Below are 57,671 nucleotides of genomic sequence, written 5' to 3' on the forward strand. Positions count from 1 at the left end.
GCGATGCGCATCGCGGATTCGCGGTGGGAGACAAGAACCACGGCTTTGGCACGGGGGGTCTTGACCGACGACTCCGCGGCGAGGGTTGCCCCGGAGTCCGAGACAGCAGTAGCGCCCAAGACAGGGGTAGCGCCCGAGACCGGAATCGAACCTGGAGCCGTGGGAGCGTCCGAAACCTTAGTAGCGATCGAAACCGTCGTGGTGTTCGAGGCCGGTTGGGCAGCATCCGTGCCCTTGCCGCGGGCGAGATCGCGGATCGAACGCAGGATGACGGCCTCGTTGAGGGCGTCGAGGCGACTCGTCGGCTCGTCGAAGAGAACGAGGTCGGCGTCGCGCAGGAACACGCGGGCCAGACCGATGCGCTGGCGCTCGCCTTCGGACAGGCGGTCGCCAAGCTCGCCGACGGGGGTATCGAGGCCCTTGGGCAGCGAGTCGATCAGGTCGAGGACGGAGGCCTTGCGGCACGCGTCGCGCAGCAGCTCGTCACTGGAGTGCACGGAAACGCCACCAGCGTTATTGGTGCCGGTGACCGTCGTCGCGACTGACAGCTCATCACTCGAGCGTACGGGGACGTCACCGGAGCTGGAACCGACGGATCCATTAGCGGAGCGGGACGAGCTGCCACTCAGCTCCCGAGGGAGAGCCTCCTGCGGGAGGGCGAGGAGGAGATTGTCGCGGATCGTACCGTCGAACAGATGCGTCTCCTGACCCATCAGGGCCTGCACGCGACGGCGGTGATGCGCGTTGACCTGCGGCAACGGCGTGCCGGACATCGTGACCTTGCCGGACTGCGGGTCCCAGTAGCGCATGAGCAGCTTCAGCGTCGTCGACTTGCCGCGGCCGGAGGGGCCCTGAATGCCGAGGATGCCGGTGATCGGAATGTCGAGGGTGAAGTCGTCGAGGACCGGAGCGCCGGCAACGGACGCGGTCTGGTCATTGGTGACGGCGACGCCCGCGGAACCGTCCCTACCGTCCCTGGCGTTCGACGGGTAGGCGAAGGTGACGTGGTCGAGTCGCATGCCCTCGTAGTCGGGCGTGTGCTTGCCGGACTCGCGCACCGCGGGCGATTCGTCCATCAGAGCGAACAGGCGGCGGGCGGAGGCGAACGTCTGCGTCAGGTTCGCGGGCAGTGCGCTCAGCGCCATCGTCGGGCCGAAGGAGCTGGCGAACAGGACGAACGCGACGATGATCGACGGCACCTGCGCAAGGTCGACGGAGGCAGCGCCGAACGCGGCGCGCAGTACGGCCGCGGTCGTCAGGATCAGCACGAGCAGGCCGCCGATCGCGGCGAATCGCCCGTTGACGCGGCTCAGATCGGCGTGCTTGCGCCACAGTCGCTTCGTGCGCGTGACGATCGCGGCGACGCGATCCTCGCCACGGCCGAATCGGATGATCTCGTCCAGACCGCGCATGTCGTCGAGCATCACGTCGTCGAGCGCGGAGGCCTGACGGCGGATCGCCGGGCCGAGGTTGCGCACGCCGGTGGCGAAGAACTTCGGTACGAGCACGCCGATGATCAGGTGAGCGACAATGAGCAGCAGCGCCATCATGGGGTCGAGCGTGAGCAGCGCGATCGTGTACGCGACCGATGTGACCACGGCGATCGCCACCGGGCTGATCGTGTGCGCGAAGAAGATCTCCAGCAGCTCCACGTCGGTGGTGATCAGGGCGATGAGATCGCCCTTGCCGTGTCCGGCGAGCTTGGCCGGCGCGAGGCGACGCAGCGCGGCGAACGCCTTCGAGCGGAACAGGGCGAGCAGGTGGAAGGCGACGTTGTGGTTGAGATACTGCTCGACATAGCGCATGATGCCGCGCAGGAGCGCGCAGACGATCATCGCGATGACCGCCGGCCGCACGTCCATCCCCCACACCGGGTGTCCGGCGAGCGCGAACGCGGCGATCATGCCGAACACCGGCAGGAAGGTGGCGGACAGGTGGCCGATCGCGCCGGTGACGGAGGCGGCAGTCATGAGGCCCGCGAGGGGCTTCGCCTCGTTCAGGAGCCGGGCGATGACCTGTTGCGTGGTCATCGATTCGGCCGGGGCGGTCGGGCGCGGCTTGAGGATTCGGAAGTCGGATGGACGGTCGGTGGCGGTGCCGGCTCTGGCGGTGGCATCGGCATCGGCGACGGCATCGGCGGCGGCATCGGCGGAATGGGCCGTCCTGAAGGCGGCCTTGTTCTCCTCGGTCCGGTGGGCGCGTTCCTTGCGGCGCTTGGCGACGCCTTCGCCGTCGTAGGAGGGCGGGACGTTCGCGGCGGACTTGGTCCCGACGGATTCGGCAAGTTCGGATTCGCCGGTGGCCTCTCCCCCAGTCAGCTCCGCTGACTGCTCTTTCGTCAGAGGGGGCCGGAGAGCACTGTCAGCGTCGGCGCCCTCGTCGGTATCCGTGCCGAGGGATTCGATATCGGCCTGCGTGTGGAAGAGTTCGGCGTAGCGGCCGCCGGCGACGAGCAGGTCGATGTGGTCGCCGGTCTCGACGGTCTCGCCGTGGTCGAAGACGACGATGCTGTCTGCTCGCACGGCGTTGGCCATGCGATGCGTGATCATGATGACCGTCTTGCCGTGGGTGGCGGCGAGTTCGCGGATCGTGGTGAGGATGAGTTCCTCGCTTTCGACGTCGACGCTGCTGGTCGCCTCGTCGAAGACGACGATCGGCGCGTCGTGCAGCAGCGCGCGGGCGATGGCGATGCGCTGGCGCTGTCCGCCGGAGAGGTTCGCGGCGTCCTGTTCGATGGTCATGTCGAGGCCGTCGGCCTGTTCGCGCACGAAGTCGGCGATGCGCGCTTGTTCGAGCGCCTGCCAGAGGCGGGATTCGACGGCGTTCGCTTCGGTGCCGGTCGATTCGCCCGCGGGCAGGGCCATCGTGAGGTTGTCGCGCAGGGTGCCGGCGAAGAGGTGACTGTGCGCGCCGATCAGCGTGACCGCGCGGGAGAGCGAGTCCGCGTCGAGGCGTGAGATCTCGACGGCGGTTCCGGCGGCCGCGCCGATCGTCAAGGAACCGGAGTAGCCGGCGATCGTGCCGGCGAGGAGCGCGGCGGCGGTCGACTTGCCGGAGCCGGACAGGCCGACGATCGCGGTGACCTGGCCGGGACGCGCGGTGAAGGTCACGTCGCGCAGGGCGGGCGACGGGGACGGGGACGGGGAATCACCCGCATCATAGGAGAAGCCGACGTGGTCGAATCGGACGGTCAAGTCCGTGGCGTCGGCGGGCAGGGATTCGTCGCCGCGCGGCGGTTCGGGCGCGTCGAGGAGCGCGAAGATGCGCTTGGTGGAGGTCATGCCGTTCATCGCGACGTGGAAGTACGAGCCGAGCTGTCGCAGCGGGATGAAGAAGTCGGCGGACAGCAGGGCGATGAACAGCAGTCCGGACAGCGTGATCGGCCCGCCGATCGTGAACGGGAACACGTAGGACAGCGCGTAGCCGACGTACGCGAGCGGGCCGGGCAGTCCACCCGCCCAGCTGACGAGCGAGACGCCGGCGGCGGCACCGGCGGCACCGGCGGCACCGGCGGAGCCGAGCCCGGAGGCGTACTGCCACAGGGCCATGCCGATGCCGGCCGCGGTGCCGCCGTACGCGACGATGTCCATCGCGGACAGGGATCGCAGCTGGATCTGCAGCACGCGCATCGTCATGATGCGGAAGTTCTCGGCCTTCTCGTCCATCTCGCGGGCGGCGCGCTCGTCGGCGTCAAACGCCTTGAGGGTCTCGAGGCCCTGCAGATCGTCGAGGAAGGCGGCGCCCATGTCGGTGTATCGGCCCCAGTACTTCTTGAACACGCGGGCGGCGCTCATCGCGACCATGCCGACGATCACGACGATGAGCGGCGCGCATATGAGCAGCGTGAGCGAGGTAGGCAGGTTGATCGGGGCGATGACGAGGAACAGGGTGATCGGCGCGATCACCGCGTAGAACAGCTGCGGCAGGAACAGTTCGAAGAACGTCTGGATCTGTTCGATGCCCTCGCCGGCCGACTGGACGATGTCGGCGGTCTTCACGCGCGTGCGGTAGGAGGGGCCAAGCGCGAGCATCTTGCGGTAGAGCTTCTCGCGCAGGGCGAGTTTGACGCGTTCGGAGGCTTCGGTGCCGAGTCGCGCGGCGAGCGTGGTCATCCAGAATCGGATGATCGCGCACACGGCGATCATCGCGAGGTAGAAGATGAGGTCGCCGGCCATCGGAGCGGATCCGGCCAGTCCCGGCGCGATGGCGTTGCCGAGCAGGGCGACGAGGGCGATCATGAAGCCGATGTTGGCCAGAAGCGCCACCCACAGGCACGCGATCTTGCCCGCCACGAGCCGGCCGATGCCGGGAGCCAGCTGGAACAGTCGCTTATCGAACATTTTTCTTCCCTTCGCGTGTCAAATCCTTCCCACCGTACCGAAAAGCGGGCTTACACGCCAGAGCCGCTTGCAGCGAATCGTTCTCAATAAGGAAAGTGTGAGCCCATCGCACATTCCCACACAATCGCACATCACCCGAAATCATTGCGATTCCGGGGTTTCGGCATCCCAGATGTGCGATTGACGACGTGTCAAGGCTCACACTTTCCTTATTGAGAACGATTCGCTGCAAGCCCTATAGCGCAACCTCCCGGGCGGCGGCGAGGAGGTCGCCGGAATAGCCGGCCAGGGGCGCGTGGAAGAAGAGGTCGGCGGGGCCGTCGGCGACGATCCGGCCGTGTCGCATGACCGCGACCTCGTCGCACACCGCGTTGACGACGCCGAGATCGTGCGTGATGAGCAGCAGCGCAAGGCCCTGCTCGCGGCGAAGTCGGACGAGCAGGTCGAGGATGCCGCGCTGGACGGTCACATCGAGCGCGCTGGTCGGCTCGTCGGCGACGAGCACGTCCGGCTCGACCGCGAGCGCCCGGGCGATCGCGATGCGCTGGCGCTGTCCGCCGGAGAACGCGCGGGGGCGGCGGGCGAGGATGTCGTCCTCCTCCCCCAGCCCGACCATGGCGAGAAGCCGGCGACATCGCGCGTCGACGACGTCGCGCGGGGGATGCGGGCCCAGCATCCCGTGCAGGATCATGCCTTCGGCGAGGATGCGTCGGATGGTGTGACTCGGGTTGAGCGAGGAGTCGGGGTTCTGGAAGACCATCTGGATGCGCCGACACTGCTCGCGCGTGCGACGGATCGGCGCGAGTTCGCGTCCGTCGAGCAGGGTCCGGCCGGCGGCGGGCGCGATGATTCCGGCGGCGACGCGCGCGAGAGTCGACTTGCCGGCGCCCGATTCGCCGACGACGCCGAGCGCGCCGCCTCGCTTCAGGGCGAGCGAGACGTCGTCGACGGCGGTGAAAGCGCCGTATGCGACGGTGATGTGACGCAGTTCCAAAAGCGCTCCGGAGGTCTGACCGCCGGACGCGGCGGGGACGGCGGGGATTGTGTGGTGACTCATCGCGGCTCCTTGCCTTTCCCGGCGGTCGATCCCGTCTCCTCCTCGGCCGCCCCGGTCGGCTTCTCCGACGGATCGGCGGGGATCGGCAGGATCGCGTCGATCAGGCGTTTCGTGTAATCGTCCTGCGGGTCGGCGAGGATGCGCCCGGTCGGTCCGGTTTCGACGATGCGACCGTGGTGCATGACGATGAGTCGGTCGCACAGGTGCGCGGCGACGCCGAGATTGTGGGTGACGAACAGCATGGTCAATCCCAGTTCGCCGCGAAGGCGTGCAAGCAGGTCGAGTATCTGGCGTTGGACGGTCACGTCGAGCGCGGTGGTCGGCTCGTCGCACAGGAGGACGTCCGGCTGCACGGCGAGCGCGATCGCGATGCCGACCCGCTGGCATTGCCCGCCGGAGAGCTGACCAGGGTAGCGGTCGTGTTCGCGCAGTGATTCGGGCAGTCCCAGTGAGATCAGCAGGTCGGCGGCGCGACGGTGTGATTCCCGGCGAGCGTTCGGGGAGAATCGGCGGGAGAGTCGGCCGGCGTGGCCGGAATCCCCCTTCTCACGGCAGCGCATGACTTCGGCGACCTGCTTGACGACGCCGCACAGCGGGTCGAGGGAGGCGACCGGATCCTGGAAGATCATCGCGAGCCTCGGGCGGGCGGAGGGCGTGGCTACGGCCGCAGGGTCGGCGATGCGGACGCCTTCGGGCATGAGGCCCATGATCGCGCGCAGGGTCAGGCTCTTGCCGGAGCCGGATTCGCCGACGATGCCGACGGTCTCGCCGCGTGCGACGTCGAACGAGACGCCGTCGACGAGCGGCCTGCCGTCGGCCGTCGCCTCGACGCGCAGGTCATGTACGGCGATCAGGTTATCGTCACCGCTCATGCGCTTCTCCTCCAATCGTTGAGCCCGTCGCCGATCAGGGCGAGGGCGATGCCGACGAGCACGACCGCGCACCCGGGCAGGGTCGACACCCACCAGCGGGTCGACAGGAACGACTGGCCGTCGGCGATCATCGTGCCCCAGTCGGGCGTGGGCGAGGCGATGCCGAGCCCGAGATAGCCGAGCGTGACGATCGCGACGAGCAGGGCGACCATGTCGCTCACCAGCACGGTCACGGCCTGAGACAGCACGTTCGGCAGCATCTGCCGCACGAGGATCGACAGGTCGGAAAAGCCCATCACGCGCGCGGACTCGACCCATTCGGCGCTCGCGAGCGAGGCGGTCGCGCCGGTGACGGTGCGCGCGAAGATGATCCATCCCATGATGAGGAACGTCAAAAAGATGCCTTTGACTCCGGTGCCGGTCACGAACGCGACGACCGCGACGAGCAGATAGAACGGGAACGCGATCAGCGCGTCGGACAGGAGGGTGATCACGCGGCGCGGCCATCCGCCGTAGAATCCGGCGACGAGCCCGGCGGCGGTGCCGATGGCGAACGGCGCGGCCTCGACGCCGACCATGAGCGCTAGGTCGACGCGTCCGGCGGCGGCCACGCGCGTGAGGATGTCGCGTCCCAGCTGGTCGGTGCCGAACGGGTGGGCGAGGCTCGGCGGCTGAAGCATCGCGGCAATGTCCTCGGCGATCGGGTCGTAGGGCGAGAGGAACGGGATGACGATGACGGCGAGCGCGATCAGGTCGAGGAGGGCGAGGCCCGCGACGAGGGTGGGGGCAAAGGTGCGTTTCATCGTTATCTGCCCTCCCGTACGCGATAGTCGACGAGGCCGGTGGCGATGCGGACCAAGGTGGAGACGATGACGACGCCGAGCGCGCAGTACATGGCGATCGCCTGGATGAGGGGGAAGTCGCGTGCGGTGATCGCGGAGAACAGGAGCGTGCCGACGCCGCGCAGGCCGAAGACCTGTTCGACGACGAGCGTGCCGCCGATGAGGAACGAGATCTTCATGCCGTACAGTTCGAGCGCCGGCATGAGGGAGTTGCGCAGCACGTGACGGCGGATCGCACGTTCGGGCAGTCCGGCGGCGCGCAGGGTGGTGACGAAGTCGGCGCCGAGCACGTCGAGGATGCGCGTGCGCAGGGACCTGACGATGAACGGGGTCTGGGCGAGCGCGATCGTAAGCGAGGGCAGCGCCATCGAATAGAGCATGCCGTCGATGCCCGGCTGCGTGCCGCCGACGGGGAAGATCTTGAGCGTGACGGCGAAGAGCAGCACGAACACGAGTCCGATCCAGAATTCGGGCATGCCGAGGGTGATGGTGGGGACCACGCGCACAAGCTGGTCGATCCACGTGTCCTTGTGCAGTGCGGCGGTCATCGCCAGCGGCAGGGAGATCGCGACGACGAGCACGGCCGAGCAGCCGACGAGCCACAGGGAGACGGGCATCCGGTCGAGGACGAGCGCGCGCGAGGAGGCGTGGTAGGCGATCGACTCGCCGGTGTCGCCCGTGGTGACGAGCGTCGCGATGAACGACGTGAACTGACGCCACAGCGGCTGGTCGAGGCCGAGTCGGCGATGCATGTCGGCGATCTGCTCGGGGCGGGCCTTGAGTCCCAGCACCATCTGCGCCGGGTCGCCGGGCACGATGCGCACGATGAGGAACACGCCGACGGCAACGAGCGCGATCACGAGCAGCGCGTGCAGGACGACGCCGCCCAGCCAGCGGCCCCAACGTGCCCATCGCGCCCATTGGGTCCATTGCACCCATTGGGCGATGGGTGGTGTTTCACGGCGGGATTGGGTCATGTGGGCCATTGTAGGACCCCCGGCGCGGGGATAATCGCGCATCATCCACGCATCGGCGTGCGCGGGTAGGCCGGCATGCGCGGGTAGGCCGGCGTGCGCGGGTAGGCCGGCACGCACAAGAGGGACGGGCACACGTAAGGAAACCGTAAGGAACTCGCGGACATAATGCCCATATACCGTATGCGTTCCGTTAGGACCGAATGCCCCCCGTACACGCAGTCAATAGCATTTGAAGCGGTGGTCTGTCTCACAATTGCGAAAGATTGTGAACAGTTCCCGGCCCCTTCCGACGAGGGGGCTGTCAGCGAAGCTGACTGGGGGAGAGATACAGGACATACCCGCCCAATTCAATTCGATGAGCCACTAGGGTCCATGCCCGTATGGGGCCCACTCGGGGATGGCGACGGCACGGTCACGTGCGGGACGGCCCCGAGAAGGAGCACATGGCACGATGGCGAACGCGATACTCGTCACGGAGATCCTCTTCGCAATACTGATCTCCTCGTTCCTCAGCCGGTTCCTGCCCAAGATATCGACCCCTCTCATCCAGATCGCCTTCGGCATCGTCTGGTACTTCACGCCGTCGCTGCAGAACATCCAGTTCGAGCCGGACATGTTCATGCTGCTGTTCATCGTGCCGCTGTTCTACCTTGAGGCGCGCAACATCGACCGCAACGCGCTGGGCAAGGACCTCAACCTGTCGATGTCGCTCGCCGTGGGACTCGTGCTGGTGACGATGGCGTTGAGCGGCGTCGCCCTGCACGCCATCTGGCCGGCGATCCCGATGATGGCGGCCGTCGCGATGGGCGCGGTCATCAGCCCGACCGACGCGGTGTCGGTCGCGCAACTCGGCGGCGTCGTCAAGCTCACCCCACGCCAGCAGTCGGTGCTCCAGAGCGAAAGTCTGCTCAACGATCCGGTCAGCCTCGTCGGCTTCCAGACGATGCTCGTCGCGCTCGCCACCGGCAAGTTCTCGCCGGTCGGCTTCGGCTGGCAGGTGCTCATGAGCTTCGTGCTTGGCACGCTGATCGGCGCCGTGGTCGGCTGGCTGTTCGACCGCATGGTCCTGACCCTGCGCCGGCACAATCTCGAGGACGTCACCACGCGCATGCTCATGGAGTGCTTCCTGCCGTTCGGCGTGTACCTGATCTCCGAGCACGTCGGCATCTCCGGACTGCTGGCCGTGGTGGCGTGCGGCGTGGTGATCACGTTCCCGCGCACCGGCGTCGGCGGCGACGTGGCGCGCGTCAACCTCGTGTCGAACTCGGTGTGGCATTTCGTCGACTTCACGCTCAACGGCGTCGTGTTCGTGCTGCTCGGCATCGAGCTGCCGATCGCGATGCGCACGATCTGGGATGATCCGCGCGTGAACCTGTGGGTGGTGATCGGACTGGTCCTGCTGCTGACCGTCCTCACCCTGCTGCTGCGTTTCGCATGGTGCGTGGCGACCCTGCGCTGGGCGAAGGACCTCGTCACCGGCCTGCGCCGCAAGATGACGCCGGAACGCTGGCATTCGGCCGTGGTGATGACCTTCGGCGGCCCGAAGGGCGCGATCTCGCTGGCCATGGCGTTCTCGCTGCCGTATTCGATCGACGACGGCGCGTCGGTGCCGGTGCGCAACATCATCCTGTTCATCGTCTCCGGCTACATCGTCCTGTCGATCCTCATCTCGAACATCATGCTGCCGCTGCTCTCCCCCAAGCCCGAGGACACGTCGAAGGAGGAATGGGCCAAGCGCGACATCGAGATGCTGCGACGCACGATCGCGAAGATCGTCGACGCGGAGACGCCCGAAACGCACTCGGCGGTCACGCGCGTGCTCAAGAGCTACAACGACCGCATCGAACGCGTCGAGATGAACATCCCGTCGTCCTCTCCGCGGGAGGCGAACGAACTGCGCGTACGGACGCTGGAATGGGAGCGCGACTGGCTGCGCAACGCGATCAAGGAGAGGCAGGGCGTGGTCGACCCGGACCAGGAGACGAAAACGCAGCTGGAGGGCGCGAAATACCTGCTCGAACACATCGAGGGGGTGCTGGAGCGGCTCGAGCCCGGCGACGCGGGGCACGGGCACGGCCTGTCGTTCCGCCTCGCGAAGCTGCGCCGCCGGTTCATGCCGGTCATCCGCCGCTACTGGGAGGGCGTGGCGCAGCGCACGCCGGGACTTGAGGCCGAACGCACGCGCGCGATCCGCGCCGTGCAGGTGCCGCTGTACAACGACATCATGGAGAAGCTGCAGGACCTGCTCCTCGACCACGTCTACGACGCCGAACTGGTCGCCGAACTGCTCATCGAATACCGCAAGGGTCTCAACCAGATCCTGGACACGTCCATGACGGCGATCCCGATCACGGACGAATCGAAGGTCGAGGCGGTGCGCGCCGACGCGATGCGCATGGAGCTCGACACGATCCGCGAGATGCTCGAGAACCAGGAGATCACCCGCGAGGACGCGCGCCTCATGCGCGCCAACGTCCACCTGATGCAGGCCGAGACCGTGATGGCGCAGTAGCGTCTGCGGCCGCACGACATCGACGAAGGCCCGCCTCCCGGGAATGAGCCGGAAGGCGGGCCTTCGAAGCGGGTCTGAGGATCCGATCAGCCGATCAGCCGATCTTCACGTCCTGGAATCGCACGGAATCGTTCGGCAGAACCTCGAGACCGCTCACGTTCTTGCGCACGGCCTTGACGATGTCCGGCGAGTACAGCGGGATGTACGGCACCTCGTCGGCCAGCGTCTGCTGGATCTTCTTGTACAGGCCGGCGCGCTCGCTGCCATCGGGCGTGACCTGCGCCTGCTTGAGCTCCTTGGTGACCTCGTCGTTGCTGTAGCTGGTCCAGTAGGACTTGCTGAAGCCGTCCGGGTCGGCCTGGAAGTCGATGATCGAATCGGCGTCCGGGTAGTCGGCCTGCGCGGAGTTGATCATGATCTGGTAGTCGTACGCCTTGAAGCGGGAGCGGAAGGTCGCGATGTCGACCGAGTCGATGTCGAGCTTGACGCCGATCTTCGCGGCCGCCGACTGCAGCAGCTGCACGGCCTGCGAGTATGCGTTGTTGCCGGAGGCGAGCAGGATCTTCGCGCTGAAGCCCTGCGGGAACTTCGATTCGGCGAGTTCGGCCTTGGCCTTGTCGAGGTCGTTGTCGACCGGCTTGATCGAGTCCTGCGTGCTGTATTCGATGGCCTTCGGCAGGACGGTCTTCGCGGCCGTGGCGTGGCCGAAGCTCACGGCCTTGGTGACGTCCTCGCGGCTCAGGGCGTAGGCGAGCGCGCGGCGCACGTGCACGTCGGCGAAATGCTCGTCCTTGGTGTTGAAGAAGAACGTGTGGGTGACCCAGCTGCCCGCGGTCTCCACCTTGGTGTCGGCGCCGTTCTCGAGCTCGTCGAGGTTCTCGAGCGCAGGGCTTTCGATGCCGTCGACCTCGCCGGTCTTGAGCTGGTTGACGGCCTGCGTGCCGTCCTCGACGACCTTGTAGACGAGCTTGTCGATGCCCGGCTTGCCTTCCTGCCAGTAGTGCTTGTTCTTCGTGAACGTGAGGTCGCCGGACTTGTCCCAATCGGAGACGACGAACGGACCGGTGCCGACCGGGTTCTTGAAGAAGTCGTCCTCGGACTTGCCGCCGAAGTCCTTCGGCACGATGCCGTTGGAGAAGTTGGCGAGTTCGGCGAGCAACGGGGTGTACGGGCTGTTGAGCTTGATCTCGACGGTGTGATCGTCCGGCGCGTCGACGGAGGCGATGTCGGCGGTCAGCGGCAGGGCGGCGTCCTTCTCGGCCTGATGCTGCTTGATCGAGAAGACGGCGTCGGCGGCGGTCACGTCGGAGCCGTCGGAGAACTTGAGGCCGTCGCGCAGCGTGAACGTGTAGGTCAGGCCGTCGTCGGAGATCTTGTGCGACTCGGCGAGCCAGTCGATGATCTTGCCGTCCTTGTCGAAGCTGACGAGCGGCTCGAACACCTTGTCGATGGCGAACGCGTTGTTCGCGGTGATCTCGGTCCACAGGTTGAGCGAGGTCACGGAGGCGGCGCGCGCGTAGGTGAACGTGGTCTGGGCGCTTGCGTTGGAGCCGGACGCGTTCGCGTCCGCGTCGCTGGATGCGGTGGTGCCGCCGGTCTGCGAGCAGGCTGCGAGCGAGAGCGCGAGCACCGCGGCGAGTCCGGCCGCGAGCGCGCTTCTCAGTCCCTTGTTCTTCTTCGTTCTCATGATTCTTGGATTCTTCCTCTGCTTGATGCTGTTTGGTTGCGCGCAGGTCGGGCATGCGGCGCATGGCACATGACCCATGGCACATGACCCGGAGCGCGCAGCAGTCATGCGCAATAGTAAACGCCTATCATGCCGCGGTGCAATCGCGACGCGATAGGCGTTCCTTCTAGCGGGCTATAGCCCGGTTTCGCATCCGTTCCCACCTATGTATCGAACATCCGGTTTCCGGACGCGAAGGCTAGCGGGCCTTCTGGGCGGCGACGAGCGCCTCGGCGGCGGCCTTGGTCGCGATCGCGCGCTCCTTGGCGCGGCGGGCGCGGGCGAGTTCGGCTTCTGCGGCTTTGATATCGGCCTCGGCCTGCTTCAGATCGGCGGTGGCGCGCACGACCTCCACCTGCGCGTTGGACTGCTCGCCCTTCGGCTTCCACAGCTCGGCGATCTCCTCGAGCGTCTTGTCCTTCGTCTCGGGCACGAACGTGACGACGCCAAGGAAGCACAGAAGGTTGGTGCAGGCGAACACGAGGAACGTGCCCATGCCGCCGATCGAGTTGATGAGCATCGGGGTGAACTGACCGATCGCCCAGTTGGTGGCCCACAGGAACACGGTGCAGATGCCGGTGGCGCGGCCGCGCAGGTAGGTCGGGAACAGCTCCGGGATCATGATCCACGGGATCGGGCCCATCGAGAACGCGAACGCGGAGGTGAAGCACATCACGAAGATGAGCATGAGCAGCTGGTAGTTGTTCGCGTACGAGAACGAGATGCCGAGCGCGAACAGAACCATGAGGCCCGAGCCGACGGCCATGAGCTTCTTACGGCCGGCGGTGTCGATCAGGTACATGCCGACGACGGTGAACACGAGCTCGATGCCGCCGACGAGCGAGGAGGCGAGGAACTCGGTGTTGCCGCCGAAGCCCATGTGGCTGAACATGACCGGGCCGTAGTAGGAGATCGCGTTCATGCCGATCGCCTGGTTGAAGATGGCCAGGAAGATGCCGATGAGCAGGGCCTTGCGCAGACCGGGCTTGAACAGGTCGGAGAAGCTCGCGTTGGCCTTCTTCTCCTCGGCGATCTGCAGCTGGATCTCCTCGACGTCGCGACGTGCCTTGTCGGAGCCGCTGATGCGCTCGAGGACCTTGTAGCCCTCCTCGACACGTCCGGCCTGCACGAGGAATCGCGGCGACTCCGGGGACAGCCACAGGGCGGCGACGAAGATCGCGGCCGGGATCGCGCCGATGCCGAGCATCCAGCGCCAGCCGGAGGCGACTCCCCACTCGTGGGAGCCGGAGGAGGCGATGAAGTAGTTGATGACGTTGGTCAGGAAGATGCCAGAGATGGTCAGCAGCTGGTAGGCGGAGGTCAGCGCGCCGCGGATGTTGGTCGGCGCGGATTCGGTGATGTACGTGACGGCGAGCGCCGCGGCCAGACCGATGCCGACACCGCCGATGATGCGGGCGAGGATCAGCGTGAACGGACTGAACGTGAACGCGCTCCACAGGGCGGCGACGAAGAAGAACGCACCGCCGAACATGAGGATCTTGCGACGGCCGTACTTGTCGGACAGGAATCCGGAGAAGCCTGCCCCGATCACGCCGCCGATCATGATGGAGCTGATGACGAGGCCCTGCAGCGCGGGGCTGAGCGCGTACTTCTCCTGCAGGAAGTCGATCGCGCCCGAAATGGATACGGTGTCGTATCCGTAGAGCAGACCGGCGAGGCCTGCGCTCAGTGCGAGGCCAACGATGTATCGGCCGGAACCGCGGCGCTGATGGTCGTCGGCTTCCTCCACCGGGGTGACCGATGCGACTTCGGTCACCGCATCTTCCTGTGCAGCTTTCGATACTGCCTTGTTCATGGCAACGTCCTTACGTACTACTTGGTTCTTCCTCTGCTTGCTGTGCGACTGTAAGCGCTTTCCCTGCGTGGCCGTTTCTTCAAGTCTTCAAGCAAACTCGAGGTCGTTAACGCTAACATACAATCGCCGAAATGACATGATAGTATGCGGTCCGCCATTCACAGGCCCAAAAGAGACCTCTTGAACAAACTGTTGCCAAACTGTTATACGAGGGGAACATGCGGACTGACGCCCGGGACCCACGGACCCCGCAGGCCACGAGCCCATGCTCGCACGAGCATCGCATTCCCGATCCGATCCGCCGGCCCCGGCTTGAATCGGCCCGCCGATCGGACGGCGGCACAATCGCACGCCGCCGGCCCCGGCTGGACCCGCACAGTTGTGGCTTCGCACAAAAGCGGCATCGCATGTTGTGGCATTGCGCACAATACGGCGCAACCTACGGGCGCGTAACCTCGTTGACAACATGGCGGGGAGCGTCAACGCGCATGATGACGCACGGCGACGCGCAGCAGGCCCTCCCCGCCGCCGAAACGTACGTACGTAAGGAACGTGGAATGCTCACCGAATACACCACCCCCGGCTCGTCGATCGAACTCAAGGACGACCAGACCATCTACTCCCTGCTCACCGCGCGACTCGAGCGCACCGGCGAGGACACGGTCATCGCCGAGAAGAAGCTCGGCCCCGGCCGCTGGCAGAACGTCACCACCGGCGAGTTCCACCGCATGGTCGTCTCCGCGGCGCGCGGCCTGATCGCCCTGGGCATCGGCAAGGGCGATGCCGTGACGATCTTCTCCTCGACCCGCCTCGAATGGGGCGTGCTCGACTTCGCGATCGCCGCGATCGGCGCGGTCAGCGTGCCGATCTACGACACCGACTCCGCCGCGCAGGCCGAACGCATCATGAACGACTCCGATGTGAAGCTCGCCTTCGCCGACGACCGCGAGCGCTTCGACCGTCTCGACTCGGTCAAGGACCACTGCCCCGCCCTGAAGCAGATCCTCATGATCGAGGGCAACGCGCTGGGCGCGCTGGAGGGTCTCGGCGTCACCGTGTCGGACGAGGAGCTGGACGAGCGCATCAAGTCGGTCGGGATCGACGACCTCGCGACGATCGTCTACACGTCCGGTTCGACGGGCGCGCCGAAGGGCGTGGAGCTCACGCACCGCAACTTCGTGTCGATCACGCTCGCCGCAAGCGAGGCGCTGCACGAGATGATCCTCGACGATCATCCGCGACTGCTGCTGTTCCTGCCGCTGGCCCACTGCTTCGCCCGATTCATCCAGTACGCGTCGATCGCCTCCGACGACGGCGTGGTCGGCTACCTGCCGGACACGAAGTCGCTGCTGCCGGACCTGCGCTCGTTCGAGCCGACGTATCTGCTGGGCGTGCCGCGCGTGTTCGAGAAGGTGTACAACGCGGCCTCGCACAAGGCGGGCGCCGGCTGGAAGGGTCGGCTCTTCCTCAAGGCGGCGGACGCGGCGATCGCGTGGAGCCGCGAGGAGCAGGCCGGCGAGAAGCACACGTTGCGTGAGATCGCCGACCACGCGCGCTACGAGGCGCTCGTCTACCGCACAGTGCGCGGCGCGCTGGGCCCGAAGATCAAGTACGTGGCGTGCGGCGGCGCGCCGCTTTCGCTCGACCTCGCGCACTTCTACAACGGCATCGGCCTGCCGATGATCCAGGGCTACGGCATGACGGAGACGGCCGCGCCGTTCGCCGCCACGCGTGTAAGCGACAACGTGATCGGCACGGTCGGCCAGCCCGCGCCCGGCTCCTCGGTGCGCATCGCCGAGGACGGCGAGCTGCAGGTCAAGGGACCGAACGTGTTCCGTGGCTACCACAACCTGCCCGACAAGACCGCCGAGGCCTTCACGGCCGACGGCTGGCTCAAGACCGGCGACCTCGCGTCGATCGACGACGAGGGACGCATCGCGATCACCGGCCGCAAGAAGGACATCATCATCACGGCCGGCGGCAAGAACGTCTCCCCGATCCCGCTGGAGGAGGAGATCGCCAAGTGCCCGATCGTCGAGCATGCGGTGGTGGTCGGCGACCAGCGCCCGTTCATCGGCGCGCTGGTGACGCTCGACCCGGAGGCGCTGGCCCTGTGGCTGCCCGCCCACGGCCTGTCGATCGACACGCCGATCGACCGCCTCGCGACCAACGCCGCCGTCCACGACGAGATCCAGCGCTATGTCGACAAGGCCAACGCGACGGTCTCGCGCGCCGAGTCCGTGCGCAAGTTCGTGGTCCTCGACACGCAACTGACGCAGGAGAACAAGTGCCTGACCCCCTCGCTCAAGGTGGTGCGCCCGGCCGTCAACCGCGTGTTCGCCGACGTCATCGAACACGACCTCTACGCCGGCAAGCGCTGAGCGCGCCGGAGCACAGCAATAGCCGCACGGATAGGGGTGAGACAACGCAACGATGCCCCGCCCCTATCACATAACCTCGGATCAGCCTGCGGAGTAGAACACCTCGTCGTACGGCATGATCACCTTCGATCGCCCGCCGGAGGCATTGCCGACCTCCTTGCCGCCGCGGGCGGCACCGGCCGCGTCCTCCTCAGGCACGGGCGGGCGATGCTTCAACACATATGTCCCGTCGAACGAATCCTCGCGGGCGATGCTGCGCGCGAACCGCTTGTCGGCGGTGACGACGTCACCGGAACGCCACCACCATTCGCGGATCTGCCCCTTGCCGTCATGGTGGATGACGACATGCCGGGAGCTATTGGGACTCTCGGCCCACGTCGCGTCGATGTTGGGATCGAACCACAGGACCCGCACCGATACGCCCGTGGAATCGACGTTCCCCGCATCAGCGCCATCCTGCGCTGAACGATACGGTCCGACGCCCTCGACATACAGGCGCAGAATGGATTCGCGGCCGGCTCGCACATCCGCGACAAACTTGGAGATCCGCTCATCCTCGGGCCCGCCGAGAACATACCATGGATACGACGAGTCCTCCCCCGGATCGGCGGAGTATGCACGCCAGCCGTATTCGGCCCGACCGCCATACACGTACCCTCTGTCCTTCAGCTGGCTGACGGTGACGGATTGGTCGAGCGCGGACAGTTCATCGTAGATCCGCTGCGAGGTCATACGCGTTGCGCGCTGCCAGACGAACGCGCCGGTGACAATCACCGCGAACGTGAGGAACGCGGCGAGCAGCCACCACCATGTGGGCCGCGCAGACAGCCGATCCGTCATCCTTCCCGTCATAACGTCCTTGTTCATCACGACCTCCTTTCGTGTGATCTTTCGTAAGGACCAGATCCCTACACCGATGATTCAAGCCTATGCGTTCCCGGCCGCCGCCGGACAGCAGACGACATGCACCGAATGACATGGGCTATCGGGCGGCGTGTCACCGGCCGTAGACTTGGGTCATGGATCGAAGCAGCGCATCTCACGGCAAGGGACGACAACGAATCGTCATCGCCATCGTCGACAACGATCGTATGGCGCTGATGGCACTGTCCGCGTTGCTCACACGCGAAGGATTCACGATCCGTTGGACCGCGCAGCTGGGCGCGGCCGCGATCCAACGCTGCATCCGCGCCGATGATCGTCCCGACGTGCTGCTCGTCGACATGGCGCTCGCCGACATGACCGGCGTGGACGTGTGCCGCACCGTACGCCGCTGGACGCCGTCCATGACGATGATCGGCGTGACCGCCTACGATCCGGATGTGTATTGTGACGCCGCGATGGCCGCCGGTGCACGGCAGGTCATCAGCAAGGACGACATAGCCGGCATCGCGCGAGCCATTCGCGATGCGGCACCCGCAGGAGACCCTCGCCCATTCACCGATGCGGATGCCGTCGTCGGCATCACTATTCCATCAGAACCGTCTGATCCCGAGCCGGAACCTGAACGGTCGTTCGCGTTGTCGCGCCAGCAGACCGACATCATGCGACTGTATGCGGACGGGCATTCCACCGAGCAGGTCGCGGACGCGCTCGGCATCTCCAAGGGCACGGTCTTCGCGCAGGTCGCACGCGTCCGCGAGAAGCTGCATGCGCGCGATCGCAACGAGGCGGTGGCACTGTGCCGTCGATACTTGAGAATGTGAGGGCGGTGATCATGCGGAGGCAATCATCACGGATATCCTCATCGGAATCGTCGTCCCGACCTGATCGCGATCATCACGCACGACAATCCGTCAACGAGCAATCCGTATCGGTCGATTCCTCTCTGGCCGTCATGCCGCTCGGGGCATTGCTCGCGGACTGGCGTACGCGGGTGCTGCTCGCCTGTTCGTCGCTGCCGGTAGCGGTCGAAACGACGTATCTGATGATGCGGGGCGAAGCCGGGAACGGGGACGCGGCCGTCGCGTTCGCTCTGCTAACGGTCACGGCATGTCTGCTGATGGCGTTGACGCCGCGACTCGGCGGGTGGGCGATCGTCGTGTTGTGGACCGCCCGATGCGTCATGCCTCAGGCTGTGGCGTTCTCGATCCTGTTCCCGTTGCTCATGGCGGTGACGGTGATGGCGTACCTGCGCACCGGCCCGTCGCTGCTCGCGTCGGTGATCGCCGAAATCGCGGCGGCGGCGCGCATATGGCTGTATCCGTGGGATACGACGGTGCTCGCCACGGTGTGCGCGACGGCGGCATTGCTGATGGTAGCGCTGTGGATCGGGTCGTCGATGCACGGTCAGGAGCAGCGCGAACAGGAACGTCGCGAGCGGGCGATGCTGCTACGGCGACTGGGCGATCAGCGTCTGGCCGAGCAGCTGCATCATTCGGTGGCGAACGATCTGACGACGATTCTGCTGCTCGCGCGGCAAGCACGATCGGCGTCGGAAGAGGTCACCGCCACGAAGATGGAAGGTTCGGCAGATCCCGAGTACGAGCCGCGAGCCCTATCGCTTGACGACGATCAGCTTGTCACGCTTATCGAACGGACCACTGAAGAGTCGCTGGTCAAGGTACGCAGGCTGATCGCGGGACTGGATCGGTTGACGGAGCCCGCCGTCGATACGGCATCCGGCAGGGGCTCGACGTCCATCTCGTCATTCCATGGAGGAGATGACGAGAGGAGGCATGCGCCGGCCGGATTCAGCATCCGAAGCATCAGCCGTTTCCGCGATTCCCTCACAACGCAAGTCGGGAGTCCGTCCTCTCCGACTTCCCCGATCTCCCTGGCCTCCCTGACCCATGAGGAACTGGAGTCTCTGACGGAGGGATATCGCGCCCAGCTACGCGGCATCGGGTTGGAAGGCGAGTTTCTGATTGCCGGCGCTTCATCGGTCGAGTGCTCGGAGGATTGCCGGGAGGCATTGCTGTCCGTATTGCGGGAGATCGTCGGCAACATGATGAAGTATGCGAATCCATCCGGCGCGTACTGCATCGCACTGACGATCGACAATGGACGAGCGACGCTGTCCGCTTCCAACGCCGTCGATGATACCGACCTGTCCGATGGCACCGGGCTATCCGCCGGAACCGGACTACTTCGCTGCCGGCAGAGCGCGCTGCGACTCGGCGGCGAGTTCGAGGCCTCCCTCGCCGACGGCCTCTGGACCGGTCTACTCGTCCTGCCGTTAGTCTGACGCGGGATGATCCCGCGAGAGAGAGATCGTTGGTATCTTATGACTGGAATCTCTCGCACGTTTGGTGCTTTGCGGGAGGTAGATGCCGTCACGGGAATAAAACCTCTCACTCATAGCTTCTTAACGAGAGGTTTCCTATCCACAATGTCGGAAACGGCTCGCGGAAAGGGGTATCAGCGAGAGACGATTGTCATCAGGTGACGAATATCTCTCGCTGAGCATCCATGAGCGAGATATTTTCGTCATTTCTATTCCGTCATGGCTCGCCGAACCATGTGCCACCGAGAGACGACGGACAGGAAGGACAGGAACCGCTCGCAAAACCGTGAAGGGCCCGACTCCCCTAATGGGGAATCGGGCCCTTCACGTGGTTACTAACAGGTCAGCCGATCAGTGACGGTTGTCGAGACGGTGGACCATCTCGGACAGCTCCAGCTCCTTCTCGAACTGGCGGGCGGTGGTGTTCTCGTCGATGACGGCGAGCTCGACGCCGGCGATGCGGGCGAAGTCCTCCCAGGCCTCACGACCGACGGAGGTGGTCATGCAGGTGTGGTGGGAGCCGCCGGCGGTGATCCAGCACTGGACGGCGGTCTTCAGGGACGGCTTCGGCTCCCAGACGGCGCGGGCGCACGGAAGCTCCTTGAGGGAGCCCTGCGGCTCGACGACGTCGACGACGTCCATGAGCAGGCGGAAGCGCTCGCGCACGTCGGACATGGAGACGACGACCGCGTCCTTCTTCGGCTTGCCAGAGAAGACGAGGCGGACCGGGTCGGCCTTGCCGCCGATGCCGAGCGGGTGGATCTCGAGCTTCGGCTTGGCGATGGTGCCGATGGACGGGGAGACCTCGAGCATGTGGGAGCCCATGTCGAGCTCATCGCCCTCGGTGAAGTTGTAGGAGTAGTCCTCCATGAGGGAGGCGCCACCCTCAAGGCCGTAGCCCATGACGGCGCCGATGCGCACGAGGACGGCGGTCTTCCAGTCGCCTTCGGCGGAGAAGCCCCAGCCGTACTCGGACGGGAAGCGCTGCGGGCCGACGCCCGGCAGCTGCGGGAGGGCGCCGAGGTCCTCGAAGTTGTCGACGCCGGCGGTGCAGCCGTTGGCGCGCATCATGTTGACCATCGCGGCCTCTTCCTTGGCGGCGATGTACAGGGAGTCGTACTTGGCGTCGAGCAGGGCCGGGTCGACGTCGTACTTGGCCTTGTAGTCCTCGATGATCTCCTTGACCTGATCGTCCTTGACGGCCTCGTACGCGGCGACGAGCTCGTTGACGGCCCAGGTGTTGATGGAGGCGCCGAAGACGCGCTCGGCCTCGGTCTTGTCGCCCTCGGTGACGGCGACGTTGCGCATGTTGTCGCCCCAGCGCATGACCTTCATGTTGTTGGAGGCGTCCCAGCCAGCGCAGGCGCGGGCCCAGGTGCCGACCTTCTCGGCGACCTCCGGGTCGGTGTAGTGGCCGACGACGATCTTGCGCTTGATGCCGAGGCGGGAGACGATGTAGCCGAACTCACGGTCGCCGTGGGCGGCCTGGTTCAGGTTCATGAAGTCCATGTCGATGGTCTCCCACGGGATCTCCTTGTGGTGCTGGGTGGCCAGCTGCAGCAGCGGCTTGGTCAGCACTTCGAGGCCGCGGATCCACATCTTGGCCGGGGAGAAGGTGTGGCACCAGGTGATCACGCCGATGACGTTCGGGTTGGCGGACGCCTCGACCATGAACTCCTTGACGCCGTCGGAGGACTTCAGGGTGGGCTTCAAGACGATCTTCGCCGGGATCTTGCCGGTGTTGTTCAGGTAGTCGACCATTTCGGCGGAGTGGATGGCGACCTGACGCAGGGCCTCCTCGCCGTACAGGTCCTGCGAGCCGACGCCGAACCAGATTTCCTTGCCCTCGAACGGGTTCTCCATAACCATGAGTTACTTCCTTTACTTCGTTGTGATGGATTGGATCACGTTCTGGCCCGGCGTGGCGGCCGAGCCAAAAGTCTTTTGTTGTTTGTTGAGTTTGTTGGTCGGTGAGCCTCTCCCCCACCCGCTTCCGCGAGAGCCCCTCTCAGAGAGGGTCGGAGGAAAGGTCAGTGCTGACGTAGTCAGCGGTGGCCTGGCGCGTGTGTCCGCAAGACGCACCGAGGGAAGGCGTGCGAAGGCACGTCGACCGAGGAGCAACGCCGCGGACACTCCGCCAGGTCAGTGCTGACCGTAGACGTTCTGGTAACGATCGTTGAGCTTATCGATGTCCGCCTGATCGATCTCGATGATCTCACCGAGCTGACGCGCCGCCCACATCGTGTGCGCCACCTCCTCGGTCATCGCCGCCGCCTTCACCGCAGCCTCAGCATCCTTGCCGATCGTGAACGGACCATGGTTCTGCATCAACACAGCCGGAGACTTCGGATACTTCGCCAGCGTCTCCACCACGCCCTTGCCGATCGCCTCCGAACCGATCAGACGGAACGGACCCACCGGCACCGGGCCGCCGAACTCGTCACCCATCATCGTCAGACCACACGGAATGTTCTGACCCGTCGCAGCCCACGCCGTCGCATAGGTGGAGTGCGTGTGCACCACACCATACACGCCCGGCATGTTGCGATAGATGTACGCATGCGACGCCGTATCCGAGGAGGGCGCCTCGGAGCCGTCGACCACGTTGCCCTCGAGATCGGTGACGACCATCGAGTTCGGCGTCAGGTTCTCATAACGCACGCCGGACGGCTTGATCACCATCAGATCCGCCGTATGCAGACGCTGCGACACATTGCCCGCCGTCCACACGACCAGATTCCACTTGATCAGCTGCTGGTGCAGATTCGAGACCACCTCACGCACCTGCTTGACCTCGGCACGCACCTCCGGACCATAATCAGCCAAAGTAGCCATTGTTGGTTTTCCTTTCCACTGTGATGGATTGACGATTGATCTAAATCTAAATACGTTGCTTACTTGTCTTCGAGATCGATGGACTCGATCGCGGTGTGCTCGATGGGCAGGCCCTTCGAGAAGCGGGCGAAGAAGTCCTCGAAGCCGACGACGTCACGGGCGTCGGGCTCCTCGGTGGTGGACCGCGCGTCCTTGAACACGCGGCCGTCGAGGTAGTCGGCGAGGTTGGTGTGGTCCTCGTTGGTGTTCCACAGGTAGTCGGCGAGCACTGCCATGCCCCATGCGCCGCCTTCGGCCGCGGTGGACATGACCTTGATCGGGGTGTTGAACGCGGCGGCGAGGATCTTCTGCGCGACCTTCGGAGTGGTGAAGATGCCGCCGTGGCCGACGAGGGAGTCGATCTGGACGTGCTCCTGCTTGGTCATGACGTCCATGCCGATCTTCACCGGGGAGAACGCGGAGAACAGCTGGGCGCGCATGAAGTTGCCGAGGGTCATATTGGCCTCGGGGCTGCGGGCGAACAGCGGACGGCCTTCGGGCAGGCCGGCCAGGAACTCGCCGGAGCGGAACGGGTAGTTGATCAGGCCGCCGCAGTTGGCGTCGACGTCGTCGGCGATGGCGGCGCGGAACAGCGTGCCGTAGAGCGTGCCGGCGTCGACCGGCTGGCCGAGGGCCGCGGCGAACTGGCCGAACAGGCCGACCCAGGCGTTGAGGTCGGAGGTGAAGTTGTTGGCGTGGCTCATGCCCGCGAGATCGCCGGCCGGGGTGGTGACGAGGTCGACTTCGGGGTGCAGGGCCTTGAGCTTGTGCTCGAGGACGACCATCGCGAAGATCGAGGTGCCGGCGGAGACGTTGCCGGTGCGCACGCGCACGGAGTTGGTGGCGACCATGCCGGTGCCGGCGTCGCCCTCCGGCGGGGCGAGCACGATGCCGGGCTGCAGTACGCCGGACGGGTCGAGGAGCTTGGCGCCTTCGGCGGTCAGCTCGCCGGCCGGGGTGCCGGCGACGAGCGGCTCAGGCAGCAGGTCCTCGAGCTTCCACGGCTGGGCCGCGACCTCGGGCAGGGCGTCGAACTGCTTGACGAACTCGGTTTCGTAGGTGTGGGTGGTCGGGTCGATCGGGAACATGCCGGAGGCGTCGCCGACGCCGAGCACCTTGCGGCCGGTGAGCTTCCAGTGGACGTAGCCGGCAAGCGTGGTGAAGTACGCGACCTTGGAGACGTGCTCCTCCTTGTTGAGGACCGCCTGGTAGAGGTGGGCGATGGACCAGCGTTCCGGGATGTTGTACTGGAAGAGCTGGGAGAGCTTCTGATGCGCTTCGGAGGTGTTGGTGTTCTGCCAGGTGCGGAACGGCACGAGCAGTTCGCCGTTCTCGTCGAAGGCGAGGTAGCCGTGCATCATCGCGGAGAAGCCGATGTGGCCGACATGGGTGAGCTTCTCGCCGTACGCGGTCTCGACGTCGTTGGCCATGGACGCGTATGCGGACTGCAGGCCCTTCCAGATCTCCTCCTTGGAGTAGCTCCACAGGCCGTCCTCCAGATGGGAGGCCCAGCCGTAGTCGCCGGAGGCGATGGTCTTGTAGGTGTCGTCGATGAGGACGGCCTTGATGCGGGTGGAACCGAATTCGATGCCCAGCGAGGTCTTGCCGGCGCGGATCTTCTCGGCGATCGCGGCGACCTGCTCCGAATCGTTCGTTGCTGCCATTGTGTTGTGACTCCTCACTGACCGGCCGGCCATCACCGCCCGATCGTCGTCCTGCGGGCGTTGTTCCAGCCCCTCATCGGGCAGGCTGTTAACGCTCACAATTTCCGTGCTCCATTGTACAGACTGGACCGATGGAACTCAACCTCGTCGTGTCTTGTCCGATAACGGTTTGATAACAGACCCCAATTCGGCCTTATAGCGCCGTTTACGAACGCCGCTCACATCACGCGGGGCGGGACGGGGCCGAGCGAGATGCGGTCGCACACCTTGGCCGGCACCAGCCCGACTCCATGCTGCGAGTTGGGCAGCTGGGGCGACGGCTCCTCCCCCAGCAGACGCAGGACCTCCTTCATCGCGGCCGTGCCGAGCCCCTCGAAATCGGGGCGCACGGTGGTCAGCGGCGGATACATGTTGTCCATCGCGGTCATGTCGTCGAATCCGACGAGGCTCACATCCTGCGGGATGCGCAGACTGTGCTCGTGCAGCGCGCGCGCCACGCCCACCGCCTGACTGTCGTTCGCCGCGACGACCGCCGTCGGCAGCTTCGCGCCGGTCACGCCGGCCGTATCGATCAGACGATTCATCTTCGCGTACGCCTCGCTCGACTCCCACGTGCTGCAGCGCATCACCTGCGTCTGGATCGACTCCTCGGCCGACAGCGTCTCCCACGCGGTCAGTCGCGTCGCGGCGTCACGCCATTCGGACGGGCCCGCCAGATACAGGACGCGGCGATGCCCGGCCGACTTGACCAGACGCATCACGTCCTTCATCGCACCCCACTGGTCGATGCCGACGAACGACGTGCGCTTCAGCCCGTCATCGGGGATCAGTGAACGCGCCTCGCGCATGCTCATCCCGCCGTGTGTCGACGTGACGATGACGCGCGGCTGGCTGACGCGCGCGCGGCAGGCGACGTCGAGCATCACGTCGGTCGGCGTCAGGAAGATAAACGCGTCGACGTTCTGCTCGTTGAACGTGTCGACGAGATTGTCGAACTCCTGCTGCGTACACAGCGCCTCGTGCACCATCATCACGCTCATGAACAGGCCGTGGCTGCGGGCGATCGACTCGATCGACGAGATCGCGGAGATCGGGCCGTAGAACTTGAGGCCGCCGGCGATCAGGCCGATCGTGCGCGACCGTCTGGAGGCGAGGGCGCGCGCGGAGTTCGACGGACGATAGCCGAGCTCGCGGATCGCGGCCTTGACTCGGGCGCGGGTCGTATCGGAGACGTCCGGGGAGTTGTTGATGACGCGTGACACCGTCTGGTGACTGACGCCTGCGAGCTTGGCGACCTCGAACATCGAGGGACGTTTGTTCGAACTGCGGCTGGAACCCATACCTCTTCTCCTTCCGCGCGGCATTGCACTGACGGCACATTACGGCACCGACGGCACCGACGGCCTTAGGGCTCCAGCTTATCGCGAACGCGTAGACGACACAGTGAGCGCTCACAGGATACTCGGAATATGTTCGGTTTCGTTCGTTTCGCCAAGTTCCGTCGTGGGCCGCGGTGAGGCGGAATCCGCTGGTCGTGACACGCTCAAGGCCGCTCGGCCGTACCCCTGCTGTGCCGCTCAACGCAATTTTCAGTGTTTTTGGCGTTGAGCGGCACGACGATGCGTCATTGCCGCCTCGCCACCTTTTTGACATGACGTCAAAACGGCTATTTTCCAACGATTCCGCAATAACCGGTATCGCAGGAGTCGCTTCTGCCGTCGTCTTGTCTGCCGCTCAACGCGAAAAACCACCAAAATCGCGTTGAGCGGCACGGTTTTCTGCCACTCAACGAACATCAACCGATTGACATGCGCTGAGTGGCAGATACATCACGACCCATCACGCGTCCATCCCCCGATCCGCCCCCGGTCGCCGCATCAGGCCTACGGGATCGGACGTTTTCCCGACCTTGCAGGCCCCATAGCGGCGGACCCTATGGGATAGGACGTAACGGAACGAGAAATGTGGGTTATTGCGGCAGATCCTGCGGGATCGGACGCAATGGGGCGGGAAATGAGGGTTGTTGCGCCGGATACTACAGGGTCGGGTGCAATGGGCTCGGATCGGACTGGACGCTAGGGCCGAATTTGTCTGGTGAGCGGATAGTTGACGCAGGTCTGTGCGACACCTGCGTGGACACCTGCGTGACGCAGACCTGGCATCGCACTTCAGAAATTCGTTGGCCTCGTTTCCGACTCCCTTTGTCAGGACGTTGCCGTTGGCCAGAACGTTGCCGCGAGGCAAACGGCGAAGCTATTTGCAGGCAATGTGCAGGCAGCGTACGAGCCGACAGGCAAACCAGCATGACGCGCGCAGCGCGTGCCGTAATCGCAGGACGCGCCGGCCTGCGAAGCAGGTCTGAAACGAGTCTGAGAGACAGTCAATCCAACAACGAATCTACAACACAGGACACTAACTCACGTATTGCACTGGAGGGGAATCGGCGTTCGCCGTTCGAGACCGTAGGCTTGGCCGAGCGGCCTTGAGCGTGTCCCGAACGGTGAACGCCGATCCCCCGACCAACCACCCTACGTGAGCTTCCAGGAGAGACGATGCTGGTCGCTGGGGCCGTGTTGGGCGATGGCGTCGCGGTGGGCCTGGGTGCCGTATCCCTTGTTGTGCTGCCACTCGTAAAGTTCGTACTTGGGGTCGGATTCGGCGAGTTCGACCATGAGATGGTCTCGGGTGACCTTGGCGATCACGGCGGCCGTGGCCACGACGGCGCAGTGGCGATCGCCCTTGACCTTGGTCGTCACCTGCGCGGGGATGGGGACGTCCGGCGCGTCGAAGGTGTTGAGCGCCTTGGTGATGTAGTCGCTCGGCCCATCGAGGATCGCGCCGACGCGGATGGGGCTGGCGAGTCCCAGCTTGCGTTCGACGTCGGCCAGCGCGCGCAGGGCGGCGACGCCCAGCGCGTATGAGATGCCCCAGTCGTCGATTTCGGTGTTGGAGGCCGAGCCGACGGCGTATGCGGCGGCCCAGTCGGTAAGCTCGTCGTAGATGGCCTCGCGACGATGCTCGGTCAGGAGCTTTGAATCGGCGACGCCCGCGGGAACGTCGATGACCCCGCTGTCGAGATCGCGCGACCGGATCGCGGCGCAGCCTACCATGACCGGTCCGGCGAGCGCGCCGCGGCCGACCTCGTCGAAGCCGCAGATCAGGTCGTAGCCCTGTGCGGCGAGGTCGCGTTCGAGATCGAGCGTGGGGGTGATCATGCGGCGTCACCGGCCGAACCGGCGTCGGGCACGTTGGAGAAGACCTCGTGGTGGGCGTCGAGTCCGCTGATGCGGCTGAGCGGCCAGTATCGGGCGATGCCGACGCCGACGACGTCGCTCATCGGCACGAGACCCTTGTCGCCGTCGTCCTGATGGTAGCGGGAGTCGGCGGAGTTGGCGCGATTGTCGCCCATGACGAAGATGTGGTTCGCGCTGACCGTCACGCTGAACGGGAAGGCGCTGGGGTCGACTCCGGCCTTGAGGTAGGCGGTTTCGTTGACGGCGACGCCGTTGACCTTGATCGGCTGGCCGGCACCTTCGCATTCGACGGTGTCGCCGGGCAGTCCGATGACGCGTTTGATGAGGTAGTCGCCCGCCAGCGGATTACCGGACTGTTCGCCCGCGAGCCAGTTGGCGGGGTCATGGAAGACGACGACGTCGCCGCGTTTGAGCCCGAAGGGCCTGGGCGAGAGTTTGGATGTGACGACGCGATCGCCGGGTTCGATGGTGCTTTCCATCGAACGCGAGGGAATCTCGTAGAAGCCGACGAGCAGGACGCGGATGAGGATGACGACGAGGATCGGGATGCCGCACCAGATGAGCGTGTCGCGCCAGGAGAAGTTGTCGTCGCGCTCCTCCCTGCGTCTGCCACCGCCTCGGCCGCCGTTTCCGCCGGCGCCTACGGCCGGGTCGACCGGCTGTTCGCTGACGCCGACGACTTCGGCGGTGACGGGCATGTCGGACGGATCGACGCCATGATTGGCCACGTCGAACGTGTACTGGTCGCGTTCGTCGGATTCGTTGGATGCCATGGTTCCCTTCCTGCTCGTCCATGTACTGCCCGCATGCCCATGTGCATGTCGCCCATGCGCTCGGGCCAATCATAGTGCGTGGGTATGGAAACGGCCCGGAAACCGGAAGGTTTCCAGGCCGATTTTCACGTGAGTGATATCACTTGGCGCGACGCTCGACGATACGAGCGGCCTTGCCGCGCAGGGCGCGCAGGTAGTAGAGCTTGGCGCGGCGGACGCGACCCAGACGCACGACCTTGATGGAGTCGATGGACGGGGAGTGCAGCGGGAAGCGGCGCTCAACACCGGTGCCGAAGCTGATCTTGCGGACGACGAAGGTCTCGCGCACGCCGGAACCCTTACGGGCGATGACCACGCCGGTGAAGGTCTGGATACGGGAGTTGTTGCCTTCCTTGATCTTGACGTTCACGTCGACGGTGTCGCCCGGACGGAAGGTCGGGATCTCCTCGGCCGGCTTCATGTGCTTGGCGTCAAAAGCGTCAATGGCGTTAACCATGGTGTTTCCTTAGGTGCCGCCGCATATCGGCCACCGGTTGGGGCATGCGCTTCATGGCCGTTCCCCGGGCACCCCGCCCGATGCGACTCCACGCACGCCGATTCGTTCCCCCGCCGGTTCGCCGACGAAGGGGTGTCAATCCGCCGGGAGACGCGCCTTGCGGCGGCCCGGCTGGACTTCCTGGGCGAAACGGGTTTATGCGGTGACCCGTCTCACGACACAGCAATCGTCAAGATTATCCCTCGGGCAGGACAGGCGACGAACCCCGGAGGCGGCCCCGCGATCCGACGAATCGCCCCAAGCCATTCCACGAGCCGGACGGCGATCGCCCGGGAGCCGGACGCGCGCATCCACGCCTGGCACCGATCCCCTACCATCGGCCATCGGTCATCGGCCCGGAAAAGGAAGGGGGCCGGAAAGGAAGGCGATCGACGATGGTCGACAACGTGATCTTCGACTTGTGCGGGGTGCTGGTCGACTGGCGGCCGAGGCTCGCGCTGGAGGGGCTTTTCCCGGCGGACGAGATCGACGACATGTTCGCCGATGACGATCATTGCGGGTTCATGTACTTCGACGACCTGCATGACAGGGGCACGGACTACGTCGACCTGCTGCCCGACTACGAGAACGAGTACGGCCCCCATCTCGCCGCGATGATGCGCGCCTACGCAGACCACGTCGAGCGCACGCTGACCGGCCCCATGCCCGGCATGCCGCAGCTGGTCGCCGATCTGAGGCGACAGGGCGTGCGCGTATGGGGGCTGACCAACTGGGGGCGCGACACCTGGCCGATCATGGCCAGCCGCCTCCCGCGGCTCATCGGCATGCTGGACGACGTCGTCGTCTCCGGGCGCGACGGCGACGGCGCCGCCAAGCCGGACAGGGAGTTCTTCGATCTCGCACTCGCACGGTTCGGCGTTCAGCGCACGTCCACGCTGTTCGTGGACGATTCGCCGTACAACGTGGACGGCGCCACGGCCGCGGGATTGCAGGCGCTCCGTTTCACCTGCGCGGATGAGACACGATGCTGGCTGGCCGACCACGCCCTTCTCTGATTCCACGAGCCGGACATCACCCTGTCACGAGTCGGACCATCCCCTTCCACGAGCCGGACGGCGGCAACCAGCCGCACACGCCTCCTCTAGTATCGGATGACGATTTCAATAGTCCATATATTGGACTTATCGAATTCACATACCAAACAAACACAAACACACAATCACTATGTCTTCACCGTCGCAGGACGGCGTGGCGCGGCGCATAACTGAGTGCCCGCGACCCCACGAAACAGCAATCAGGGTGGTGGAGGGTAATCATGGGCACGTTTTCCTTGACGGCCAACAACGAGATCGGACGGAAGGCGGTATGGAGGGCCGTCGCGCTGGGACAGCTGGAATTCCCGCAGGTCAGCGAACCGTACGCCGGTGCGTTCGATGACGATTTCTGGCCGAGCAGGCACGAGGAATACAACCGTCTCGAATGGAACGAGATGGACTGGCGGTCCATCCGCGAACAGATGGATCGGGCGAGCGACCAGCTGGAGCAGCATCCCGAGGCGTCGCCCGAACTCGAATTCGACGTGCCGTCGATACGCGAACGCACGTTCCTGGAGATGTGGTTCGGCTACGGCGATCCGAGCGTGGAGGCCTCGGCCGACGACACCCATTACCGGGTCGGCTACGGGCAGCATCGCATCTGCGCGTACGCCGACTATCCGATGAACGCCCGCGACCGAGACCTGATGCGGATCCCCGCATCCGGATTCCTCCCGACCGGCCCGCTCTCGCCGAACACCAGAATCCCCGTGCTGACGCACTGAATCATCCGCGATTCCCCCACGGGCGCGACACGAGCTTCAACCAAAACGAAGACAAGCAACAACAGGACAGGACGGCAGCGCCATGAAAACGAACAGAGCATACCCACGAGCCGTGATCACCGAGAAGGGCGCACGCGCGCTCGAAAGCGGGCATCCATGGGTATACGAGGGTGAGATCAGGCGGTTCGCGCTACCGTCAGGTGAGGCTTGGGACAACAATGGATCGCTCAAACCCGGCGCGCGGGAAGCGCTCAACGCGAACGCCAGCGGCAACACCAGCGGAACCGCCGAGACCGAAGGCGATTCCGGCACCACCCGCCCGAAACGCAACGACTTCCGCGAGCGCCGTCGCCGCAAGGAGCTGCTCAACGCGCCCCGGACCGAGGATGAGATCATCCCGCTCGACGCCCTGCCGGACGGCTCGATCGTCGACGTCGTAAACCTCAAGGGAACCTATCTAGGCACCGGCCTGCTGTCGCGTCACAGCCGCATCCGCGTGCGTCTGGTGACCCGCAACGCCAACGACGACTTCTCGCCGGCGTTCTGGGAGCGCAAGATCCGCTGGGCGTGGGAGTATCGCAAAACCGTGATGGGCGACGACGACATCACGGCATGCCGTGTGATCTTCTCCGAGGCCGACGAATTCCCCGGGCTGATCGTCGACCGGTTCAACGACGTGCTCGTCACCCAGACCCTGTCAGCCGGCATGGAGCGCCTCAAGCCGGTGATCTTCCCCGCGCTGCTCAGGGTCTTCACCGAGGACGGGGTGTTGTTGCGCGGCATTTACGAGCGCAACGACGTGTCCACGCGCGCGTTGGAGGGACTGGAGCAGACGACCGGCTGGTGGTCGGCATCGGACACATCCGATTTCGCCCCGACCGTTACCGACATCACCGAAAACGGCGTCAGGTATCACGTCGACTTCGCGAACGGCCAGAAGACGGGGTTCTTCCTCGATCAGAAGTACAACCGCCGAGCCGTGGCGCGACTTGCCCGGGGCCGGCGTGTGCTCGACTGCTGCACGCACACCGGCTCCTTCGCCCTCAACGCGGCCCGCGGCGGCGCGCAGTTTGTGCGCGCGGTCGACGTGTCCGAAACCGCCATCGACATGGCGAGGGAGAACGCGCGTCTCAACGGGCCGGACGTCTCCGGCCGCATGGACTTCACCGTCGCGAACATCTTCGATCTGCTGCCCGAGCTGGAGCGCACGCACAATCCCGAGCGATTCGATTTCATCATCCTCGATCCGCCGGCGTTCACCAAGAGCCGCAGCACGATCGGCTCGGCCGCGCGAGGCTATCGGGAGATCAACTACAGGGCGATGCGCATCCTGCCTCGCGGCGGCTATCTGGCGACCTGCTCGTGCTCGCATTTCATGGATCATGAGCATTTCAAGCGCATGCTCACCGAGGCGGCGCGCGATGCGGGCGTGCGTCTTCGTCAGATCGAGGAGCGTCAGCAGGCGCCGGATCATCCGATCGTCTGGGGCATTCCCGAGACCGACTATCTCAAGTGCCTGCTGTTCCAGGTGGTGTGACCGGCGTGATGACTCCTCGCAGCCCGCTCCTCGCAGCCCGCGTGGAGTAGTCATCGCGCCGCCATCAGGCGGGCGACTGCGGCACGGATGGCCGGTTCTGCGGCGAGCGGATCGCTGATCGAGGCCACCGACCGCTCGATCGGGCAGATGCCGGTGCGCGTGCGGTTGAGGATCACCGGCACGAGGGTGCCGTAGGAGGCGGCGATGCCCTGCGTGCGCAATGTCGCCAGTCCGGCCTCGCTCATCGTCTCGGCGTACACGGCGACGACGCCGAGACGTGCGTACAGCAGGGCCGCGCCCTTGCCGACCACGCGGTCGGCGGCCGAATAGCCGACGAGGCTGCGCCCTTCCGCCAGCCATTGCAGCAGCGGGCGCACACCACGGCCGAATCCGGTGAGGATCTCGTCGGATTCTCCATGGCGGTCGCCGCGCCCGTCGTCATGCGCATCGCCACTCCCGTCGCCACGGCAGGCCACACACCCGACCGCGGGGTCGGCCAGCAACACGCCCTTCGCGCGTTCCACATCAGTCGGCATATCAGCGCCTGCGTCCGCGATCCACGGTGGTCATGATCGCGGGGATCGCGATCCACTGCAGCACGAGGCCCGGCAGACCGGTGAGAACCGCGGCCCACACGGACGCGACGGTCATGGTCGTATTACCGAGAAGGGCGACGGCCACGCCGATCGCGAGCGCGTCGATCAGTCGGCCTGCGATCTGCGCGCCGAGCAGCTTGACAAGCCATTCGATCGGCGAGGGCAGCGCGAACGGCAGGTTCACCCCGCGCAACACCCCGGCGACCAGACCGTAGGCGGCGAGTTCGATGACCATGAACGGGACCATCAGCGCCATCGGCATGCCGGTGAGCGCAAAGCTCACGACGGGCGCGAGCGCACCGGTGGCGACGCCGGCGTACGGGCCGGCAAGCAGACCAACCAACAGCACGGGCAGATGCATCGGCAGCAGCGTCTGGCCGAGGGCCGGGCCAAGGCCGAGCGCGGCGCCGCCCAGATGGAAAATCTGCGGCAGGGCGACGGCCGCGATGACGGCGAGCACGGCGGCCAGCGACTGGACCTTGACGCTCGGCAGCGCACGGACGGCGACACCGGCGACCGTGCGAGTGGATGAGGTGGATGAAGTGGATTGCATGACAAGCTCCTTATGACGACTGATGAGTAATCACCGGCCGGACGGCATTGCGCCCGGACCGGAGACCGGATTTGCCGCCGGATGGCGATGGTGCGACGGCTTTGCGGCTCAGCGCGCGTCGAGGTCGATGAGCCGGTAGTCGCGCGAGCCCAGACCCATCTCCACGGCATGCTCGATGATGTGGATGCCGTGGCGGGATTCGATGCGCTCGATGAGCGGTTCCTTGTTATCGTCGGACACGTAGACCATGTCGACGCACGCCTGGTCGACGGCCACCGGGTCGAGCGAGGCGCAGATGCCGATGTCGTCCATGACCGGCGCGCTCGGATGTCCGTCGCAGTCGCAGTCGACCGAGAGGTTGTTCATCACGTTGATGAAGAGCATGTTGCCCTTGAGCGCGTTGAACACGGCGGTCGCGGCCTCGGCCATCGCCTCGAGGAAGGCGTCCTGGTCGCCGCTGAACGGCTGGGCGAGGATCTCGTCCTGTCCGGAGTGCAGGCGCTTCTTGCCGCGCGAGGACGCCATGCCGATCGAGATGTTCTTCAGGGCCCCGCCGAAGCCACCCATCACGTGCCCCTTGAAGTGCGAGAGCACGGCGTAGTAGTCGTAGTTCGGGAAGTGCGATCCGACGATGTCGCCGGTGATGCGCCGTCCTCCCTCGACCGGGATTTCGATCTCGCCCTCCTCGTCCTGGATGTCGCAGGGGGCGATGTCGGTGAACCCGTGCTCCCTGATCGTCTTCCAGTGGTGTTCGGACGTGTCGCGCGTGCCCGCGTAGGCGGTGTTGCATTCGACGATCGTGCCGTCGAGCCGCTGGACGAGGTCCTTGATGAGGGATGGCTGCAGATAGTGCGTGTTGCCACCCTCCCCGGAGCTCAGTTTGACCGCGACCTTGCCGTGCGGGCGCGCGCCGAGCGCCTCGTAGACGCGGATCAGCCCGGCGGGACTGATGTCGCGGGTGAAGTAGACCTTCGCGGCCATCGGATAGTCGGTTTGGTGTTCGAGCGTCATTGCCATGATTGATTGCCTCCTTGCCTTTCCACCATCCATCGTACAGCCCGATACGGCCTGAACGATGAACGAGCGCCCGACACCATGCGATGTGGTGCCGGGCGCTCGTCAGTCAGTCAACCGACCGATCGTTAAGGATCGGGATCAGAACTCGCGGTTCTCGCGGTAGAACTTGATCAGGCTCTGGGTGGAGGCGTCCTGGGCGGCCAGGGCCTCGTCATCCTTGGAGATGGCCGGGGTGATCTGCTTGGCCAGCTGCTTGCCGAGCTCGACGCCCCACTGATCGTAGGAGTCGAGGCCCCAGACGGTGCCCTCGACGAAGGTGATGTGCTCGTACAGGGCGATGAGCTCGCCGAGCGCGAACGGGGTCAGGGCCACGCCGAAGATCGAGGTGGTCGGACGGTTGCCGGTGAACACGCGGGCCGGGACGATCTCCTCCGGGGTGCCCTCGGCGCGGACCTCTTCGGCGGTCTTGCCGAACGCAAGGGCCTTGGTCTGCGCGAAGTAGTTGCCGAGGAACAGCTCGTGCACGTCCTGGTCGCCGTCCTTGGTCGGGTTCGGGGTGTTGACGAACGCGATGAAGTCGGCCGGGATGAGCTGGGTGCCCTGGTGGATCAGCTGGTAGAAGGCGTGCTGGCCGTTGGTGCCCGGCTCGCCCCAGAAGATCTCGCCGGTCTCGGTGGTGACCGGGGTGCCGTCCCAACGCACGGACTTGCCGTTGGACTCCATGGTCAGCTGCTGCAGGTACGCCGGGAAGCGATGCAGGTACTGGTCGTACGGCAGGACCGCGTGCGAGGCGGCCTTGAAGAAGTTGCGGTACCAGACGTTGAGCATGCCGAGCAGCACGACGACGTTCTTCTCGAACGGGGTGTTGGCGAAGTACTCGTCGATCTCGTGGAAGCCGTGCAGGAACTCCTCGAAGCGGGCCGGTCCGAAGACGACGGCCAGGGAGGTGCCGACGGCGGAGTCGACGGAGTAGCGGCCGCCGACCCAGTTCCAGAAGCCGAACGCGTTGTTCGGGTCGATGCCGAACTCGGCGACCTTCTCCAGGTTGGTGGAGACGGCGACGAAGTGCTTCTTGATGGCCTCGGCCTTCTGGGCGTCGTCGTTGGAGTCGATGGCGCCGTTGGCGGCCAGCTCCTCGAGCAGCCAGGTGCGGGCCTCGCGGGCGTTGGTCAGGGTCTCCAGGGTGGTGAAGGTCTTGGAGACGATGATGAACAGCGTGGTCTCCGGATCCAGACCCTTGGTCTTCTCGGCCAGGTCGTTCGGGTCGATGTTGGAGATGTAGCGGGCGGAGATGCCGGCGTCCGCGTACGGCTTGAGGGCTTCGTACGCCATGACGGGGCCTAGGTCGGAGCCGCCGATGCCGATGTTGACGACGGTCTCGATCTTGCGGCCGGTCACGCCGGTCCACTTGCCGGAGCGGACCTCGTCGGCGAAGGCGTAGATCTTGTCGAGGACCTCACGCACATCCTTGACGGTGTCCTGACCGTCGACGATGTACTTGCCCTCGTCCTCGACCGGGCGGCGCAGCGCGGTGTGCAGCACAGCACGGTCCTCGGTGTTGTTGATGTGCACGCCGGTGTACATGGCCTTGATGCGCTCGTCGAGCTTGACCTCGCGGGCCAGGTGGACGAACAGCTGGAGGGTCTCCGGCTTGATGAGGTTCTTGGACAGGTCGAAGTGCAGATCGCCGGCGTCGAAGCTCAGGTTCTTGACGCGGTCGCTGTCCTCGGCGAACCACTTCTTGAGGCTGATGCCCTCGGCCTGCAGCTCGTCGTAGTGCTTCTGCAGGGCGACCCACGCCGGGGTCTGGGTGGCGTCAATGGGAGGATTGATGGCCATGGATTCCATTCCTTTCATCATCGATCGAAACGTCGCGCGGGGCCTGCCCGACGATGCCGGACTGGTCACGCGATGTCCCTTATCAAGGAACAGAATACTCACAAAAGCGGACACAATAACACAAAAAGAATAAACGCTAACATATCGGCAACGTAGCAGTGAACGGACGGGGAATCGACGGGCGCGATCCGCCGGCGCATCATCGCAGGCCTTCGCCCCGATATAGCGATCCGAGCCGGCAAACGCAGACGCCCGTAGCCGAGTGCCGCCCGATCGCACGCGGCCGCCACCGCCGCCATCGCCGCCGGCCGCACGACACGCCGGACGCCACTCGCGCGACACGTCGATTTTGCGTTTTCCCGACGATGCCCTATACTCTTCTTTTCGTGCATGGATCGCGAATGCTTTCCAAGCACGACGCCACTTTAGCTCAGTCGGTAGAGCGGCTCACTCGTAATGAGCAGGTCGTCAGTTCGATTCTGACAAGTGGCTCCATCACCCCGGATCGCCCGATCCGGGGTTTTTGTTTTCCCGCACCCCACGATCACACGCCGAATCGTCCGCCCGCCCGTAATCAGGGCTTATGATAGATTGTCTCATTGCGCGCGAGTGGCGTAATTGGTAGCCGCGCAGGATTTAGGTTCCTGTGACTTCGGTCGTGTGGGTTCGAGTCCCATCTCGCGCACTGTCCTTCACGAGCTCTCACGAGCTTTCACGAGGCCGTGGCAACGTGACGAGCGGCATCGGGAAAACACGGAACTCGACAAGAATCACCAAGACAGACCAAGACAGAAGACAAGAAGACAAGCGGAAGAAGTCACCATGATCGCGCTGCTCAAACCGATCGCGTTCCTGCTCATCATCGCCGCCGCATACCTCGTCAAACGCGCCGGACTGTTCCGCCCGCGCGACTACCGCGTCATGCAGGTCGTCGTCTTCGACTTCACCCTTCCCGCCTCGATCATCGTCTCGTTCGCGACGAACCCGCATCACCTGAGCATGCTGCTCATCTCCGCGTTCGCAATCGTGTTCGGACTGCTGCCGCTGCTGCTCGTCTACGCGGCGACGAGGCATCGCCCGGTGGCCGACCGCGCGTTCCTCATGCTCAACTGCTCCGGCTTCAACGTGGGCAACTTCTGTTTCCCCGTCATCCAGGCGTTCATGGGCCCCTCCGCGCTGGTGACGGCCTCGATGTTCGACATCGGCAATTCGGTGGTCGTCACCGCCGGATCGAATGTGATGACCACGTCGCTGCTGCACATCGACATGAATCGCACGCTCGCCGAACAGCACGCCGGCTCCGCGCCGACGATGCCGTACACGAAGCCGACCGATCCGGACGCGAGACGACTCGCCCGCCGCGCGAAGCTCAAGCAGATCCTCAAGGGCTTCTTCACGTCGGTGCCGTTCGACATCTACATGCTGATGATCGTGGTGATGGTCTTCTCGATCCCGATCCCCTCGTTCCTGCCGACGCTGCTGCAGCCGATCGCGGACGCGAACTCGTTCTGCTCGGTGTTCATGGTCGGCATGCTCATGGATCTGCCGAAGACGCGCAAGGACGTGATGGACGTGCTGCAGGTGCTCGGATGGAGGCTGCCGCTCGGCGTGCTGTTCGCGGCCGCCTGCTGGTTCCTGCTGCCGTTCGACGCCTCGGTGCGCAAGGCGGCGGTCATGCTCTCCCTCGCGCCGACCGCCGTGTTCTCGACGCTGTTCACCGACCGCGTGCTCGGCAACGCCAAGCTCGCCGGATTCACGCTGTCGATCACGGCGATCATCGCGATCGTGCTGATGACCGCCGTGAACTTCCTGATTCCGGCGTGATTCCGGCGTGATCGCACGGCTCCGCTAGTCGAGGAGGGCCTCGATGGCGGGGACCAGGGCCTTCAGGGCCTTGCCCCTGTGGGAGATCGCGTTCTTCTCGGCCGGGGTCATCTCGGCGCTGGTGAGCGGCTCGCCCTCGCACTCGGGCTCCTCGCTGGTGCGGCCGGGCTGGTCGTCCGGCACGAAGATCGGATCGTAGCCGAAGCCGTGTTCGCCGCGCTCCTTACGGATGATGCGGCCGGGCATCTCCCCCGTCTCGACCGTCTCGGAGACGATGACGTGATGTGCGGCGAGCGCGGCGTCGGATCCCGCGGCGAGCGTGTCGCCGGCGGTCGAGTCGACCTCGTCGCCCGGGACGACGAGCGCGGCGGCGCAGCGGAACCGCGCTGCGCGTTTATCGTCGGGGATGTCCTCGATCTGGGCGAGCAGCAGCGCGTTGTTGGCCTTGTCGTGGCCGTGCGCGCCGGCCCAGCGGGCGGAGAGGATGCCGGGGGCGGCGCCCATCACGTCGACGATCAGACCGGAGTCGTCGGCGATGGCCGGCAGTCCGGTGCGGCGGGCGACGTCGCGCGCCTTCAAGAGCGCGTTCTCATCAAAGGTGACGCCGGTCTCGACCGGGTCGGGCAGGTGGAGCGATCCGGCGGAGACGAGCTCCACCTTCGCGGCGTCTGCGCCGAGATCCTCCTCGAGGATGCGTCGGATCTCGACGAGCTTGCCTTCGTTGTGCGTGGCGACTACGAGTTTCATGGGGATGGACGGTCCTTTCGATCAGGGGAATCAGTCGGAAATCAGTCGAGGGCAAGCGCGGCGCGCTGCGCGGCCTGCAGCTCCTCGTTGCCCTTCTGCGCCAAGTCGAGCAGCGTGTTCAGCTCGGCTCGGTTGAACGGGCGGTGTTCGGCGGTGCCCTGGATCTCGATGAAGTTGCCGGAGCCGGTCATCGCGACGTTCATGTCGGTCATCGCCTGGCTGTCCTCGACGTACGGCAGGTCGAGCATCGGCGTGCCGTTGATCACGCCCACGGACACGGCGGACACGTAGTCCTTGATCACCTTGTCGGCGGACTTGATGTGGTGGTTGCGTTCGGCCCAGTTGACCGCGTCGACGAGGGCGACGAACGCGCCGGTGACGGATGCGGTGCGCGTGCCGCCGTCGGCCTGCAGCACGTCGCAGTCGAGCTGGATCTGGTTCTCGCCGAGGGCCTGCATGTCGATGACGCCCCTCAGGCACCGGCCGATCAGGCGGCTGATCTCGTGCGTGCGGCCGCCGATCTTGCCGGCGACCGATTCGCGCGGGGTGCGCTCCTTCGTGGCGCGCGGCAGCATCGAGTATTCGGCGGTGACCCAGCCGAGTCCGGAATCCTTGCGCCAGCGCGGCACGGTGGGCGTGAACGTGGCGGTGCACATGACGCGCGTGTTGCCGCATTCGATGAGCACGGAGCCCTCCGGCGCATCGGTGAAGTGGCGGGTGATCCTCACGGGACGCAGTTCGTCGACCTTGCGTCCGTCCTGACGGGTGATGGAGCTGTTGCCCAGCATATCTGTGATTTCAACCATGCGTCCCAGCTTACGCCCTTGCGCCGGCCTCGGGCATGCCTACCCCACCAGCGGTTTGGGCGGCAGGATCCGGTCGATGACGAACAGGATCAGGCTCAGGGCGAGGAACCCCAGCGCGAGTTTGCCGCAGTTGATGCCGAACTGCGCCCATCCGAGGGCCTTCAGGTCGATGAACTGGTACGGGTACGGGTTGCCGCCGGCTGCCGGGCCGGAGGTGGGGAGCAGCGCCGCGCGCACGAGCACGAACGCCAGATAGAGCGGGAAATAGGCGAGCCACGTGAACATGTAGTGCCATTCGAAGCGGCGATGCTGGTCGAAGATCAGGAAGTCGATGCCCGCCATGATCGGGGCGACCCGATGCAGCCACGTGTTCGTCATGAGGCCGAGCACGGCCGGCACGTACGCCGGGTCATCGGGCGGCATGAGCAGGAACGCGACGAGAGCGGTGACGATCGCGTAGAGCGTCACGCAGCCCTTGAGCCATGCGGGCGGCTCGATGCCCTTGAGGATCGTGGCGGCGCCCGCCCACAGCATCACGAAGCCGAGCACGAATCCGGTCTGGAAGGTGAAATAGGTCCAATATTCAGGCTTGTGCCACGCCTCGTAGGTGCCGACGAAGCACATGGCGGCGATCGCGAGCCGCCACAGTCCGGCGATGAATCTCATGGTCACCAGTCTAGGCGGAGCATGCGAATCGGAGTAGGCTGTTGCCCAGCGAAATCACAGCGAAGCATCCAAACCCAAGGGAGCGATCACATGGACTATTCACCGGCGCTGATGACCGACATGTACGAATACACGATGCTCGACGCGTGTCTGAAGGACGGCACCGCGGACCGCAAGTGCGTCTTCGAGGTGTTCACCCGTCACCTGCCGATCGGCCGACGCTACGGCGTGGTCGCCGGCACCGGGCGCATCCTCGACGAGCTCGAGCGCTTCCACCTCGACGACGAGGATCTCAAGTTCCTCGCCGACCGCAAGGTCGTGAGCCCCGAGACGATCAAGTGGCTGGAGAACTTCCACTTCTCCGGCACGATCAAGGGCTACCGCGAGGGCGAGATGTTCTTCCCGAACTCCCCGATCCTCGAGGTCGAGGGCACGTTCGGCGAATGCACGCTGCTCGAGACGCTGATCCTGTCCGTGCTGAACTACGATTCCGCGGTCGCCTCGGCCGCCTCCCGCATGGCCTGCGCCGCGAAGGACCGCCCCTGCATGGACATGGGCGGACGCCGCACGAACGAGTGGAGCGCGGTGGCCGCCGCGCGCGCCGCGGTCGTCGGCGGCTTCCAGGGCACCGCGAACCTGCTCGCCGCGCAGATGTACGGCCTCAAGGCGATCGGCACGGCCGCGCACTGCTTCACGCTCGTGCACGACAGCGAACGCCAGGCGTTCGAATCGCAGATCGCCGCGTTGGGGAAGAACACGACGCTGCTCGTCGACACGTACAACATCGAAGAGGCCGTGAAGACCGCGGTCGAGGTCGCCGGACCGGAGCTCGGCGGCGTGCGCATCGATTCGGGCGATCTCGCGCTCATGGCGCAGCGCGTGCGCAACCAGCTGGACGCGCTCGGCGCGACGAACACGCGCATCACCGTCACCAACGATCTCGACGAGTACGCGCTCGCCGCGCTGCAGACCGCGCCGGTCGACTCGTACGGCGTGGGCACGATGCTGGTCACCGGCTCGGGTGCCCCCACGTGCGCGATGGTGTACAAGCTCACCGAGCGCGAGGGCGCGGACGGCGTGATGGTCCCGGTCATGAAGAAGTCGAAGGACAAGGCCACCGTGCCGGGCCGCAAGGTCGCCTACCGCTCGTACGAGTACGGTCTGGCCGACGTGGAGCATGTGATCTCCGGTTCGGAGGACAAGCTCGCCGCGTTCCGCCCGGAGGAGGGGTGGAAGGATCTCATGGTCGACTTCGTCGATCACGGCGAGATCAACCATGAGTGGCAGGGCCACGACGCGATCCAGCGCGCGCACGACTACCGTGCGAAGGCGCTTGCCGAGCTGCCGATCGCGGCGCAGAGCCTCATGCGCGGCGACCCGGTGATCCCCACCGAAGTCACTGTTCTGTGACTTCGGCCGGGATCCTTCGCGGCTGCCGCCGCGGTGTTCAGCGCTGGGAGATCTCGTCGATCCTGGCGAGCTCCTCGGCGCTGAACGTGGTGTTCTTCAGCGCGCCGATGTTGTCGACGATCTGCTGCGGCTTGGAGGCACCGGCGAGCACGGAGGTGACGGCGTCGTCATGCAGCAGCCAGGCGAGGCTCATCTCGGCGAGGGTCTGGCCGCGGGCGATCGCGATGTCGTTGAGCTCGCGGATCTGCTGGAGACGCTCCGGGGTGAGGGCGGAGTCCTTGAGGAAGCGCGGGTCGACGGCGATGCGGCTGTCGGCCGGCACGCCGTTCAGGTAGCGGTTGGTCAGCAGACCCTGCTCGAGCGGGCAGAAGGTGATGAGGCCCTTGCCGAGCCTCTTGGCGGTGTCCTTGAGCCCATTCTTTTCGACGGTGCGATCGAAGATGTTGTACTTGTTCTGGTTGATGACGAACGGCACGTGCAGCTCGTCGAGGATCGCGGCGGCCTTCTCCATGGTCTCCCCGTCGTAGTTGGACAGGCCCACGTACAGCGCCTTGCCGGAATTGACGATCTGGGCGAGCGCGCCCATCGTCTCCTCGAGCGGGGTCTCCGGGTCCGGACGGTGGTGGTAGAAGATGTCGACGTAGTCGAGGCCGAGGCGTTCGAGGGACTGGTCAAGCGAGGCGATCAGGTACTTGCGCGAGCCCCAGTCGCCGTACGGACCGGCCCACATCTCGTAGCCGGCCTTGGTGGAGATGACGAGCTCGTCGCGGTGGGCCTTGAAGTACTTGTTGAGCAGCAGGCCGCAGTTCTTCTCCGCCTGGCCGGGTTCGGGACCGTAGTTGTTGGCGAGGTCGAAGTGGGTGATGCCGTGGTCGAACGCGGTGAACACCAGCTGCTTCATGTGGTCGAACGGCGTCAGGTCGCCGAAGTTGTGCCAGAAGCCGAGCGAGACGGCCGGCAGCTTGAGGCCGGATTTGCCGCAGCGGTTGTAGGTCATGGTCGCGTAGCGGTCGTTCGCGGGCGCGTAGGCATTGGTGGGTTCGAACATCCTGTTGTTCTCCTTCAGGTCGATTCACTTACGAATCGAGTTCCGCATCGATTGCAGATCGATGCCGGTCTGATTCATGTGGGGCCCGCACCGTTCTCCCTCTTCCTTTGGTTTTCCTTTGGTCAGGATTCCTTCCTGCGGGTCCCGCATGTGGTTGCGCAATCATCATCACAGTTCAAGTAAGCTTGAATGCAAGTGCGCCGCGATCGGGCGGCGTGTCGCATGCGATGCCAAGGGCAATGCCGCGAGAAAGGGACGGATGCACAATGACGAACGACATCGACGGATCGGTCGAAAAGGTCGGGGCCGTGGCTGCCGAGAGCGGGACTGCCGGGAAGATCAAGAACGGAACTGCCATATCTGCCGGGGCTGAGACGACCAAGGCGGCCGAGAACGGCAAAGTGGCGGAGGCGGGGCAAACGTCCGCCGAGCCGCGGACCTACACGATCCGCGAAGTGGCGCGACAGTTCCATATGGAGCCCTCGGCACTGAGGTACTACGAGGATCAGGGACTGCTGACGAACGTCAGGCGCAACGCGAGCGGGCAGCGCGAATACGAGGAGTGTCACATCAATCGATTGCGCGCGATCTGCTGCTTCAAGAACGCGGGCATGACGATCGGGGATCTCAAGAAGTTCTTCCTCTACGAAAGCAACGAGCCCGAGCACATCGACGAGATCCTCGAACTGCTCGAGTCGCGTCGCGAGGCGCTCGACGAGCAGCGTCGCGCGCTCAACGAGGCCGCATTGCACGTGCAGCGCAAGCTGCACTTCTACGGCGACATCAAGCGCGCGCTCGACGAGCACCGCCCCCTGCCGGACTGGAAGTACTACAAGACCCGCAAATACTCGATCGACTGCTGACGGTCCGACATCCGGCGCGAGCCTCCTCCCCGCACCGAATCCCTTCACCCCGGAATCCTTCACCCCGGGAGCCTTCACCCAAGAACTCCTCACCCGCCCCCCCCCACACACACCGGAACCCCTCACCTTGGAGACGAAGCCAGCCATTTTGCATCGAGGTCAACTTTCACTCAGCTGTGCCGCTCAATTGTTCCATCTCAACCGCGCCAGCCCAGTCATGTCCCAGTCATGTCACTTATCCGTGCCACTCAACGAAAATTTTCGGCGATTTTGGCGTTGAGTGGCACGACGATACGTGATTCCCATCTCGCCGCCTTTTTGAATGCTGTCAAAAGGGCCATTTTCCAACGATTCTGCAATAGCCAATATCGCAAGGGCCACCCCTGCTCCCGATGTGTCTGCCACTCAACGTGAAAAAACACCGAAATCGCGTTGAGTGGCACGGTTTTCTGCCACTCAACGAACGTCAACCGATTGACATGCACTGAGTGGCAGACTCCTCACGCGTCTCACCCCGATCCACCCCGATCGCCGTATCGGATCCTACGGGATCGGACGTTTTCCCGACCCCGCAAGCCCCCCATAACGCCGGATCCTACAGGATCGAACGCAAAGGACCCAATCGCCACCAGGAAACAGGATTATGCGCAGGGTGCTAAAGCTAGAGCTCGCGCGGATTGACGCGGCACTCCTGCGACCATTTGGCCTTGTTCGCATCGTAGTTGGGGTCGGCCATGTCGAGGGGGATCCTGCTGAAGTAGGTGTCCGGACTGGTGGCGTTGAGCTCCGCCTCGATCTGCGCATCGGTCATCGAGTCGTCGACGACGTCGTGCCGGCGCATGCAGTCGATGATCATCGATATGTCGTTCTTGCCGTCCGGATTGGTTTTGTCAATCAGCAGCAAGCCCGCAAGATAGTCGATGCCGGACTCCTTCTCGCACGTGTCGGTATCGCGATGCATGCGGTCGGCCCATGCCTGACCGGTGGTCTGATCAGGGTGATAGATGGTGCTGGTTCCATCGATGGACATGGTGGCGGTGTATCCCTTGTCCGTCATGCAGGAGACATAGCGGTCCGCCGCCTCCTGGACCTCCGCCTCGGCGAGCTTGCCGTCGGAGAGCGCCTGAACTGCGAACTCGCTACCGTCGCGCTTCGCCCGATCGTACGCCCACGAATAGTCCTCCGCATGCGCCCCGGTAAACGTCGGTTCGCTGTTCGATCCGGTACCGCCGTTCCCTCCGCCTCCGCCCGAGGCGAGAGGATTCGAGGCGCATGATGCCAGCGTCATGATCACAATGAGCGTCGCACACGCGACGATCGTCGTACGACGCAGTCGAGAGCTCAGATGATATCGTGCCATGGTCGTCTCCTTCGCCGCTGCGCCGGTAAGCGCTACACCATCCATCCATTGGATGGTCGCATAGCTTCACATTACGGCATGGACCATGGAACGGCAACGGCATGCGTCATCGCCGTGACTACACGAATCCGTTCATCAAACACTCATCATGTATGTCGCTATTGCTGTTTTCGTGGGTGGTTGTTTGCCGTTGGGCCTTAGGGAGAGGCATTCCATTACTTGATTCCAAATTCCGTCGATTTGCGCGCTCTCCTATGGTCCGTTTCGGCAGTCCGCGTGGGACTCAGCGCCGCCAAGGCCGATTCCGGCCCTGAGTCCCGCGAACCCGTGGGATTCAGCGCGATTCCTCGCGTTTTTCACGCTGAATCCCCCGAGACGAGTGGACAAGGCGAACAGGAGACGCAACAGACACGACAGGGGGACAGCTCTACCGGGCCCGGCAACTCAAGGAACTCCTGCGCAACCTGCTCAAACAACCCCATCGCAGTGACACACGCCCCTGTCGTACCGGCGCCGGCGTCAGTCGCATCACCAGCCGCGCATTTCGTCGTAGATGCGTTTGCAGTCGGGGCAGACGGGGTACTTGGACGGGTCGTGCTTGGGGACCCAGACCTTGCCGCACAGGGCGACGACCGGGCGGCCGGTGGCCTGCGACTCGGCGATGCGGTCACGCGAGACGTAGTGGGCGAAGCGGTCGGCGTCGCCATCGTCGGCGCGCTTGTTCTCCTCCTTGGTCTCGGGGCGTTCGAGCACCGCGGTGCCGGTCTCGGCATCCGGGTTGGACAGCGGCGAGGACGTGTCGGCGTCGAGATATTCGTCGAGGGATGCTTCGGCGAGCGCGTTGTTGATCATCATGACGACCTCCTTGTAGGGCATGTTCTGCACTCCATCATAGTGTTCATGCAAACGATTGAGGTAACGGACGACGAATCGGCGTGACGCCGGCGCACATCATGGCGCATCACGCGCACGGGCGCGGTAGTCTAGTGCCTATGACCAAAGCAGTGTGCCCCGGCTCCTATGACCCCGTGACCGCCGGACATCTTGACGTTATCGAACGCAGTGCGCGCTTCTTCGACGAAGTGCATGTGGTGGTGGCGGTGAACGCCGCCAAGACGCCGATGTTCCCCACCGAGACCCGTGTCGACGTGATCCGTCGTGCCCTTGCCAAAGATGGCTGCACGAACGTCGTGGTCTCCTCCACCGACGGCCTGATCACCGATTACTGCAATAAGGTCGGCGCGTCGGTCATCGTCAAGGGCCTGCGTCAGAACGGCGACTATGAGGCCGAGCTCGGCATGGCGCTCGTCAATCGCAAGCTGGGCGGCGTGGAGACGCTGTTCCTGCCCGCCGATCCGGTGCTTGAGCATATCTCCAGTTCGATCGTCAAGGACGTGGCCCGTCACGGCGGCGACGTGACCGGCATGGTGCCCGACTGCGTGGTGCCGATGCTGAACGAGGCGCTGCACGGGCAAGCTTCGTCTGCGCCGTCCACGGACGCGCAGTCCACGGAAAGGAACGCATGATGAGCGATATCACCGATTATTCGAAGCCGGGCGAGCACCCGGAGGGCTACGTCGATCTGACCGCGGGGACGGCGGACGGCGCGAACGCGGCAAACGCCGCCCAGACCGGTGCGGCCGGTACGCCCGGAAGCAACGCCGGCAACGGCTATGTCGCGCCGGCGGTCGATTTCACCGACATCGCGGGCGCGCCCGAAGCGGCCAGCGACGACACGGTCGACAGCGTTCGCGCGGCCGCGGCCGGCGTCTCCCCCGCACCGCAGTCCGCGCCCCAGGCCGCGCCGTCCCTGTCCGCGACGATGCCGGCGACGACCCCGAGCCCGACGACCCCCGGCGCGGACGCCGACGACAAGGCGGGCGACGATTCGCGCGTGCTCAAGTCCCCGTTCCCGCTGCCTGATCTGCGCGACGACGACGTCGATGACGACGTGGACCAGAGCCGTGAGGAGTTCACGACCGTCTACGACATCATCGACCGGCTCGAGTCCGCGCTCAACGAGGCGAAGGGCAGCATCTTCTCCCCCGGTCAGGTGCGCATCGACCGCGACGACTTCTCCGACAACCTGAACGAGCTCAAGAAGATGCTCCCGGTGCAGCTCGAACGCGCCTCCGCGCTGATGCGCGAGGCCGAACGTCGACTGGAGGGCGCGCAGACGCAGGCGAACGCGATCGTCGCGTCCGCGCAGAGCCGCGCCGCCGACATCGTCAAGGAGGCCAACGAGCAGGCGCAGTTCCTCGCCGGTCAGGAGAACGTCACCGAACTGGCGCGTCAGAAGGCGCGCACGATCCTCAACACGGCGCAGGCGAAGGCCGATCATCTCACGCATGGCGCGGACGAGTATTCGACGAAGGTCATGGAGACGCTGCGCGCGCAGCTCAACAAGATGGGCGGCGATGTGGACGCGGGCCTCAACGTGCTCTACGAGCGCCGCAAGGCCGCGGCACAGGACCTGCCGCATCTCGACATCAACGATTATCCTGAGGCGCAGTAGGCCAAGAAAGAAAGGGTTTGCATATCATGGCTCGTCCTGAACTTTCCCCGTGGGCGATTTCGGTGGCGCAGGTCGCCTCCCGCGCCGGGCAGTCCAAGGAGGTGAACGCCGACTTCCCCGCTCCCGGCGGCATCGGCGACGAGGTGATCGGCGTCGATGAGGGTGCGCCGGTGCATGTGGACGGCTCGTTCGACTCGATCGTCGACGGGCTGATCCTCAACGCGCGCGTCACCGCTCCGGTGCACGCCGAATGCACCCGCTGCTTGAAGCCGCTCAAGCGCGACTGGGGCGTGAACGTCACCGCGTTCTTCCCCTACGAGTCCGAGGCCGCCAGCAAGGACAAGGACAAGAACAAGAAGAAGGGCGAGGTCGAGATCATCGCCGGCGAGGAGGAGTCGGAGGACTCCTACCCGCTGCTCGACGGCGGCGCGTTCGCCGACATCGAGGCGCTGCTGCGCGACACGCTCGTCGAGGCGCTGCCGCTGCAGCCGCTGTGCCGTGAGGACTGCCTCGGTCTGTGCTCGCAGTGCGGCATTGATCTGAACGAGCATCCGGATCATCACCACGAGATCACCGACAGCCGCTTCGACGGACTCGCCGCGCTGAAGGCCCAGCTCGAAGCCGAGGAGAACGACCGGGACGGCAGGGAGTAGTCACGCGGGCGATGTCCCGGACTGCGGTTCGGCGTCTCGGGACATCATCCGCCGAAGAAACGCCGAGATCCGCTCGGAGTGACATTGTACGGGCATTGCGCTAGAGTACTGAACGCTTAAGCTCAAATGTTCGAACGAAATAGAGGATACTGAAAATGGCACTGCCTAAGTACAAGACCTCGCGCGCCAACACGCACTCGCGTCGCGCGAATTGGAAGGCGACCGCTACGGCCACCGTGAGCTGCCCGAACTGCGGCGCTCCGGCTCTCCCGCACGTGGCCTGCCCGAGCTGCGGCTCCTTCCGCGGCCGCATCTACCGTGAAGCCATCCGCGCCCCTCACGCCAAGTGAGTCGCCGAAGCTGATCACGGCATGAACTGCAAGAAAGCCCTGCCATCGACGGGTGGCGGGGCTTTCGCGTAACTATCCGCCATTCGTGGAAAGCGGCATCGCGGGCGACGACCGAGACGGGATTCGCCCCGGAGTCACTGTCCACGACCGACCCCATCAATCACCCATCATGACCAATTCCAACTCCAACTCCGTCACCAAGCAGACGTCCAAGCAGACCAAGCAGGACAACGATCAGCAGCACATCGTGCGCGTCTCCGGCCCGTCCAACGCCGCCGCCGAGGCGCTCCTCAAGGCGCTCGACACGACGATCAGCCCCGAGCTGCTCGTCCAGGCGCTCACCCATCGCTCCTTCGCGCACGAGCACCCCGGCGTCAAGCACTACGAGCGACTCGAGTTCCTCGGCGACGCCGTGCTCGAACTCGTCGCCACCGAGACCCTGTACCGCATCCATCCGGACATGACCGAGGGCCAGCTGGCCAAGATGCGCGCCAAGGCCGTCTCCGAGGAGGCGCTGAGCGCGATCGCCCGCGACAAGCTGCACGTCGGCCCGTACATCCTGCTCGGCCACGGCGAGGCGGCGGACGGCGGCGCCGAGAAAAGCTCGATCCTGTGTGACATCGTCGAATCGCTGATCGGCGCGACGTTCGTCGAGCACGGCATCGACGGCGCGCGCAACACCGTCCACCGCTTGATCGACGACACTCTGAAGGAGGTCGCCACCGAGGGCCCGGCGCTCGACTGGAAGACCTCGCTGACCGTCAAGGCGCACAAGATGGGCAAGGAGGAGCCGGTCTACCACATGGCCGTCACCGGCCCGGAGTACGCGCAGGAGTTCATCGCCCGCGTCACGCTCGGCGACGACGAGACGATCATCGGCGTCGGACGCGGCACGAGCAAGCGCAAGGCGCAGCTCGCGGCCGCCGAGGCCGCCTGGCACAAGCTCGACGAGTAGGTCGTCGTCAATGGGCGGAACGCGCGGGGGCGTGAGGTACCTCACTGGTGCTTCATGCCCCCGCGCGTTCCGCCCATTGAGCCATATGACGCAAACGTCACGTGCGTGAATACACTGGAGAAAACACGCGCGAAACCGGCCACGAAACCGGTCTTCGTCGCAATCGAGGCCGACAGGACCGCAGGGTGCGACCATCAGTCGCGGCCGTCCGGCAGCGGCACAGGTCGGCGAGAACCAACGGAAGCGAAGTGTGAGAGGATTATGGCTTTACCCACGCCTTTGCAGGCATTCAGCGGCGTGCCCAAAACGCCCGTAAGCGACAAGCAGACCATCGTCGACGGCGAGAAGATGACCGGCGCCCAGGCGCTGGTCCGTTCGCTGGAGGATCTGGGCGTCACCGACGTCTTCGGCATCCCGGGAGGCGCGATCCTGCCCGTCTACCATCAGATCACCGACGATCTGAAGTTCCGTTTCATCCTGATGCGTCACGAGCAGGCCGCGGGTCATGCGGCCGAAGGCTACGCGATCTCCACCGGCAAGGTCGGCGTGTGCATCGTGACCTCCGGCCCGGGCGCCACCAACGTGGTCACCGCCATCGCCGACGCGAACATGGATTCGGTGCCGATGGTCGTCGTCACCGGTCAGGTCGGCGTGCAGGCGATCGGCACGGACGCGTTCCAGGAGGCCGACATCGTCGGCATGACCTACCCGGTCTCCAAGCATTCGTACCTCGTCACCCGCGCGCAGGACATCCCGCGCGTCATGGCCGAGGCGTTCCACGTCGCCTCCACCGGCCGCCCCGGCCCGGTGGTCGTCGACCTGACGAAGACCGCGCAGACCGGCGAGATGTACTACTCGTGGCCGCAGCGCATGATCCTGCCCGGCTACAACCCGACGACCAAGGCGCACGGCCGCGTACTCTCCGACGCCGCCAAGCTGTTCAACCAGTCCTACCGCCCGGTCCTCTACGTGGGCGGCGGCGCGATGCGCTCCGGCGCAAGCAAGCAGGTCAAGGCCCTGGCCGACCTGACCGACGCCCCGATCGTCACCACGCTGCCGGCGCGCGGCATCGTCCCGGACGACGATCCGAAGAACCTCGGCATGCTGGGCATGCACGGCACGATCGCCGCGACCGGCGCCGTGCAGCGCTGCGACCTGCTCGTCGCGATCGGCGCGCGCTTCGACGACCGCGTCACCGGCAAGCTCGACGCGTTCGCGCCGGGCGCCCGCGTGATCCACATCGACATCGATCCGGCCGAGATCGGCAAGAACCGCACGCCGGACGTGCCGATCGTGGGCGACGTGGCCACCGTGCTCGAGGATCTCATCCCCGAGATCGAACGTGCGCAGGCCATCACCCCGAAGCCGAACCGCAAGCCGTGGTGGGATCGCATCAACGGCTGGCGCGCGAAGTACCCGATGACGTGGGACGAGCCTACCGACGGCTCGCTGGCCCCGCAGTGGGTCGTCAAGAAGCTCTCGGAGCTGGCCGATCCGTCGACGATCTGGGTGACTGGCGTCGGACAGCATCAGATGTGGGCGTCGCAGTTCATCGACTTCCACGGCCCGCACGAGTGGATCTCCTCCGGAGGCCTAGGCACGATGGGCTACGGCCTGCCGGCCGCGATCGGCGCGTCCGTGGGTTCGGCGCGCGAGTTCGACGGCAGGAAGCCGGTGTGGCTCATCGACGGCGACGGCTCGTTCCAGATGACCAGCGAGGAGCTGGCGGCCGCGTTCTTCGCGCACACGCCGGTCAAGATCGCGCTGCTCAACAACTCCGTGTACGGCATGGTCCGCCAGTGGCAGACCCTGTTCTACGATCACCACTACTCGCAGACCAACCTGCTCGACGGCGAGGCGCACGGTGCCGAGGGCGACGCGCAGGCCGCCGCCGGCGAGCTGCCGCTCGAGGTGCCGGACTTCGTCAAGCTGGCCGAGGCGTACGGCTGCGTGGCGATGCGCGTGTTCACCGAGGAGGAGGCCGTCGAGGCGATCCGCAAGGCGAACGAGATCAACGACCGTCCGGTGCTCATCGACTTCCGCGTCTGGAAGGACGCGATGGTCTGGCCGATGGTCGCCGCCGGCAAGTCGAACGACGATGTGGCGTACCGCCCCGGTCTGCACCCGTTGAAGGGCGATACCGGCACCGGCCCGATCGAGGACGACGAGGTGGCCGCGGCCGAAACCGCCGCCGAGAACACCGCCGAGAACACCGAGAACGGAGAGGAGAACTGATATGCCCGCCAACTATCCCGCATCCAAGCCGGGTTCCGAGCGTCATACGCTGTCCGTGCTGGTGGAGAACCGTCCGGGCGTGCTGGCGCGCATCGCCGGCCTGTTCGCCCGCCGCGCGTTCAACATCAACTCGCTGTCCGTCTCCCCCACCGAGAGGCCCGACATCTCGCGCGTGACCGTCACCGCCGATGTGGAGGCGGTGCCGCTCGAGCAGATCATCAAGCAGCTCAACAAGCTGCTGCACGTGTTGAAGATCGTCGAGCTCGATCCGAACACCACCGTCGAGCGCGAGCTCGTGCTCATCAAGGTGGCCGCCGACCAGTCGAACCGTTCCGACGTGCTCGAGATCGTGCGACTGTTCCGCGTCCGTGTCGTCGACGTGAACCCGGAGTCGCTCACGATCGAGGCCACCGGCGCCGAGGGCAAGATCGACGCGCTGCTGGGCCTCTTGGAGCACTACGGCGTGATCGAGCTGGTGCGCTCCGGCGCCGTCGCCGTCACGCGCGGCCCGAAGGCGCTGGCCGAGAAGGTCATCGGCTCGGAGATCACCGGCCGCTGACGCCGCATTCGGCTCCATACGCGTACGCGATAGGGGGTGTTCCCCACCTACGATGGTGGGGAACACCCGAATAACACTTCATTTCACATCATCACCCCACATCACCATCCATCGCGCGGTAATCACACCCATCGCGCGGTGAACGTCCCATGAAGTAGTGTTTCGCCCATCGCGCAGTGATGCGAAACGGCGGAATTCCGCCAATCCGTAAAATCACCTCACTACTTCATGAGGATTTCGCCGCGCGATGGGTGTGATTACCGCGCGATGGGTGGCGAGGATGCCATGGCGATGATGCCGCCTGCGCCGGCTACCGGCCGAGCTGTTCGGACAGGTCCATCCATTCGAGAGTGAGTTCCTCCGACTCGTCGGAGACGGCCTTGAGCTGGTCGTTGAGCTTGTTGAGGCCCTCGTAGTCGCTTGGGTCGTGTGCGGCCATCTGCGCCTCGAGATCGGCCTTCTGCTCCTCGAGCTTGTCGAGTTTGCGCTCGATCGCGGAGACGCGCTTCGACGCGTCGTGGAACGCCTTGCCGGTGAGCTTCGGCGCGGAATCACCAGCATCACCGGAATCACCGGTACCGGAAGCGGAGGATGAGCCGGCAGCGGCGGAGGAAGCCGAAGACGCCGCATCGGACGCCTGACCGTTCCTGCCGGCGGCACCTGCCGAGCCCGCGCGTCCCCTAGCCCCGGACGAACCGGAACCGGAACCCGTGCCCGCGATGCCGGCGACCTCCGGCGGCAGTCCCTTGCCGTTCTTGAGGTCCTCGACCATGTCGAGATAGTCCTGCACGCCGCCGGGCAGGTGGCGCACCTTGCCGCCGATCAGCGCGAACTGCTGGTCGGTGACGCGTTCGAGCAGATAGCGGTCGTGGGAGACGACGATGAGCGTGCCCGGCCAGGTGTCGAGCAGATCCTCCATCACGGCGAGCATGTCGGTGTCGAGATCGTTGCCGGGCTCATCCATGATGAGCACGTTCGGTTCGTCGAGGAGGATCAGCAGCAGCTGCATGCGGCGCTTCTGGCCTCCGGACAGGTCGGCGATCGGGGTCATCAGCTGCGCGGACTCGAAGCCGAGACGCTCCATCAGCTGGCCCGGGGTGACCTCCTTGCCGTCGACGATGTAGCTCGGCTTGTAGCGCGAAAGCACTTCCTTGATCTTGTATTTGCCGAGCTTCTCGAGCTCGTCGAGTCGCTGCGAGAGCACCGCGAACTTCACGGTCTTGCCGATGTTCACGTGGCCGGCGGTCGGAGTGAGCGTGCCGTCGATGAGCTTCAGCAGCGTCGACTTGCCGGCGCCGTTCGCGCCGACGATGCCGAAGCGGTCGCCCGGGCCGATCAGCCAGGTCACGTCGTCGAGGATCTCGCGGCCGCTCACGGTGACCTTGCGCGCCGCGGACGTGGGCTCCGCCCCGCTCTCCTCGATGCCGCCGCCGATGGTCTCGCCGCCGGTGTTCATGCGACGCACCTCGCGATCGTCGTTGAGCGACAGCACGGACGACGCGGACGCCGCCCCGCCTTCGGCCTCGGCCCGGGCGCGAGCCTCCTCGGCGGCCTTGATCGCCTCGGGTACGCCGGCGTCGACGAGACGCGGGTCGGTCATGTCGGTGACGGCCACCTCGACCGAGCCGTGCACCTGCGGTTCTGCGTACATCGCATCGACCACGTCCACGCGCGACGCGGAGTCGGCGAGCGCCGCCACGTCCGGGTCGATGGCGTCGGCGGCCGATACGGTGCCCTGCGCATGCTCGAAGATCTGGGTGACGTCGACGAGGTCGACGACCTGCTTGCCGAGGCGGGAGGTGGCCATCTGCTTGAGTTCGAGCGTGTTGCGCATCGGCGGCACGTCGGCGATGAGCTCGCGGGCGGCCTTGACGTGGAACTTCTGCTTGGTGGAGCGGGCGCGGGCGCCGCGAGAGAGCCATGCGAGTTCCTTGCGGGCGAGGTTGCGGCGCTTGGTCTCGCGCACGTCGGCCTGACGGTCGCGTTCGACGCGCTGGAGCATGTAGGCGGAGTAGCCGCCCTCGAACGGTTCGATGACGCCGTCGTGGACCTCCCACATCGACTCGCACACCTCGTCAAGGAACCAGCGGTCGTGGGTGACGAGCAGGAGCGCGCCCTGTCCCTTGGACCAGCGGTTCTTCAGGTGTTCGGCGAGCCAGTGGATGGTGACGACGTCGAGGTGGTTGGTGGGCTCGTCGAGGGCAAGGATGTCCCAGTCCTTGAGGAGCAGTCGGGCGAGGTCGGCGCGGCGGCGCTGGCCGCCGGAGAGGGATCCGACCTTCGCGTCGAGGCTCATGCCGCCGAGGAGCGCCTCGACGATCTCGCGCGAGGAGTTGTCGGACGCCCATTCGTAGTCGGCGCGGCCTTCGAGCGCGGCCTGGCGGATCGTGGCGTCGTCGTCGAGCGGATCGCGCTGGTCGAGCATGCCGAAGGTGAGGCCGCCGCGCTTGGTCACGCGGCCGGAGTCGGGTTCCTGCGTGCCTCGGAACAGGTGCAGCAGCGTGGATTTGCCGTCGCCGTTGCGGCCGACGATGCCGATGCGATCGCCTTCGAAGACGCCCTGCGTCACATCGGTGAAGATGGTCTTGGTGGCGAAAGCGAGCGAAACGTGTTCCAGTCCAATATCGTAAGTCGGCATGACTCACCAATGTAGCCTGAGGCCGCAACAGGGACCGCGGCAGATGTTCCCGGCCGTTTCAGGAGATGACCGGGTCCTTGGGGGCCTTTTCCTCCTCGGCCTTGGCGAGCCCCTGCGCGTAGTTGCGGCAGCGCACGGCGAAGCCGGAGAACACCTGTTCGGCGAACGGCTCGAGCAGCGGGTTGCAGCGTTCGAAGTCCTCGCGCAGCTGCGATTTGGAGCCGCCGGCGGCCTTGAGGTCCTTGACCATGCTCGGCTCGGCGAGCCACTCCTCGAGCAGGGAGGCGGTGACCTCGAGGTGGAACTGGAGCCCCAGCGCGGATCCGGCGCGGAACGCCTGCACCTTGGTGGCGTTCGATCGGGCGAGCAGCTGCGCGCTCTCGGGCAGACCCACCACGTCGTTGTGCCAGTGGAGCACGTCGATCTGCTTGTCCCACATGGAGAAATAGTCATGCTGGTCGACGCGCTTGATCGGGCCGAAGCCGATCTCCGGCGCCTCCCCGCGGTGCAGCTTCGCGCCGAGCGCGGTGGCGATGATCTGATGGCCGAGGCACACGCCGAGCACCGGCTTGTTCACGGCGACCGCGGCACGGGCGAGCTTGGCCTCGGCCTTGAGCCCGGGGTGCCTGTCATAGTCGGCGGCGCCCATCGGGCCGCCCATGATGACCACGCCCGCGACCTCGTCGAACGAGGGCAGGTCGGGTTTCTTCTCGTCGACGATGTTGAGGATCTGATAGTCGAGACCGAGGTCCTCGAGATTGGTGAGGATGCGCCCGGGCTTCTCCCAGGGCACGTGTTGGAGCACAAGCACTTGCGGAGTCATGCCCTCTATTGTGGCACGAGCTACGTAAACGGCGCTCGCACGCGTCCGGGGTGTACCCTTGATGTATGGGAAATAGTCAAGAATCGCATGATTTCAATACTTCCGTGTTGCATTCCGTATTGCCGAGCGCGCTCACGGAGGCGAAGGTCTCCCCGCTCGCCGAGGGGCTCAAGCTCTATGACACCGCCTCGCACACGACGAGCGTGTTCACGCCGATCAAGCCCGGCGAGGTGGGCATCTACGTGTGCGGCGCCACCGTGCAGTCGTCGCCGCATATCGGCCACATCCGCGCGGCCGTCGCGTTCGACATCATCCGCCGCTGGTTTTTGAAGCTCGGCTACAAGGTCACGTTCGTGAGGAACGTCACCGACATCGACGACAAGATCCTCGACAAGGCCGCCGCCGCTGGCCAGCAGTGGTGGGCACGCGCCTACTACTACGAGCGCGAGTTCACGCGCGCCTATGAGACGCTGGGCGTGCTGCCGCCGACGGTCGAGCCGCGCGCGACCGGCCACATGTCCGACATGATCGATCTGATCCAGCGCATCATCGACAACGGCCACGGCTACGTCGTCACCGACGAGAACGGCAAGCCGACCGGCAACGTGTACTTCGACGTCGCCTCCTGGCCGCATTACGGCGAGCTGACGCATCAGAAGCAGACGGGCGGCGCGCAGGTGGACGAGGCGGCTGCCGTCGCCGACCGCATGGGCCCGTCCGTCGACGCCGCGGGCGACGACAAGTACAATCCGGTCGATCCGGCCGACGCCTCCCCCGACAAGCATGATCCGCGCGATTTCGCATTGTGGAAGGCGCCGAAGGACACCGATCCGCTGGACGCGCGCTGGAACACGCCGTTCGGCGTGGGCCGCCCGGGGTGGCACATCGAATGCTCGGCGATGAGCCACCGGTACCTGAAGGACGGGTTCGACATCCACGGCGGCGGCCTCGACCTGCGCTTCCCGCACCACGAGAACGAGATGGCGCAGACCCGCGCCGCCGGCTACGACTCGGCCGCGCGCTGGATGCATTCGGCATGGGTCACCGCCAAGGGCGAGAAGATGTCGAAGTCGCTGGGCACCGGCCTGTCCGTGCCGAGCGTGCTCGCCGAGCACTCCGCCTGGGTGGTGCGCTACGCGCTGGGCGGCGTGCAGTACCGTTCGATGCTCGAATGGTCCGATCAGGCGCTCGTCGAGGCCGAGGCGGCCTATGAGCGCATCGCGAACTTCATCGAGCGCGCCGGCGTCGCGCTGGGCGGGCAGCCCACGCGCGAGGAGATCGCGGGCGTTGCCGCCGATCAGCTGCCGGCCGATTTCACGTCCGCGATGAACGACGACGTGAACGTGTCCGGCGCGACCGCGGCGATCTTCACCGCGATCCGCTCCGGCAACACGCTGCTTTCCAAGCTCACCGACCACGCCGATTCGCCCGAGGCCAGGGCCGAGGTGCGCGCGTCGCTGGTCTCGGTGCGCGCGATGCTCGACACGCTGGGTCTCGATCCGCTGGCCGAGCCGTGGGTAACGCAGGGCGCGGCCGGAGCGGCCGGCGACGGCGAGGACGAGACGCCGGAGCACAAGGCGCTGGAGGCGCTGATCGGCGAGCAGCTGGCCGCCCGAGCCGCCGCCCGCAAGGAGCGCGACTTCGCCAGGGCCGATGCGATCCGTGACGCGCTGGCCGAGGCCGGTATCGCCATCGAGGACGGCCCGCAGGGCTCGACCTGGTCCCTCAAGTAGACCCGGCGGGGTCTGATCGAGGTCCCGATCAGACCCCGGTCAGTCGAAGACGAAGTCGACGTCAACGATGTGCAGGCGGCGCTTGAGCTCGCGTTCGAGCGACCGCTTGCACTCGACGAGATCGGCCACGTCGATCGTGTCGCCGGTGCCGGCGAGGTACACGTCGACCGTGTAGTTCATGCCGGTCTTGAAGATCAGGGTCTTGTCGTATTCGGTGTTCGCCGGCAGATGCCGCTGCGCCACCGACTCCACGTGCGCGTTCGTCTCGTCGTCGTCATGGACGCCGCCGACCAGTTCGACGAACGCCTCCTTCAA

The 57,671-nt window shown here is 65.4% G+C and carries 45 protein-coding genes, 2 tRNA genes and 2 pseudogenes (2 of these 49 cut by a window edge); 20 read left to right on the top strand and 29 right to left on the bottom strand.

Features of this window, described 5'->3' with window-relative positions:
- From EMB92_RS10965 to EMB92_RS10985, 5 genes are all read right to left on the bottom strand, one after another.
- Nucleotides 1-4,340, bottom strand: partial view of a thiol reductant ABC exporter subunit CydD/CydC gene (locus EMB92_RS10965; protein ID WP_150394908.1) — the 5' portion only. 25 nt of this gene lie to the left of the window's left edge; 4,340 of the gene's 4,365 nt are visible here — the first part of the coding sequence; the start codon lies at nucleotides 4,338-4,340; the stop codon falls past the left edge of the window.
- 235 nt (nucleotides 4,341-4,575) lie between these two features.
- Nucleotides 4,576-5,397, bottom strand: coding sequence for an ABC transporter ATP-binding protein (locus tag EMB92_RS10970; protein WP_150394909.1), 822 nt, complete (start codon nucleotides 5,395-5,397; stop codon nucleotides 4,576-4,578).
- A complete protein-coding gene (locus EMB92_RS10975) occupies nucleotides 5,394-6,269 on the bottom strand; it encodes an ABC transporter ATP-binding protein (RefSeq protein WP_150394910.1) in 876 nt (291 codons plus the stop codon). Before EMB92_RS10975 ends, EMB92_RS10970 begins: the two co-directional genes overlap by 4 nt.
- Nucleotides 6,266-7,072 carry an ABC transporter permease gene (locus EMB92_RS10980; RefSeq protein ID WP_150394911.1) on the bottom strand — a complete coding sequence of 269 codons (807 nt, stop codon included), beginning with the start codon at nucleotides 7,070-7,072 and terminating at the stop codon, nucleotides 6,266-6,268. The genes EMB92_RS10975 and EMB92_RS10980 overlap by 4 nt, the downstream gene beginning before the upstream one ends.
- A 2-nt stretch (nucleotides 7,073-7,074) precedes the next feature.
- The gene (locus EMB92_RS10985; RefSeq protein ID WP_223847717.1) at nucleotides 7,075-8,088 is read right to left on the bottom strand and encodes an ABC transporter permease; all 1,014 of its coding nucleotides are present in this window, start codon (nucleotides 8,086-8,088) and stop codon (nucleotides 7,075-7,077) included.
- 451 nt (nucleotides 8,089-8,539) lie between these two features.
- On the opposite strand from EMB92_RS10985, the gene EMB92_RS10990 reads away from it, so the two are divergent.
- Nucleotides 8,540-10,600, top strand: coding sequence for a cation:proton antiporter (locus EMB92_RS10990; RefSeq protein ID WP_190973668.1), 2,061 nt, complete (start codon nucleotides 8,540-8,542; stop codon nucleotides 10,598-10,600).
- Nucleotides 10,601-10,694: 94 nt separating this feature from the next.
- Here the strand turns inward: EMB92_RS10990 and EMB92_RS10995 are convergent, their stop codons facing one another.
- Together EMB92_RS10995 and EMB92_RS11000 are read right to left on the bottom strand one after the other, a co-directional pair.
- Nucleotides 10,695-12,287: an ABC transporter substrate-binding protein gene (locus EMB92_RS10995; protein ID WP_043167591.1), complete on the bottom strand. Its 1,593-nt coding sequence runs from the start codon at nucleotides 12,285-12,287 to the stop codon at nucleotides 10,695-10,697.
- A 238-nt stretch (nucleotides 12,288-12,525) separates the two neighbouring features.
- Entirely contained in the window at nucleotides 12,526-14,142 is a 1,617-nt protein-coding gene (locus tag EMB92_RS11000) for a sugar porter family MFS transporter (RefSeq protein ID WP_081887266.1), read from the bottom strand.
- A 557-nt stretch (nucleotides 14,143-14,699) separates the two neighbouring features.
- On the opposite strand from EMB92_RS11000, the gene EMB92_RS11005 reads away from it, so the two are divergent.
- The gene (locus tag EMB92_RS11005; RefSeq protein WP_150394963.1) at nucleotides 14,700-16,523 is read left to right on the top strand and encodes an AMP-dependent synthetase/ligase; all 1,824 of its coding nucleotides are present in this window, start codon (nucleotides 14,700-14,702) and stop codon (nucleotides 16,521-16,523) included.
- 81 nt (nucleotides 16,524-16,604) lie between these two features.
- Here EMB92_RS11005 and EMB92_RS11010 read toward each other — a convergent pair whose 3' ends face one another.
- Nucleotides 16,605-17,390 (bottom strand): hypothetical protein, encoded by a 786-nt coding sequence (locus EMB92_RS11010; protein WP_043167588.1) that lies wholly within the window; start codon nucleotides 17,388-17,390, stop codon nucleotides 16,605-16,607.
- Nucleotides 17,391-17,542: 152 nt separating this feature from the next.
- On the opposite strand from EMB92_RS11010, the gene EMB92_RS11015 reads away from it, so the two are divergent.
- Nucleotides 17,543-18,229, top strand: coding sequence for a response regulator transcription factor (locus tag EMB92_RS11015; RefSeq protein WP_043167586.1), 687 nt, complete (start codon nucleotides 17,543-17,545; stop codon nucleotides 18,227-18,229).
- Between the two features lie 131 nt (nucleotides 18,230-18,360).
- The gene (locus EMB92_RS11020) at nucleotides 18,361-19,710 is read left to right on the top strand and encodes a hypothetical protein (RefSeq protein ID WP_150394913.1); all 1,350 of its coding nucleotides are present in this window, start codon (nucleotides 18,361-18,363) and stop codon (nucleotides 19,708-19,710) included.
- 390 nt (nucleotides 19,711-20,100) lie between these two features.
- On the opposite strand, the gene araA is transcribed toward EMB92_RS11020, so the two are convergent.
- From araA to rplS, 7 genes are all read right to left on the bottom strand, one after another.
- Complete coding sequence (araA, locus tag EMB92_RS11025; protein WP_043167582.1) at nucleotides 20,101-21,618, bottom strand: L-arabinose isomerase; 1,518 nt, start codon at nucleotides 21,616-21,618, stop codon at nucleotides 20,101-20,103.
- Between the two features lie 273 nt (nucleotides 21,619-21,891).
- Nucleotides 21,892-22,584 carry an L-ribulose-5-phosphate 4-epimerase gene (locus EMB92_RS11030; protein ID WP_150394914.1) on the bottom strand — a complete coding sequence of 231 codons (693 nt, stop codon included), beginning with the start codon at nucleotides 22,582-22,584 and terminating at the stop codon, nucleotides 21,892-21,894.
- Between the two features lie 59 nt (nucleotides 22,585-22,643).
- Nucleotides 22,644-24,287, bottom strand: coding sequence for a xylulokinase (locus EMB92_RS11035; protein WP_043166958.1), 1,644 nt, complete (start codon nucleotides 24,285-24,287; stop codon nucleotides 22,644-22,646).
- Between the two features lie 218 nt (nucleotides 24,288-24,505).
- Nucleotides 24,506-25,627 carry a LacI family DNA-binding transcriptional regulator gene (locus tag EMB92_RS11040; protein ID WP_043166956.1) on the bottom strand — a complete coding sequence of 374 codons (1,122 nt, stop codon included), beginning with the start codon at nucleotides 25,625-25,627 and terminating at the stop codon, nucleotides 24,506-24,508.
- Nucleotides 25,628-26,815: 1,188 nt separating this feature from the next.
- Nucleotides 26,816-27,502, bottom strand: coding sequence for a ribonuclease HII (locus EMB92_RS11045; RefSeq protein WP_150394915.1), 687 nt, complete (start codon nucleotides 27,500-27,502; stop codon nucleotides 26,816-26,818).
- Nucleotides 27,499-28,314 (bottom strand): signal peptidase I, encoded by an 816-nt coding sequence (gene lepB / locus EMB92_RS11050; protein WP_150394916.1) that lies wholly within the window; start codon nucleotides 28,312-28,314, stop codon nucleotides 27,499-27,501. Before lepB ends, EMB92_RS11045 begins: the two co-directional genes overlap by 4 nt.
- A gap of 139 nt (nucleotides 28,315-28,453) precedes the next feature.
- A complete protein-coding gene (gene rplS, locus EMB92_RS11055; protein ID WP_043166952.1) occupies nucleotides 28,454-28,810 on the bottom strand; it encodes a 50S ribosomal protein L19 in 357 nt (118 codons plus the stop codon).
- Nucleotides 28,811-29,244: 434 nt separating this feature from the next.
- Between rplS and EMB92_RS11060 the strand changes: the two genes are divergently transcribed.
- The 3 genes from EMB92_RS11060 (at nucleotide 29,245) to EMB92_RS11070 (ending at nucleotide 32,166) form a co-directional block, all read left to right on the top strand.
- Nucleotides 29,245-29,865 carry an HAD family hydrolase gene (locus EMB92_RS11060; RefSeq protein WP_150394917.1) on the top strand — a complete coding sequence of 207 codons (621 nt, stop codon included), beginning with the start codon at nucleotides 29,245-29,247 and terminating at the stop codon, nucleotides 29,863-29,865.
- 260 nt (nucleotides 29,866-30,125) lie between these two features.
- Entirely contained in the window at nucleotides 30,126-30,629 is a 504-nt protein-coding gene (locus EMB92_RS11065; protein ID WP_150394918.1) for a hypothetical protein, read from the top strand.
- Between the two features lie 82 nt (nucleotides 30,630-30,711).
- On the top strand, nucleotides 30,712-32,166 hold the full coding sequence (locus EMB92_RS11070; protein WP_150394919.1) for a class I SAM-dependent rRNA methyltransferase: 1,455 nt from the start codon (nucleotides 30,712-30,714) through the stop codon (nucleotides 32,164-32,166).
- 50 nt (nucleotides 32,167-32,216) lie between these two features.
- Here the strand turns inward: EMB92_RS11070 and EMB92_RS11075 are convergent, their stop codons facing one another.
- From EMB92_RS11075 to pgi, 4 genes are all read right to left on the bottom strand, one after another.
- Nucleotides 32,217-32,702, bottom strand: coding sequence for a DUF1893 domain-containing protein (locus EMB92_RS11075; protein ID WP_052119259.1), 486 nt, complete (start codon nucleotides 32,700-32,702; stop codon nucleotides 32,217-32,219).
- A gap of 1 nt (nucleotide 32,703) precedes the next feature.
- Nucleotides 32,704-33,315, bottom strand: coding sequence for an ECF transporter S component (locus tag EMB92_RS11080; protein WP_150394920.1), 612 nt, complete (start codon nucleotides 33,313-33,315; stop codon nucleotides 32,704-32,706).
- A gap of 108 nt (nucleotides 33,316-33,423) precedes the next feature.
- Nucleotides 33,424-34,332 carry a DUF362 domain-containing protein gene (locus EMB92_RS11085; RefSeq protein WP_219895892.1) on the bottom strand — a complete coding sequence of 303 codons (909 nt, stop codon included), beginning with the start codon at nucleotides 34,330-34,332 and terminating at the stop codon, nucleotides 33,424-33,426.
- A gap of 138 nt (nucleotides 34,333-34,470) precedes the next feature.
- The gene (gene pgi, locus EMB92_RS11090) at nucleotides 34,471-36,171 is read right to left on the bottom strand and encodes a glucose-6-phosphate isomerase (protein ID WP_043166947.1); all 1,701 of its coding nucleotides are present in this window, start codon (nucleotides 36,169-36,171) and stop codon (nucleotides 34,471-34,473) included.
- A gap of 419 nt (nucleotides 36,172-36,590) precedes the next feature.
- On the opposite strand from pgi, the gene EMB92_RS11095 reads away from it, so the two are divergent.
- The 3 genes from EMB92_RS11095 (at nucleotide 36,591) to EMB92_RS11105 (ending at nucleotide 37,995) form a co-directional block, all read left to right on the top strand.
- Nucleotides 36,591-36,666, top strand: a tRNA-Thr gene (locus tag EMB92_RS11095).
- 108 nt (nucleotides 36,667-36,774) lie between these two features.
- Nucleotides 36,775-36,856, top strand: a tRNA-Leu gene (locus EMB92_RS11100).
- 137 nt (nucleotides 36,857-36,993) lie between these two features.
- The gene (locus EMB92_RS11105; protein WP_150394922.1) at nucleotides 36,994-37,995 is read left to right on the top strand and encodes an AEC family transporter; all 1,002 of its coding nucleotides are present in this window, start codon (nucleotides 36,994-36,996) and stop codon (nucleotides 37,993-37,995) included.
- 24 nt (nucleotides 37,996-38,019) lie between these two features.
- Here EMB92_RS11105 and EMB92_RS11110 read toward each other — a convergent pair whose 3' ends face one another.
- From EMB92_RS11110 to EMB92_RS11120, 3 genes are read right to left on the bottom strand one after another with little or no spacing between them, the layout of a single operon-like run.
- The gene (locus EMB92_RS11110) at nucleotides 38,020-38,742 is read right to left on the bottom strand and encodes a non-canonical purine NTP pyrophosphatase (RefSeq protein ID WP_150394923.1); all 723 of its coding nucleotides are present in this window, start codon (nucleotides 38,740-38,742) and stop codon (nucleotides 38,020-38,022) included.
- Between the two features lie 41 nt (nucleotides 38,743-38,783).
- Nucleotides 38,784-39,548, bottom strand: coding sequence for a ribonuclease PH (rph, locus tag EMB92_RS11115; protein WP_043166941.1), 765 nt, complete (start codon nucleotides 39,546-39,548; stop codon nucleotides 38,784-38,786).
- A gap of 39 nt (nucleotides 39,549-39,587) precedes the next feature.
- Nucleotides 39,588-40,214, bottom strand: coding sequence for a Pr6Pr family membrane protein (locus EMB92_RS11120; protein ID WP_043166939.1), 627 nt, complete (start codon nucleotides 40,212-40,214; stop codon nucleotides 39,588-39,590).
- A gap of 66 nt (nucleotides 40,215-40,280) precedes the next feature.
- Between EMB92_RS11120 and EMB92_RS11125 the strand changes: the two genes are divergently transcribed.
- Nucleotides 40,281-41,624 (top strand): nicotinate phosphoribosyltransferase, encoded by a 1,344-nt coding sequence (locus tag EMB92_RS11125; RefSeq protein ID WP_373453068.1) that lies wholly within the window; start codon nucleotides 40,281-40,283, stop codon nucleotides 41,622-41,624.
- Between the two features lie 37 nt (nucleotides 41,625-41,661).
- On the opposite strand, the gene EMB92_RS11130 is transcribed toward EMB92_RS11125, so the two are convergent.
- Nucleotides 41,662-42,672, bottom strand: coding sequence for an aldo/keto reductase (locus EMB92_RS11130; protein WP_150394924.1), 1,011 nt, complete (start codon nucleotides 42,670-42,672; stop codon nucleotides 41,662-41,664).
- A gap of 401 nt (nucleotides 42,673-43,073) precedes the next feature.
- Between EMB92_RS11130 and EMB92_RS11135 the strand changes: the two genes are divergently transcribed.
- Complete coding sequence (locus EMB92_RS11135) at nucleotides 43,074-43,535, top strand: MerR family transcriptional regulator (protein ID WP_263390634.1); 462 nt, start codon at nucleotides 43,074-43,076, stop codon at nucleotides 43,533-43,535.
- A gap of 661 nt (nucleotides 43,536-44,196) precedes the next feature.
- Here the strand turns inward: EMB92_RS11135 and EMB92_RS11140 are convergent.
- Both EMB92_RS11140 and EMB92_RS11145 read right to left on the bottom strand, forming a co-directional pair.
- Nucleotides 44,197-44,895: a hypothetical protein gene (locus tag EMB92_RS11140; protein ID WP_150394926.1), complete on the bottom strand. Its 699-nt coding sequence runs from the start codon at nucleotides 44,893-44,895 to the stop codon at nucleotides 44,197-44,199.
- Between the two features lie 528 nt (nucleotides 44,896-45,423).
- Complete coding sequence (locus EMB92_RS11145) at nucleotides 45,424-45,747, bottom strand: DUF3039 domain-containing protein (protein WP_043166977.1); 324 nt, start codon at nucleotides 45,745-45,747, stop codon at nucleotides 45,424-45,426.
- 140 nt (nucleotides 45,748-45,887) lie between these two features.
- On the opposite strand from EMB92_RS11145, the gene coaD reads away from it, so the two are divergent.
- The 7 genes from coaD (at nucleotide 45,888) to ilvN (ending at nucleotide 52,162) form a co-directional block, all read left to right on the top strand.
- A complete protein-coding gene (gene coaD, locus EMB92_RS11150; protein WP_052119257.1) occupies nucleotides 45,888-46,421 on the top strand; it encodes a pantetheine-phosphate adenylyltransferase in 534 nt (177 codons plus the stop codon).
- Complete coding sequence (locus tag EMB92_RS11155; protein WP_395952130.1) at nucleotides 46,421-47,410, top strand: ATP synthase subunit B family protein; 990 nt, start codon at nucleotides 46,421-46,423, stop codon at nucleotides 47,408-47,410. The genes coaD and EMB92_RS11155 overlap by 1 nt, the downstream gene beginning before the upstream one ends.
- A 26-nt stretch (nucleotides 47,411-47,436) precedes the next feature.
- Nucleotides 47,437-48,063, top strand: coding sequence for a YceD family protein (locus EMB92_RS11160; RefSeq protein ID WP_150394928.1), 627 nt, complete (start codon nucleotides 47,437-47,439; stop codon nucleotides 48,061-48,063).
- Between the two features lie 155 nt (nucleotides 48,064-48,218).
- Nucleotides 48,219-48,413: a 50S ribosomal protein L32 gene (rpmF, locus tag EMB92_RS11165; RefSeq protein ID WP_081887263.1), complete on the top strand. Its 195-nt coding sequence runs from the start codon at nucleotides 48,219-48,221 to the stop codon at nucleotides 48,411-48,413.
- Nucleotides 48,414-48,582: 169 nt separating this feature from the next.
- The gene (gene rnc, locus EMB92_RS11170) at nucleotides 48,583-49,368 is read left to right on the top strand and encodes a ribonuclease III (protein ID WP_150394929.1); all 786 of its coding nucleotides are present in this window, start codon (nucleotides 48,583-48,585) and stop codon (nucleotides 49,366-49,368) included.
- A 261-nt stretch (nucleotides 49,369-49,629) separates the two neighbouring features.
- Complete coding sequence (locus tag EMB92_RS11175; protein WP_150394930.1) at nucleotides 49,630-51,603, top strand: acetolactate synthase large subunit; 1,974 nt, start codon at nucleotides 49,630-49,632, stop codon at nucleotides 51,601-51,603.
- 1 nt (nucleotide 51,604) lies between these two features.
- Nucleotides 51,605-52,162: an acetolactate synthase small subunit gene (gene ilvN, locus EMB92_RS11180; RefSeq protein WP_043166926.1), complete on the top strand. Its 558-nt coding sequence runs from the start codon at nucleotides 51,605-51,607 to the stop codon at nucleotides 52,160-52,162.
- A 310-nt stretch (nucleotides 52,163-52,472) separates the two neighbouring features.
- Here ilvN and EMB92_RS11985 read toward each other — a convergent pair.
- The 3 genes and pseudogenes from EMB92_RS11985 to EMB92_RS11190 form a co-directional block, all read right to left on the bottom strand.
- Nucleotides 52,473-52,715, bottom strand: a pseudogene (locus EMB92_RS11985) (ABC transporter C-terminal domain-containing protein); the annotation flags it as partial.
- Between the two features lie 116 nt (nucleotides 52,716-52,831).
- Nucleotides 52,832-54,800 (bottom strand): annotated as a pseudogene (locus EMB92_RS11185) (ABC-F family ATP-binding cassette domain-containing protein); the annotation flags it as partial.
- 58 nt (nucleotides 54,801-54,858) lie between these two features.
- Complete coding sequence (locus tag EMB92_RS11190) at nucleotides 54,859-55,623, bottom strand: type 1 glutamine amidotransferase (RefSeq protein WP_107044535.1); 765 nt, start codon at nucleotides 55,621-55,623, stop codon at nucleotides 54,859-54,861.
- 65 nt (nucleotides 55,624-55,688) lie between these two features.
- On the opposite strand from EMB92_RS11190, the gene cysS reads away from it, so the two are divergent.
- Nucleotides 55,689-57,356 (top strand): cysteine--tRNA ligase, encoded by a 1,668-nt coding sequence (cysS, locus tag EMB92_RS11195; RefSeq protein ID WP_150394932.1) that lies wholly within the window; start codon nucleotides 55,689-55,691, stop codon nucleotides 57,354-57,356.
- 39 nt (nucleotides 57,357-57,395) lie between these two features.
- Here cysS and EMB92_RS11200 read toward each other — a convergent pair whose 3' ends face one another.
- Nucleotides 57,396-57,671, bottom strand: the end of a protein-coding gene (locus tag EMB92_RS11200) for a cation transporter (protein WP_150394933.1). Its footprint extends 672 nt past the window's final position; 276 of the gene's 948 nt are visible here — the last part of the coding sequence; its start codon lies off the right edge, out of view; its stop codon occupies nucleotides 57,396-57,398.

It is taken from the genome of Bifidobacterium callitrichos, assembly GCF_008698085.1.
In the GTDB taxonomy this organism is placed as follows: domain Bacteria; phylum Actinomycetota; class Actinomycetes; order Actinomycetales; family Bifidobacteriaceae; genus Bifidobacterium; species Bifidobacterium callitrichos.

What these genes read in the sequence shown, in the direction of transcription:
- EMB92_RS11070 (WP_150394919.1), top strand. Translation starts at nt 30,712, where the DNA reads ATGAAAACGAACAGAGCATACCCACGAGCCGTGATCACCGAGAAGGGC.
- araA (WP_043167582.1), bottom strand. Translation starts at nt 21,618, where the DNA reads ATGGTTATGGAGAACCCGTTCGAGGGCAAGGAAATCTGGTTCGGCGTC.
- EMB92_RS11035 (WP_043166958.1), bottom strand. Translation starts at nt 24,287, where the DNA reads ATGGCAGCAACGAACGATTCGGAGCAGGTCGCCGCGATCGCCGAGAAG.
- lepB (WP_150394916.1), bottom strand. Translation starts at nt 28,314, where the DNA reads ATGGCATCCAACGAATCCGACGAACGCGACCAGTACACGTTCGACGTG.
- cysS (WP_150394932.1), top strand. Translation starts at nt 55,689, where the DNA reads ATGGGAAATAGTCAAGAATCGCATGATTTCAATACTTCCGTGTTGCAT.
- EMB92_RS10985 (WP_223847717.1), bottom strand. Translation starts at nt 8,088, where the DNA reads ATGACCCAATCCCGCCGTGAAACACCACCCATCGCCCAATGGGTGCAA.
- rph (WP_043166941.1), bottom strand. Translation starts at nt 39,548, where the DNA reads ATGGTTGAAATCACAGATATGCTGGGCAACAGCTCCATCACCCGTCAG.
- pgi (WP_043166947.1), bottom strand. Translation starts at nt 36,171, where the DNA reads ATGGCCATCAATCCTCCCATTGACGCCACCCAGACCCCGGCGTGGGTC.
- EMB92_RS11000 (WP_081887266.1), bottom strand. Translation starts at nt 14,142, where the DNA reads ATGAACAAGGCAGTATCGAAAGCTGCACAGGAAGATGCGGTGACCGAA.
- EMB92_RS11085 (WP_219895892.1), bottom strand. Translation starts at nt 34,332, where the DNA reads ATGGCAATGACGCTCGAACACCAAACCGACTATCCGATGGCCGCGAAG.
- EMB92_RS10995 (WP_043167591.1), bottom strand. Translation starts at nt 12,287, where the DNA reads ATGAGAACGAAGAAGAACAAGGGACTGAGAAGCGCGCTCGCGGCCGGA.
- EMB92_RS11110 (WP_150394923.1), bottom strand. Translation starts at nt 38,742, where the DNA reads ATGAAACTCGTAGTCGCCACGCACAACGAAGGCAAGCTCGTCGAGATC.
- EMB92_RS11155 (WP_395952130.1), top strand. Translation starts at nt 46,421, where the DNA reads ATGAGCGATATCACCGATTATTCGAAGCCGGGCGAGCACCCGGAGGGC.
- EMB92_RS11010 (WP_043167588.1), bottom strand. Translation starts at nt 17,390, where the DNA reads ATGAACAAGGACGTTATGACGGGAAGGATGACGGATCGGCTGTCTGCG.
- EMB92_RS11005 (WP_150394963.1), top strand. Translation starts at nt 14,700, where the DNA reads ATGCTCACCGAATACACCACCCCCGGCTCGTCGATCGAACTCAAGGAC.
- EMB92_RS11045 (WP_150394915.1), bottom strand. Translation starts at nt 27,502, where the DNA reads ATGATCACCCCCACGCTCGATCTCGAACGCGACCTCGCCGCACAGGGC.
- EMB92_RS11145 (WP_043166977.1), bottom strand. Translation starts at nt 45,747, where the DNA reads ATGATCAACAACGCGCTCGCCGAAGCATCCCTCGACGAATATCTCGAC.
- EMB92_RS11020 (WP_150394913.1), top strand. Translation starts at nt 18,361, where the DNA reads ATGCCGCTCGGGGCATTGCTCGCGGACTGGCGTACGCGGGTGCTGCTC.
- EMB92_RS11015 (WP_043167586.1), top strand. Translation starts at nt 17,543, where the DNA reads ATGGATCGAAGCAGCGCATCTCACGGCAAGGGACGACAACGAATCGTC.
- rpmF (WP_081887263.1), top strand. Translation starts at nt 48,219, where the DNA reads ATGGCACTGCCTAAGTACAAGACCTCGCGCGCCAACACGCACTCGCGT.
- EMB92_RS11140 (WP_150394926.1), bottom strand. Translation starts at nt 44,895, where the DNA reads ATGGCACGATATCATCTGAGCTCTCGACTGCGTCGTACGACGATCGTC.
- EMB92_RS11065 (WP_150394918.1), top strand. Translation starts at nt 30,126, where the DNA reads ATGGGCACGTTTTCCTTGACGGCCAACAACGAGATCGGACGGAAGGCG.
- EMB92_RS11105 (WP_150394922.1), top strand. Translation starts at nt 36,994, where the DNA reads ATGATCGCGCTGCTCAAACCGATCGCGTTCCTGCTCATCATCGCCGCC.
- EMB92_RS10990 (WP_190973668.1), top strand. Translation starts at nt 8,540, where the DNA reads ATGGCGAACGCGATACTCGTCACGGAGATCCTCTTCGCAATACTGATC.
- rnc (WP_150394929.1), top strand. Translation starts at nt 48,583, where the DNA reads ATGACCAATTCCAACTCCAACTCCGTCACCAAGCAGACGTCCAAGCAG.
- EMB92_RS11080 (WP_150394920.1), bottom strand. Translation starts at nt 33,315, where the DNA reads ATGCAATCCACTTCATCCACCTCATCCACTCGCACGGTCGCCGGTGTC.
- EMB92_RS11130 (WP_150394924.1), bottom strand. Translation starts at nt 42,672, where the DNA reads ATGTTCGAACCCACCAATGCCTACGCGCCCGCGAACGACCGCTACGCG.
- coaD (WP_052119257.1), top strand. Translation starts at nt 45,888, where the DNA reads ATGACCAAAGCAGTGTGCCCCGGCTCCTATGACCCCGTGACCGCCGGA.
- EMB92_RS10970 (WP_150394909.1), bottom strand. Translation starts at nt 5,397, where the DNA reads ATGAGTCACCACACAATCCCCGCCGTCCCCGCCGCGTCCGGCGGTCAG.
- rplS (WP_043166952.1), bottom strand. Translation starts at nt 28,810, where the DNA reads ATGGTTAACGCCATTGACGCTTTTGACGCCAAGCACATGAAGCCGGCC.
- ilvN (WP_043166926.1), top strand. Translation starts at nt 51,605, where the DNA reads ATGCCCGCCAACTATCCCGCATCCAAGCCGGGTTCCGAGCGTCATACG.
- EMB92_RS11040 (WP_043166956.1), bottom strand. Translation starts at nt 25,627, where the DNA reads ATGGGTTCCAGCCGCAGTTCGAACAAACGTCCCTCGATGTTCGAGGTC.
- EMB92_RS11075 (WP_052119259.1), bottom strand. Translation starts at nt 32,702, where the DNA reads ATGCCGACTGATGTGGAACGCGCGAAGGGCGTGTTGCTGGCCGACCCC.
- EMB92_RS11160 (WP_150394928.1), top strand. Translation starts at nt 47,437, where the DNA reads ATGGCTCGTCCTGAACTTTCCCCGTGGGCGATTTCGGTGGCGCAGGTC.
- EMB92_RS11175 (WP_150394930.1), top strand. Translation starts at nt 49,630, where the DNA reads ATGGCTTTACCCACGCCTTTGCAGGCATTCAGCGGCGTGCCCAAAACG.
- EMB92_RS10975 (WP_150394910.1), bottom strand. Translation starts at nt 6,269, where the DNA reads ATGAGCGGTGACGATAACCTGATCGCCGTACATGACCTGCGCGTCGAG.
- EMB92_RS10980 (WP_150394911.1), bottom strand. Translation starts at nt 7,072, where the DNA reads ATGAAACGCACCTTTGCCCCCACCCTCGTCGCGGGCCTCGCCCTCCTC.
- EMB92_RS11190 (WP_107044535.1), bottom strand. Translation starts at nt 55,623, where the DNA reads ATGACTCCGCAAGTGCTTGTGCTCCAACACGTGCCCTGGGAGAAGCCC.
- EMB92_RS11120 (WP_043166939.1), bottom strand. Translation starts at nt 40,214, where the DNA reads ATGAGATTCATCGCCGGACTGTGGCGGCTCGCGATCGCCGCCATGTGC.
- EMB92_RS11060 (WP_150394917.1), top strand. Translation starts at nt 29,245, where the DNA reads ATGGTCGACAACGTGATCTTCGACTTGTGCGGGGTGCTGGTCGACTGG.
- EMB92_RS11030 (WP_150394914.1), bottom strand. Translation starts at nt 22,584, where the DNA reads ATGGCTACTTTGGCTGATTATGGTCCGGAGGTGCGTGCCGAGGTCAAG.